The organism is Ligilactobacillus pobuzihii E100301 = KCTC 13174 (assembly GCF_000349725.1).
Taxonomy (GTDB): domain Bacteria; phylum Bacillota; class Bacilli; order Lactobacillales; family Lactobacillaceae; genus Ligilactobacillus; species Ligilactobacillus pobuzihii.
The window spans coordinates 88,243-129,464 of sequence record NZ_KB714698.1 but is presented as its reverse complement, the minus strand read 5'-3'; the positions used below and the strand labels follow the sequence as shown (position 1 = coordinate 129,464).

45 protein-coding genes and 2 tRNA genes are annotated in these 41,222 nt (G+C 38.0%); 39 read left to right on the top strand and 8 right to left on the bottom strand.

Annotated elements, in window-relative coordinates; all coding sequences use genetic code 11:
- Window positions 1-184: 184 nt before the first annotated feature.
- The 9 genes from LACPOB_RS0108280 to manA all read left to right on the top strand — a co-directional run bounded on the left by LACPOB_RS0108280 (window position 185) and on the right by manA (window position 5,863).
- Window positions 185-781 (top strand): XTP/dITP diphosphatase, encoded by a 597-nt coding sequence (locus tag LACPOB_RS0108280; protein ID WP_017868372.1) that lies wholly within the window; start codon window positions 185-187, stop codon window positions 779-781.
- Window positions 782-889: 108 nt separating this feature from the next.
- A tRNA-Glu gene (locus tag LACPOB_RS0108275) sits at window positions 890-962 on the top strand.
- Between the two features lie 164 nt (window positions 963-1,126).
- Window positions 1,127-1,435 (top strand): hypothetical protein, encoded by a 309-nt coding sequence (locus LACPOB_RS0108270; protein WP_017868371.1) that lies wholly within the window; start codon window positions 1,127-1,129, stop codon window positions 1,433-1,435.
- Window positions 1,436-1,542: 107 nt separating this feature from the next.
- Window positions 1,543-1,615 (top strand) — tRNA-Gln (locus tag LACPOB_RS0108265).
- A gap of 346 nt (window positions 1,616-1,961) precedes the next feature.
- On the top strand, window positions 1,962-2,702 hold the full coding sequence (locus LACPOB_RS0108260) for an amino acid ABC transporter ATP-binding protein (protein ID WP_017868370.1): 741 nt from the start codon (window positions 1,962-1,964) through the stop codon (window positions 2,700-2,702).
- Window positions 2,703-2,792: 90 nt separating this feature from the next.
- A complete protein-coding gene (locus LACPOB_RS0108255) occupies window positions 2,793-3,059 on the top strand; it encodes a hypothetical protein (protein WP_017868369.1) in 267 nt (88 codons plus the stop codon).
- 24 nt (window positions 3,060-3,083) lie between these two features.
- Window positions 3,084-3,746, top strand: coding sequence for a histidine phosphatase family protein (locus tag LACPOB_RS0108250; protein WP_017868368.1), 663 nt, complete (start codon window positions 3,084-3,086; stop codon window positions 3,744-3,746).
- A gap of 13 nt (window positions 3,747-3,759) precedes the next feature.
- On the top strand, window positions 3,760-4,752 hold the full coding sequence (locus tag LACPOB_RS0108245; RefSeq protein ID WP_081607055.1) for a serine hydrolase domain-containing protein: 993 nt from the start codon (window positions 3,760-3,762) through the stop codon (window positions 4,750-4,752).
- 145 nt (window positions 4,753-4,897) lie between these two features.
- On the top strand, window positions 4,898-5,863 hold the full coding sequence (manA, locus tag LACPOB_RS0108240; RefSeq protein WP_017868366.1) for a mannose-6-phosphate isomerase, class I: 966 nt from the start codon (window positions 4,898-4,900) through the stop codon (window positions 5,861-5,863).
- Window positions 5,864-6,067: 204 nt separating this feature from the next.
- Here manA and LACPOB_RS0108230 read toward each other — a convergent pair whose 3' ends face one another.
- Together LACPOB_RS0108230 and LACPOB_RS0108225 are read right to left on the bottom strand one after the other, a co-directional pair.
- Window positions 6,068-6,772 carry a type 1 glutamine amidotransferase gene (locus LACPOB_RS0108230; RefSeq protein ID WP_017868364.1) on the bottom strand — a complete coding sequence of 235 codons (705 nt, stop codon included), beginning with the start codon at window positions 6,770-6,772 and terminating at the stop codon, window positions 6,068-6,070.
- Window positions 6,772-8,121 (bottom strand): Mur ligase family protein, encoded by a 1,350-nt coding sequence (locus LACPOB_RS0108225; RefSeq protein WP_017868363.1) that lies wholly within the window; start codon window positions 8,119-8,121, stop codon window positions 6,772-6,774. The genes LACPOB_RS0108230 and LACPOB_RS0108225 overlap by 1 nt, the downstream gene beginning before the upstream one ends.
- Window positions 8,122-8,379: 258 nt before the next feature.
- Between LACPOB_RS0108225 and LACPOB_RS0108220 the strand changes: the two genes are divergently transcribed.
- The 26 genes from LACPOB_RS0108220 to LACPOB_RS0108095 all read left to right on the top strand — a co-directional run bounded on the left by LACPOB_RS0108220 (window position 8,380) and on the right by LACPOB_RS0108095 (window position 30,825).
- A complete protein-coding gene (locus tag LACPOB_RS0108220; protein WP_017868362.1) occupies window positions 8,380-8,955 on the top strand; it encodes a thymidine kinase in 576 nt (191 codons plus the stop codon).
- A 20-nt stretch (window positions 8,956-8,975) separates the two neighbouring features.
- Window positions 8,976-10,061 (top strand): peptide chain release factor 1, encoded by a 1,086-nt coding sequence (gene prfA, locus LACPOB_RS0108215; protein WP_017868361.1) that lies wholly within the window; start codon window positions 8,976-8,978, stop codon window positions 10,059-10,061.
- Window positions 10,054-10,899, top strand: coding sequence for a peptide chain release factor N(5)-glutamine methyltransferase (gene prmC, locus LACPOB_RS0108210; RefSeq protein ID WP_017868360.1), 846 nt, complete (start codon window positions 10,054-10,056; stop codon window positions 10,897-10,899). The genes prfA and prmC overlap by 8 nt, the downstream gene beginning before the upstream one ends.
- A 17-nt stretch (window positions 10,900-10,916) precedes the next feature.
- Window positions 10,917-11,939 carry an L-threonylcarbamoyladenylate synthase gene (locus tag LACPOB_RS0108205; protein ID WP_017868359.1) on the top strand — a complete coding sequence of 341 codons (1,023 nt, stop codon included), beginning with the start codon at window positions 10,917-10,919 and terminating at the stop codon, window positions 11,937-11,939.
- 110 nt (window positions 11,940-12,049) lie between these two features.
- Window positions 12,050-12,679, top strand: a complete 630-nt coding sequence (gene upp, locus LACPOB_RS0108200; protein WP_017868358.1) for a uracil phosphoribosyltransferase — start codon at window positions 12,050-12,052, stop codon at window positions 12,677-12,679.
- Between the two features lie 331 nt (window positions 12,680-13,010).
- Entirely contained in the window at window positions 13,011-13,721 is a 711-nt protein-coding gene (atpB, locus tag LACPOB_RS0108195; RefSeq protein WP_017868357.1) for a F0F1 ATP synthase subunit A, read from the top strand.
- 31 nt (window positions 13,722-13,752) lie between these two features.
- Window positions 13,753-13,986 carry a F0F1 ATP synthase subunit C gene (gene atpE / locus LACPOB_RS0108190; RefSeq protein WP_017868356.1) on the top strand — a complete coding sequence of 78 codons (234 nt, stop codon included), beginning with the start codon at window positions 13,753-13,755 and terminating at the stop codon, window positions 13,984-13,986.
- A 47-nt stretch (window positions 13,987-14,033) separates the two neighbouring features.
- A complete protein-coding gene (gene atpF, locus LACPOB_RS0108185) occupies window positions 14,034-14,558 on the top strand; it encodes a F0F1 ATP synthase subunit B (RefSeq protein WP_017868355.1) in 525 nt (174 codons plus the stop codon).
- Entirely contained in the window at window positions 14,545-15,087 is a 543-nt protein-coding gene (locus LACPOB_RS0108180) for a F0F1 ATP synthase subunit delta (RefSeq protein WP_017868354.1), read from the top strand. The genes atpF and LACPOB_RS0108180 overlap by 14 nt, the downstream gene beginning before the upstream one ends.
- 20 nt (window positions 15,088-15,107) lie before the next feature.
- The gene (atpA, locus tag LACPOB_RS0108175) at window positions 15,108-16,619 is read left to right on the top strand and encodes a F0F1 ATP synthase subunit alpha (RefSeq protein ID WP_017868353.1); all 1,512 of its coding nucleotides are present in this window, start codon (window positions 15,108-15,110) and stop codon (window positions 16,617-16,619) included.
- A gap of 18 nt (window positions 16,620-16,637) precedes the next feature.
- Entirely contained in the window at window positions 16,638-17,570 is a 933-nt protein-coding gene (locus LACPOB_RS0108170; RefSeq protein ID WP_017868352.1) for a F0F1 ATP synthase subunit gamma, read from the top strand.
- 19 nt (window positions 17,571-17,589) lie between these two features.
- Window positions 17,590-18,996, top strand: coding sequence for a F0F1 ATP synthase subunit beta (atpD, locus tag LACPOB_RS0108165; protein WP_017868351.1), 1,407 nt, complete (start codon window positions 17,590-17,592; stop codon window positions 18,994-18,996).
- Between the two features lie 14 nt (window positions 18,997-19,010).
- Window positions 19,011-19,430 (top strand): F0F1 ATP synthase subunit epsilon, encoded by a 420-nt coding sequence (locus LACPOB_RS0108160; protein ID WP_017868350.1) that lies wholly within the window; start codon window positions 19,011-19,013, stop codon window positions 19,428-19,430.
- Window positions 19,431-19,793: 363 nt separating this feature from the next.
- Window positions 19,794-20,030, top strand: a complete 237-nt coding sequence (locus tag LACPOB_RS0108155; RefSeq protein WP_017868349.1) for a DUF1146 family protein — start codon at window positions 19,794-19,796, stop codon at window positions 20,028-20,030.
- Window positions 20,031-20,081: 51 nt separating this feature from the next.
- The gene (murA, locus tag LACPOB_RS0108150) at window positions 20,082-21,386 is read left to right on the top strand and encodes a UDP-N-acetylglucosamine 1-carboxyvinyltransferase (RefSeq protein WP_017868348.1); all 1,305 of its coding nucleotides are present in this window, start codon (window positions 20,082-20,084) and stop codon (window positions 21,384-21,386) included.
- A 211-nt stretch (window positions 21,387-21,597) separates the two neighbouring features.
- Window positions 21,598-22,590, top strand: a complete 993-nt coding sequence (locus tag LACPOB_RS0108145; protein ID WP_017868347.1) for a rod shape-determining protein — start codon at window positions 21,598-21,600, stop codon at window positions 22,588-22,590.
- A 16-nt stretch (window positions 22,591-22,606) separates the two neighbouring features.
- Window positions 22,607-22,912: a membrane protein insertion efficiency factor YidD gene (yidD, locus tag LACPOB_RS0108140; RefSeq protein ID WP_017868346.1), complete on the top strand. Its 306-nt coding sequence runs from the start codon at window positions 22,607-22,609 to the stop codon at window positions 22,910-22,912.
- Window positions 22,890-23,108, top strand: a complete 219-nt coding sequence (locus LACPOB_RS0108135) for a DUF2969 domain-containing protein (RefSeq protein WP_017868345.1) — start codon at window positions 22,890-22,892, stop codon at window positions 23,106-23,108. The genes yidD and LACPOB_RS0108135 overlap by 23 nt, the downstream gene beginning before the upstream one ends.
- A gap of 45 nt (window positions 23,109-23,153) precedes the next feature.
- Window positions 23,154-24,350, top strand: a complete 1,197-nt coding sequence (locus LACPOB_RS0108130) for an FtsW/RodA/SpoVE family cell cycle protein (protein ID WP_017868344.1) — start codon at window positions 23,154-23,156, stop codon at window positions 24,348-24,350.
- A 215-nt stretch (window positions 24,351-24,565) separates the two neighbouring features.
- On the top strand, window positions 24,566-24,922 hold the full coding sequence (locus LACPOB_RS0108125) for an arsenate reductase family protein (RefSeq protein WP_017868343.1): 357 nt from the start codon (window positions 24,566-24,568) through the stop codon (window positions 24,920-24,922).
- A gap of 83 nt (window positions 24,923-25,005) precedes the next feature.
- The gene (gene sufC, locus LACPOB_RS0108120; protein WP_017868342.1) at window positions 25,006-25,788 is read left to right on the top strand and encodes a Fe-S cluster assembly ATPase SufC; all 783 of its coding nucleotides are present in this window, start codon (window positions 25,006-25,008) and stop codon (window positions 25,786-25,788) included.
- Window positions 25,789-25,804: 16 nt separating this feature from the next.
- Window positions 25,805-27,088 (top strand): Fe-S cluster assembly protein SufD, encoded by a 1,284-nt coding sequence (gene sufD / locus LACPOB_RS0108115; RefSeq protein WP_017868341.1) that lies wholly within the window; start codon window positions 25,805-25,807, stop codon window positions 27,086-27,088.
- Window positions 27,069-28,307, top strand: a complete 1,239-nt coding sequence (locus tag LACPOB_RS0108110) for a cysteine desulfurase (protein WP_017868340.1) — start codon at window positions 27,069-27,071, stop codon at window positions 28,305-28,307. The genes sufD and LACPOB_RS0108110 overlap by 20 nt, the downstream gene beginning before the upstream one ends.
- Entirely contained in the window at window positions 28,294-28,740 is a 447-nt protein-coding gene (gene sufU, locus LACPOB_RS0108105) for a Fe-S cluster assembly sulfur transfer protein SufU (RefSeq protein ID WP_017868339.1), read from the top strand. Before LACPOB_RS0108110 ends, sufU begins: the two co-directional genes overlap by 14 nt.
- Entirely contained in the window at window positions 28,733-30,133 is a 1,401-nt protein-coding gene (sufB, locus tag LACPOB_RS0108100) for a Fe-S cluster assembly protein SufB (RefSeq protein ID WP_017868338.1), read from the top strand. Before sufU ends, sufB begins: the two co-directional genes overlap by 8 nt.
- Window positions 30,134-30,342: 209 nt before the next feature.
- Window positions 30,343-30,825, top strand: a complete 483-nt coding sequence (locus LACPOB_RS0108095; RefSeq protein ID WP_017868337.1) for a GNAT family N-acetyltransferase — start codon at window positions 30,343-30,345, stop codon at window positions 30,823-30,825.
- A gap of 250 nt (window positions 30,826-31,075) precedes the next feature.
- Here the strand turns inward: LACPOB_RS0108095 and LACPOB_RS0108090 are convergent, their stop codons facing one another.
- On the bottom strand, window positions 31,076-32,650 hold the full coding sequence (locus tag LACPOB_RS0108090) for an amino acid permease (RefSeq protein ID WP_051056381.1): 1,575 nt from the start codon (window positions 32,648-32,650) through the stop codon (window positions 31,076-31,078).
- Window positions 32,651-33,001: 351 nt separating this feature from the next.
- On the opposite strand from LACPOB_RS0108090, the gene LACPOB_RS0108085 reads away from it, so the two are divergent.
- Both LACPOB_RS0108085 and LACPOB_RS0108080 read left to right on the top strand, forming a co-directional pair.
- On the top strand, window positions 33,002-33,850 hold the full coding sequence (locus LACPOB_RS0108085) for a phosphotransferase (protein WP_017868335.1): 849 nt from the start codon (window positions 33,002-33,004) through the stop codon (window positions 33,848-33,850).
- 96 nt (window positions 33,851-33,946) lie between these two features.
- A complete protein-coding gene (locus tag LACPOB_RS0108080) occupies window positions 33,947-34,501 on the top strand; it encodes a DNA-3-methyladenine glycosylase I (RefSeq protein WP_017868334.1) in 555 nt (184 codons plus the stop codon).
- Window positions 34,502-34,582: 81 nt separating this feature from the next.
- On the opposite strand, the gene LACPOB_RS0108075 is transcribed toward LACPOB_RS0108080, so the two are convergent.
- The 5 genes from LACPOB_RS0108075 to msrC form a co-directional block, all read right to left on the bottom strand.
- A complete protein-coding gene (locus LACPOB_RS0108075) occupies window positions 34,583-35,083 on the bottom strand; it encodes a universal stress protein (protein ID WP_017868333.1) in 501 nt (166 codons plus the stop codon).
- Window positions 35,084-35,168: 85 nt separating this feature from the next.
- Window positions 35,169-35,456 carry a hypothetical protein gene (locus LACPOB_RS0108070; RefSeq protein ID WP_017868332.1) on the bottom strand — a complete coding sequence of 96 codons (288 nt, stop codon included), beginning with the start codon at window positions 35,454-35,456 and terminating at the stop codon, window positions 35,169-35,171.
- 418 nt (window positions 35,457-35,874) lie between these two features.
- On the bottom strand, window positions 35,875-37,146 hold the full coding sequence (locus LACPOB_RS0108065) for a replication-associated recombination protein A (RefSeq protein WP_017868331.1): 1,272 nt from the start codon (window positions 37,144-37,146) through the stop codon (window positions 35,875-35,877).
- A gap of 176 nt (window positions 37,147-37,322) precedes the next feature.
- Complete coding sequence (rpsD, locus tag LACPOB_RS0108060) at window positions 37,323-37,931, bottom strand: 30S ribosomal protein S4 (RefSeq protein WP_017868330.1); 609 nt, start codon at window positions 37,929-37,931, stop codon at window positions 37,323-37,325.
- A gap of 245 nt (window positions 37,932-38,176) precedes the next feature.
- Complete coding sequence (msrC, locus tag LACPOB_RS0108055) at window positions 38,177-38,626, bottom strand: free L-methionine (R)-S-oxide reductase MsrC (protein ID WP_017868329.1); 450 nt, start codon at window positions 38,624-38,626, stop codon at window positions 38,177-38,179.
- A 165-nt stretch (window positions 38,627-38,791) separates the two neighbouring features.
- Here msrC and LACPOB_RS0108050 point away from each other — a divergent pair, with 165 nt between their 5' ends.
- The gene (locus LACPOB_RS0108050; RefSeq protein ID WP_017868328.1) at window positions 38,792-40,504 is read left to right on the top strand and encodes a septation ring formation regulator EzrA; all 1,713 of its coding nucleotides are present in this window, start codon (window positions 38,792-38,794) and stop codon (window positions 40,502-40,504) included.
- Window positions 40,505-40,636: 132 nt separating this feature from the next.
- Window positions 40,637-41,222 (top strand): cysteine desulfurase family protein (locus LACPOB_RS12495; protein WP_017868327.1); only part of this gene is annotated, 586 nt, incomplete at its 3' end.

Genomic DNA, 41,222 nt, shown 5'->3' with positions numbered 1-41,222 from the left:
TGCCTTTCTATTTAGTTTAGACACTTATAGTTTAGGCCTTTATGGCTTTTTTGTTTAATTTTGACTTGTGTTGCACTTGGATTGTAAATCAGGCGTTTTTTTAGAATTTTTGTGATCATGCTAGTAATTTTTACAAATGTTTGGCATAATAGTTAAGGACTGAGAAATATGGGGAGGGATTTATGTGGACACGATCTTAATTGCAACTGCTAATTCTGGCAAAGCTGCTGAATATCGACAGATTTTTGAAGAAAAAGGTGTGCTAGTTAAAACGTTAGCTGACCTGGATGAAAACTATGTGATCGATGAAAATGGGCAAACTTTTGAAGAAAATGCCTTAATTAAAGCTAATACTTTAATGGATGCACTAAATATTCCCGTATTAGCTGATGATTCAGGATTAATAGTTGATTTTTTACACGGAGCCCCAGGAATCCATTCTGCTCGTTACGCTGGTGATCATGATGATGAAGCTAATAAGAAAAAACTGCTAACAAAATTGCAAGGCGTAAATATCAAGGATCGCACGGCACGTTTTCACTGTTCGATCGTTGTGGTACGGCCAGGTGTTTTACCATTGACTGTGATGGGTGAGGTCAAAGGGCGGATTTTGTGTAAAGAACAGGGCTCAGATGGATTTGGGTACGATCCGTTGTTTTATTATCCACCATTAAAGAAATCATTTGCTGAATTAACGATGACAGAAAAAAATACCATAAGTCACCGAGGTCGTGCAGTTGAAAAATTACAAGAGGTATTTGATGCTTGGTGGCAAGGTTAAAACCAAATACTGTTTATTCTTTATTTTATAAAAAAGTACTTTTCATAAAAATTTTTTTAAATTGGTTTGACAATCGCTTGTTTTATTGTATAATTAAAAGAGTAATTTTGCCCGTTGGTCAAATTGGTTAAGACGTCGCCCTCTCAAGGCGGAGTTACGGGTTCGATCCCCGTACGGGTGATAGTGGCAAGGTACGAGTTAAGAGAATGCTTGTGAATCAACTTTACAGGCATTCTTTCTTTTTATCATCATTTCCACAAAGAGTGATTATTTTCATTTATGTGAGTTATAATAATTAGTGATAATACGAATTGCCAGGAAACTATCAACAAGGAGGGTACAGACTTGCTCAAAAAAACAAAACATTTCTTGCGTGCAAACAAGATCCCATATACAAAAGAGCACGTTAATCCATTGATGGTGCCTGAAAGGGTCTATGTGATGAACTTTGGCCAGGATGCTGACGGCAACTATTTGAATCGCTTTATTGCCGAACATACTTATACATGGACTGGTCGAATTAAAATCAGCAAGATCACTTTAAGGTTGCATGGACAAGTTCATCCGCATATTTTTAAAAATGAACATGAATTGTTACATTATTTGAAAAAACACACGGATGAATTAACCGAAACCTTGGATCAAGGTAAATAGTGTTATTTATTTTTGTATATAATTTTCTTCATTACTGCTATTGTAAAAAATTTAAATATATCTTGACAAAGTTTTCAAATTATAGTACACTAATGAAGTTGAGTTATTGGGCATTCGCCAAACTGGTAAGGCAGTGGACTCTGAATCCATAATTTACAGGTTCGAGACCTGTATGCCCAATATTTAGTTTTTAATGGTTGTCAATCGCGTTTAAGACGTTGATAAGACGACCTTTTTTATTTGGTTGTTTTTATTTCTTTTTGTCTATTTTTAGTTTTGGTTACCATGAAGATTAGAAATAGTGCTAAATATAGCACATATTCCCAGTTTATCTTTTTTCAATTGGATCTTAATCAAAAAACTCCCAGTTTACGAAAAAATGTATCTGATTGAATTATATCGATGTTGACTATCTGTCAATGTGGTATACTTGTATACATTAGATTTGAATGAGTTTTGAACGGTTAATAAAATCGGTTAGTAAAGATAGAGCTCTTATTTCGAGCTTGCTCGAGGAGGATGTCCAGTGTCAGATTTAAAGGTTAACGTTAAAGATTTAAATAAAAATTATGGCGACAACCATGTTTTAAAGGGGATCAATTTTTCAGTTGAAAATGGTGAAGTTGTTGTTGTGATTGGTCCTTCTGGTTCCGGTAAAAGTACTTTATTACGCTGTTTAAATAAATTGGAAGACCCTACCTCAGGGTCGATCGAGATAGATGGTGTTGATATCAGCCAACCTAAAGTCGATATCGACAAAGCACGTGAAAATATTGGAATGGTGTTTCAACATTTTAATTTATTTAACAATTTGACAGTCGGAGAAAATATAACTTTAGCACCTGTTCAATTGGGGAAAGAGACGACTGAAAAAGCACAGGGACAAGCTAAAAAGCTGCTTGAGACTGTAGGTTTGACTGATAAGTATTCTGCCATGCCTGCTTCGTTATCCGGCGGTCAAAAGCAACGAGTCGCGATCGCACGTGCTTTAGCTATGAATCCGGATATTATGTTGTTTGATGAACCGACATCAGCGCTTGATCCGGAAATGGTCGGAGATGTTTTAGCGGTTATGAAAACTTTAGCTAAGGAAGGTATGACAATGGTTGTGGTCACCCATGAAATGGGTTTTGCTAAAGAAGTTGCTGATCAAGTCGTTTTCATGGATGATGGCAAAGTCACGGAGAAAGGAACACCGCAACAAATCTTTGAAAACCCAACAAATGAAAGGACCAAGGCCTTTTTAGAAAAAGTGATCGATGTTTAAATTGTTATTTGATTAAGTAAAAGGTTTTTAAATAAACAAGCAAAGTCTTATATTACGATATAGATATAGTTTAAAAGTGAGGGATATTTAATGCTGAGAGTAATTTTAGTTATGCATGATGTGCAACATAACGATTATTATCGGATGAACAAGACATACTTTGAAAGCATGCCAGTTGCCGGGCAATATATCTATAATACTGATGCAAATGCATATTTGGTAGAAGAAGTTGTTTCGTTTGCAGGTTACGTTTCAAGCAAAGGAGCAGTTGCTGTGGTAGTTGTAACCCCAGCGGATGAAGATAAACCAGTTAGCAAAATTTATGGGTTAGATATTGAAGAAGACTTGGATGATTAAGTAATAATTAGGATAAGAGGAAAAATGGGAATAGTACATTTTTATTTAGTACGCCATGGTCAAACTAAAGTTAATAGACTGGCTCGTTTGCAGGGGGCAACTGATTCAGCTTTGACTGTACGCGGGATCATGGATGCTAGAAAATTGGGACGTCGTATGGCAGATATAAATTTTAGTGCAGTTTTTGCTAGTAATTTAAAACGCACGCAGGAAACAGCGGACAATATCATTCAAATGAACAATTTTCCTGACCCGCCAAGATTGTTTCTTAGCGATCTTAAAGAATTTGATTTTGGACAGTATGAAGAGGCACGTAAACGGACTTTGATTCCGAATGCAATGCGTGCTTTAGGTCCATTCCAAATTATTCGGACTGCTTTTGGGAAAAAACATGCGAATGGTTTGGTCGACTTATTTAATCGAATGGCTAATAATATTCCATTGGAATCAAGTGAAGACCTTAGTGAGCGGATGAAACACACTTTAGAATCAATTGGCCGCGTTTATGATAAAGGAGAGCATGATATTTTGATCATTACCCATGGGTTGATCTTGTCGTCCTTTATCGAAAGCTTAGATGGTAAAGTTCCATTAACTCTAGTTAAAAATACTAATGTGGTGCGGATCGACTATTTTGATGGAAAATTTGTGATTCGAAGTAAGAATTTTTCTGGTAAAAAGAAGTGATTTTTTGAATCCTATGACAACTCGTTTGCTACATGATCTGGCTGATAAGCATATTGTTCCTGGTGTTTCATATGCGATGCTTCATCGAGGACAATTGCAAGCAGAAGTTTTTGGTGAGAAACAAACATTTCCAATGCATCAAAAATTAACAGCAGGCTTGCTTTACGATGTAGCGTCACTGACTAAGATAGTTTGTACAACACCGATGATCTTAAAGTTAGTAGAAGAACAAAAGTTAGCACTTGATCAACCGATCACAGAATTATTGCCGCGGTTTAACGATCCACGTGTAACTGTTAGACATTTATTGACCCATACTTCAGCCATAACAGGATATATTGAAAATCGTGACCAGTTGAATGCTGGCGAATTGTTATCAGCGATTTATGAACAGATGTACGTTGGTGATTGGATCGGACAAAAGGTGATCTATACTGATATTGGAATGATCTTATTAGGTCAGATCATTGAGAAAATATATCATTTGCCCGTTCAGACCGTTTTTGAAAATGAAATTTTGCAACCATTACAACTAAATGAAAGTGGTTTTGTACCAGATGGAAAATATTGCGTGCCGACTACAGTGGATTCGATCAGAGGATTGATCCAAGGTAAAGTGCATGATCCTAAGGCGTTTGTTTTGGGGAAACACTGTGCTTCAGCCGGTTTGTTTATGACTTTAAATGATTTGATCAAATATGCGCAATGGATGTTAGGACAATTTGGTAAAATGCCGATTTTATCGACTACGATGGTCGAATCGTTGTTTGCTGATCATACACCTTCTAGAACAGGGCATCGTTCGTTAGGTTTTGATTTGCGCGATGCACCTGATGGTCGATTATGTTTGTATCATACTGGTTATACAGGAACTTTTATTTTGTTAGACAGGCAAAAACAAGATGCATTGATCGTTTTGACTAATCGAGTTCATCCCCGCCAGCAAAATGCTGAATATTTACGTGCAAGAGAGCAGATAGTTCAGTCTTATCTTATAGAAAAATAATACAGGAGCAGCTAGGGTCAAAAGGGACTAGCTGTTTTTATTTATAGTGGAATTTAAGTTTATAAGGGTAGTAATTTTAAATAAAGTTGTCAAAACTTTCACAAACGGTTAAAATATAGATGACATAAAAAAGGAGCGGATCAATTTGACTGAACCATTGTTTTTACAACCGTATTTCCGAGAAAAAATTTGGGGTGGCTCGCGATTAGCCAGTGAATATGGTTATGACATTCCGAGTGACCATACTGGAGAATGTTGGGCCATTTCTGGACATTCTCATGGTCCTGCTACAGTTATTAATGGGCCATACCAGGGTAAAACAGTAACTGAATTATGGGATGAACACCGCGAGTTATTTGGCAATGCTCAAGGTGATGTTTTTCCATTATTGACTAAAATCTTAGATGCTCGGGATGATCTTTCCGTTCAGGTTCATCCAGACGATGCATATGCCAAAGAACATGAAGGAGAATTAGGAAAAACTGAGTGTTGGTATGTATTAGCTGCGAAACCTGGTGCAGAAATGATTTATGGACATCATGCACAGACCAAAAAAGAACTGTCTCAGATGATCGAAAATCAGCAGTGGGACGAATTGTTTAGACATGTTCCTGTCAAACCAGGTGATTTCTTATATGTTCCTAGTGGAACGATCCATGCAATTGGTAAAGGCATTATGGTATTAGAAACGCAACAAAGTAGTGATACAACATACCGTTTGTATGATTTTGATCGTGTTGATCAAAAAACAGGTCAGAAACGTGAATTGCACCTTAAGCAATCGATCGATTGTACTAATGTCCCATTTGAAGACCCAAAGCTAAATCGTCAAGATTATCAGGTTGGCGATGCAAATGTCACGCGATTTGTTGCTACAAATTTTTTTGCCGTATATAAGTGGCAATTGTCTGGTGGTATAGCCCAATTTTCTAGAGAAAAAGCTCCCTATACATTGGTTTCAGTACTTGACGGTCAAGGAAAATTAACTGTTGATGGTCAAGAATATTCAATTAAAAAGGGAGTTCATTTTATTTTGCCATATCAGATCAAGAATTGGCAATTAGATGGTGATTTGACCATTATTGTATCTGAACCAGGACAAGAGGCCTAAAGTAAAAAATAAAAGAAATTAAAAAGCGATTCCATGAGTATTCAAGAAATTGGGTAAGTACTGGGATCGTTTTTGTAATACATGATAAGAGAAGACTAGGATAGATGAGATTTTCAGTACAACCAGATGTTCCTTTGCGAGACTTACGTTTAGTTGTCCCAATTAAAAACGGAGACCAGCAATTAGCTGATCTCCGTTTTTAGATTAATAAGTTGGTTTAATTTCTAGAGATTTTTGTTGTGATAAGTTTGCTTTTGGATACTTTCGCTCTAAGGCAATCAGTAACATTTTTTTTGCTAATTCACCATTTCTGGCTAAGATCGGCCCATGAAAGTATGAACAGAAAACGTTGTTGTAAATTGCACCTTCGCCACCGTCTTCGCCATTATTACCGTGCCCGTTAATGACGGTTCCAAGTGCTTTTTCATTTTCACCAAGATAAGTGACTCCGTTATGATTTTCAAAACCATGATAAGTGTCACCAGACTGCTCATTTTTGATGGTAATATCTCCAATGAAACGATTGTTATCTTGGCTATCAGTATAGTGCGGTAAAGCCGAAATGCCAGAAATTTTTTGACCGTCGGCACCAATATAATATTTACCCAGTAATTGATATCCCCCACAAATTGCTAAGCCGGGGCCGCCATCTTCGATAAAATCAGATAGTTCTTGTTTTTTATTTTGGATGTCTTTAGAAACGATCATTTGTTCATAGTCTTGTCCACCACCGAAAAAGAACATGTCATATTCATTGGCTTTAAAAGGAGTATTTAACGAAATGACGTCGACTTCAAGTTGTACGTCCATTTGCTTTGCATAGTAGTTCAACGTTAAAATGTTACCGATATCGCCATACGTATTTAAGAGATCACCATAAAGGTGGGCAAGCTTTAATGAATATTTCATTAATCCATTCCTCCTTCAATATAACCTTGCTGTGCTAACATTTTCCGCAATTGCAAAACAGCCGTATAAGTAGCTAAGACGTAGACGTGTTTTGTCGGCATGCCCTTAATTTTTTCTAGTACTTTTTCTAAATCTTTTTTTTGTTCAAAATTTTCTTCTGGTACACCGGCTACACGTAGCCTAAAAGTAATGTCTCTGTACCTTTCGCCCCCAGTTAAGATCGCTGGTATTTTGTCAAAGGGCAAATCTTCGAAACGCCCATCCCAGATCCAACTTGTATCGATACCATCGGCGTAGTTGGCATTTAATAAAATTGCTAAAGAAAATGGCTCTTGGTCACTCTTGATCATTTGTAAGACTTGGTCTAAACCGACTGGATTTTTTACTAAGATCAAAGTGACTTCTTTGCCATCAACGTTGATCACTTCTTGGCGTCCAAAGACTTTACTATCTGGATCACTGAGTGCATTAACAGCAGTTTCTGGCTCCACATTTAAGAAAGAGCCAATAGTGTAGGCAGCCAAGGCATTATAAATATTGTACGTCCCACCAATGTGGATCGTGATCTGATGGCCATCAATTTTAAAAATTGATGACTGTGGTGTTTGTTCAAGTAATTGATCAACTTGATACTGTAATTCTGGACGTTGGAATCCGCAGTTAGGGCAGTAATATTTACCCAAATTACTATAAATCCGATTTTTGAAATGTAAGATCTGTTGACATTTAGGGCACAACAAACCATCTGTATTGGCTGGTGCCATTTGTTCTTCATCAGCTTGTTGATTAAATCCATAATAAATCGTCGTATTAGGCAACTTTTTACTATTAAAGATCGGTGCATCTCCGTTGGCGATCACTGTTGCATTAGGATGCATTTTAATTCCTTTTAAGATCTTATCGTAAGTGGTATAGATCTCACCATAACGATCCATTTGATCACGGAATAGGTTAGTTAAGACAAAGGCAACAGGTTCAATGTATTCGGAAATGATCGGCACATTGGCTTCATCTGTTTCTAAGACTGCGATTTTTTTATTATTTTTACCTTTTTTATTAGTTAAAAAGGCAGTCACGATTCCTTGCTTCATATTTGAACCGCTAGGATTAGTTAAAACAGCACCATATTTAGCTTCCAGAACTTTAACTGTTAATGCAGTCGTTAAAGTTTTCCCATTCGTACCAGTGATAATTACGATCTCATAATTTTTAGCAAGATCTTGCAAAACATCTGGATCGATTGAAAGTGTTATTTTGCCAGGTAAAGAAGTTCCTCCATGCATAAAGTTGTGTAAGAACCAGTAGGATGATTTACCGGCTGCAATTGCTAACGAGCTTTTCAGCGTCATTTATGTTTCCTCCACTTCCAAAATAATGTAGCTTAAACTTAATTTTATAAGTTATCATATGGTATCTTACCATAAATTAGTCGGGTAAATGTGAGCTTTTGCTTTTTTAAGGTGCAAAAAATTTGTACCCCAAAAAATTTGTATATTTTTGTATAGTGCGTAAATTAAAATATTACGTTGATTTTAAAATAGAAAGATGAAATTTATGTGAAAATCATATATACTAAGGAATGAAGTTTTTTTTGGAGATGAAGTAGGGTGGCACAGTTATTTTTTCGCTATGGAGCGATGAACAGCGGCAAATCAATAGAGATTTTGAAAGTCGCACATAATTATGAGGAACAAAACAAAAAAGTACTGATTTGTACTAGCGGGATCGATAACCGTGAAGGTGTTGGTTATATTGCCAGTCGAGTAGGGTTAAAGCGGTCTGCTGTGCCGGTTTTTGATAAGACTGATATTTTTTCGTTAGTTCAAGATGGATATGGGGATATTTCTTGTTTGTTGATCGATGAAGCTCAATTTTTGAAGAAGCACCATATTGTTGAATTAACAAAAATCGTTGATCAATTAAAAATCCCAGTGATGGCTTTCGGCTTGAAAAATGATTTCCAAAATGAGCTATTTGAAGGTTCAAAATATTTGCTATTATACGCAGATAAAATTGAAGAAATGAAAACGATCTGCTGGTTTTGCAATAAAAAAGCTATTATGAATTTAAGGTTCAATAATGGAGCACCAGTTTATTCTGGGGAGCAGATATTGATTGGCGGGAATGAACAATATTATCCGGTCTGTCGGAAACATTATTTTGACCCGCCCAAAGAAAAATAAGGAATGTAAAGGAGTTATTAATGGATAAGTTATTTGAAAGATTACAAGTGCTAGAAGATCGCTACGCTGAATTAGCTGAGCTTCTTTCAGATCCAGAAGTTATCGCTGATACGCCACGTTTTACTGCTTTATCTAAAGAAATGGCAGATTTACGTGAAACAGTTGAAAAATTTCGCCAATTGAAGAAAGTTCAAAAAACGATCGAAGATGATGACGAAATGATGCGTGCTGGCCTTGATGACGAAGAAATGAACGAAATGGTCAAAGACGAGTTATCTGAGGCCAAAGAAGAACGTACAAATCTTGCAGAAGAGATCAGGCTTTTATTATTACCAAAAGATCCTAACGATGGTAAAAATATTATCATGGAAATTAGAGGAGCTGCTGGTGGAGATGAGGCTAGTCTGTTTGCAGCTGATTTGTTTGAAATGTATAGCAAATATGCTGAAAGACAAGGTTGGTCGATTGAAGTTATCGACAAAAACGTCACCGAAGTCGGTGGTTTTAAGGAAATTGCCCTGCTGATCAATGGGAGTAAGGTATATTCCAAATTAAAATATGAAAGTGGAGCACACCGTGTTCAGCGTGTGCCTTCAACTGAATCAGCTGGACGTGTGCATACCTCTACAGCGACAGTGGTCGTTATGCCTGAAGAAGAAGACGTTGAGATCGAAATCGACCCAAAAGATATCCGTGTTGATGTTTATCGTTCATCTGGTGCTGGTGGACAGCACATTAATAAAACTTCTTCTGCGGTTCGGATGACTCACTTGCCAACGGGAATCGTAGTTGCAATGCAAGACCAACGTTCACAGCAACAAAACCGTGAAAAAGCAATGAAAATTTTGAAAGCACGTGTTTATGACTACTATTCTTCCAAAGAGCAAAATGAATATGCCGAAAATAGAAAATCTGCGGTCGGTACAGGTGATCGTTCTGAACGGATTCGGACATATAATTATCCACAAAATCGGGTCACTGATCATCGAATAGGTTTATCATTGAATAAATTAGATCGAATCATGAATGGTGAACTTGACCAAGTGATCGATGCACTAATTTTGTATGACCAAACTAAAGCTTTGGAGAACCTAGAAAATGAATAGTAATAAAACATTTTTTGAAGCTCAGCAATGGGCTTTTTCTTTTATAGAAAAGCAAGGCTTGGAATCTTCGGCGGCCGACATGCTTTTATATGGGGAGATGGGTTTTTCGACAACTGAATTTTTAATGCATCTCAGACAACCGATGCCGCAAAAAAACTGGGAACATTTTCAAAATAATGTCAAATTGTACTGTCAAGGATGGCCCGCACAGTATTTATTGGGGAGCGCGTATTTCTACGGTCTAAAGTTGACAGTGACTCAAGCAACGTTGATCCCTCGTCCTGAAACTGAAGAGTTGGTTGATTGGGTGATATCGGGTAATGAAAATACCAGCAAAAAAGTGGCTGATATTGGAACAGGAACGGGTGCGATCGGTTTAGCTCTCAAAAGTGAATTGTCAACTTGGAATGTGACTTTGACTGATATTTCGAAGGAAGCTTTAAAGGTGGCCCATAGAAATGCAAGTGATTTAAACTTAAATGTTACACTTCGTCAAGGTGATCTTTTAGAACCATTAAATGATGGTCCTTATGATATTATTATCAGCAATCCGCCATATATTAGCCAGGACGAAAAAAAGAATATGGATTGCAGTGTCCTTTTGCATGAGCCACAGAGTGCTTTGTTTGCAGCGGAGAATGGTTTGGCTTTTTATCGTCAGATTGCCGAACAGATCCCACAATATATTCACGCTAATTCAAAATTATATTTGGAAATTGGTTATACGCAGGGAAAATCTGTTGTGGGTTTGTTTAAGCGGGCTTTTCCACAAGCCGAAGTGACACTAAAACGCGATATTACAGCACATGACCGAATGGTACGGGTTATTTTTAAATAGAAAGGATAAATTATTTCATGATGATAACAAAAATATTTTCTCCGGCAGAAACGAGCCAGGCTGCTGAAGAAATCAAGTTAGGCGAGTTAGTCGCTTTTCCAACAGAAACTGTTTATGGCTTGGGGGCAGATGCTACCAATGAACAAGCGGTCAAACGGGTTTATTTAGCTAAAGGTCGCCCTTCTGATAATCCTTTGATAGTTACTGTGTCTTCTCCAGAAATGGCTGCAGATTATATCGCAGATTACGGTGAATATGGGCGCGAATTAATCAGAACATTTTGGCCAGGCCCATTGACGATCGTGTTTAAAATTAAAACTGGTTCTTTGTCCTCAGTTGTTACTGGTGGTTTAACGACTGCTGCTTTTAGAATGCCAGAAAATGAAACGACGCGTAAGATGATCGCTGAGGCTGGAGTTCCGATCGTGGGTCCATCAGCTAATTCATCTGGTAAGCCAAGCCCTACCACAGCTCAACATGTTTTTCATGACATGGAAGGAAAAATTGCAGGTATCCTTGATGATGGTCCAACTAAAGTTGGTGTCGAGTCAACGATTATTGATTTAAGTACTTCCAAACCAGCAGTTTTGCGACCTGGTGGGATCACGCCACAGCAAATTGAAGCGGTAATTGGCTGTTCAGTTGATGCAAGTCAGCACAAAGTTGGAGCAAAAGAAACACCTAAGGCACCGGGTATGAAATATAAACATTATGCTCCAGCCGCTCAAGTTTTGATCGTTGCACCTAACGACTGGCAGCAAGCTTTGGACTGGGCTGGTAAGCAAGATGAAAAGATCGGCGTTATGGCGCTGACGAAAACTTTAAATACTTCTATACCCAAAAATGTTGTTACCTATGATATGGGTGGAGATTTGGCTTCTGCTACCCATCGTTTGTTTGATGGATTAAGGTATTTTGATAATGAACAAAAGGTTAACTGGATCTTAGCTTGTTCTTTTGAAGAAAAAGGACTAGGAGCTGCCTACATGAATCGCTTAAAGAAATCTTCGGGTGATTCATATTTCGAACCACAGGCATAAGTTTGTTATGAATATTGTGTTATTTTGAAATATTCAAGTTTTGGTCTGGTCTTTAGGGTAAAATTCTATTAAAATAAATACAAAGAGTGAAAAAAGGAGTGGTACAGGTAATGGGAAAATTTGAGATTTTGGATCACCCATTGATTCAACATAAATTAACGATCATCCGGAATGAACATTGTGGTACGCGTGAATTTCGTCAGGTGGTCAATGAAATTGCTGAATTAATGGCTTATGAAGTTTCACGTGATATGCCATTGGAAGATGTTGAAGTTCAGACTCCTGTTCAGGTTACGACTGCTAAACAATTAGCTGGTAAAAAAGTAGTTATTGTACCGATCTTACGTGCTGGTTTGGGAATGGTCGATGGTATTTTGGAGTTGATTCCTGCAGCTAAAGTGGGTCATGTAGGAATGTATCGGGACGAAGAAACTTTGCAGCCGCATGAATATTTTGTAAAAATGCCTGAAGACTTGGAAAACCGTGAAATGATCGTGGTTGATCCAATGCTGGCAACTGGTGGTTCTGCTATCATGGCGGTTGATGCTTTGAAGAAGCGCGGTGCCAAGACAATTAAATTTGTGTGCTTAGTTGCTGCTCCAGAAGGTGTCAAAGCTTTGCGTGAAGCACATCCAGATATTGATGTATACTCTGCAGCGTTAGATGATCATTTAAATGAAGATGGGTATATCGTGCCTGGTTTGGGTGACGCTGGTGATCGTTTGTTTGGAACTAAATAACAATTAAATACTTATTTTGTGGTAACGGCCGGGTCAAATGCAATTTTGTTAGTGTATAGATCCGGTTTTATGTTCAAGTAAAATGGTAGCGGTTAATATGCGATCGTCAAATATTTAAGAGAAAAATTTCACAGTTTTTTGAAAATTTGTGTTCATTTTCTTAAATAACTTAAAATTTTTCAGAAAATAAATGCCATAAAAGCTTTATTTTTAATGTCGAATGGTGGTATGATTTCAGATGTATTCAAAGATATTTCATCTTGAATCGACCTTATGGTTCTACCGTATAAGTTCAGCCGTAGTGATTACAATTGAAAAGAGGTGAGACTTGGTGAATGAAGGAGCAAAAGTTATTACACTTTTGGGAATTCCGTTTGATGTAGGTAATTGTTTGTCAGGTTTACTGGCAGCGACCATTGCTTTTTTGCTGGTGTTTATTTTTTCACGAAATATTCAAATGAAGCCAAAAGGGAAGCAAAATGCATTGGAGTGGCTGATCGATTTTACTAATAATATCGTGAAAGCTAATATCCCGGATCAACAAGGGCGTAATTATCAATTATTTGCTTTTACCTTGTTTATCTTAGTATTTATGTCCAACCAAATCGGGTTGATATTCCAATTTAGTGTTGGTGATGTGACGTATGTTAAAAGTCCAACTGCGTCGCCAATGACCACTTTAACTCTCGCGTTTCTTGTGATGGTTATTTCACATTTCTTAGGTGTTACTCGGTTTGGCTTTAAGGGTTACATTAAGAACACATTTCTTAGCCCGATGCCAGCTTTATTCCCGATCCAATTATTAGAACAATTTACTAACTTCCTGACGTTAGCATTGCGTTTATATGGGAATATCTTTGCTGGTGAAGTTTTGCTAACACAAATTGGTGCTTTAGCAAAAGGTGGAGCGTTCGGATTTATCGGTTCGATCCCTCTTGATATGATATGGCAAGGTTTCTCCGTCTTTATTGGATCGATCCAAGCCTATGTATTTGTCATATTGACAATGCTGTATATTTCACAAAAGGTTGAAAAAGAATAGAATTACATTTAATTTAAGGAGGACTTTAATTATGAGTCTTGGTACAGGTTTAGCTTTAATGGGTGCTGCTCTCGCTGCTGGTTTTGCTGCGATCGGTACAAGTATCGGTAATGGGTTGGTTATTTCTAAGGTTATGGAATCAATGGCACGTCAACCTGAATTATCTGGTCAATTAAGAACAACGATGTTTATTGGTGTCGGCTTGATCGAAGCTGTTCCGATCATCGCTGTCGTGGTTTCATTCTTGATTATCGCACAAGGATAATTTTGAAAAAAGCACTTTTATTAGTTGCTCAGGGGAGGTGTCAATAGATGAATTCAACGTTTTTGCTTGGAGCAGCGCAACAGATTGCATGGGGTGATTTCTTATTTTACCTTATCTTATTTGCAATTTTGATGGCATTAGTTGGGCATTTTGCCTGGAATCCAATTCAAAATATGCTGCAAAAGCGTGCGGATAAAATTTCTAATGACTTGGATTCTGCCGAAGGGGCAAGGTTGAAGGCTGAAAAATTAGCTAAACAACGTGAAGATGCTTTAAGTGAATCTCATAATGAAGCAAATCAGATCGTGACACGAGCAAAAGACAATGCCGAACATCAACGTTCTGCAATCGTGCAAAAAGCTAATGACGATGTCACAACTTTAAAAAGCCATGCCCAAGAAGATATTTCACGGCAAAAACAGGAAGCTTTGGATGGCGTTAGAAATGACGTTGCCGAGTTGTCTATTGAAATAGCTTCGAAAGTCATTGAAAAAGAACTTACAGTTGATGATCAAAAAGAATTGATAGACAAATATATTGAAGGGTTGGGGAAGCAAAATGGCGCTCAGTAATGCTGAAGTAGCAAGTCGTTACGGACAGGCACTTTTCGATGTCGCTGAGTCAAAAGATATTACTTCTCAAACCGCAGCGGAGCTTGCTGAATTACAAAAAGTGATCGAAGAGCAACCTGACCTGCTCGTATTTTTTGTGAGCCCACAGATCACTAATGAAGCAAAGAAAGAAATGCTTCAAAGTTTACAAAGCAACGCTTCTCAACTAGTTAATGATTTTTTACAAATGTTATTTGACTATGGAAGGTTGCAAAATGTTTCAGATATAATAGATGAATTTAACAGATTGAATGACGATAAGAATGGGACAGTTCGTGTCAGAGTTACGACAGCAATCAAATTGGATGATGAACAAAAAGCAAAAATCTCAGCTAAATTTGCTCAAGTTGTAGGTGCTAGTAAAGTTGTCCTTGAGCCGGTCGTAGACGAAAAAATTATTGGTGGAGTTGTTTTACGTTCCCAGGATAATATCTATGATGGTTCGGTCAAGTCCAAAATAGACAAAATCAAACGTCTGTTACTAAATTGATTTAAAGAGGTGAAACTTTTATGAGCATTAAGGCTGAGGAAATCAGTACTTTGATCAAACAACAATTAGCAAATTACCAAAGCGAATTGACCGTTGACGAAGTTGGTACTGTTACCTATGTTGGTGATGGTATCGCACGTGCCAATGGTTTAGAGAATGCTTTGGCTAGTGAATTGTTAGAGTTCCCAGATGGAACTTATGGTATGGCTCAAAATTTGGAATCCAACGATGTTGGTATTGTTATTTTAGGGTCATACGCTAATATCCGTGAAGGAGACACAGTTAAGCGTACCGGCCGCATCATGGAAGTTCCTGTAGGAGAAGAAATGATCGGTCGTGTTGTTAATCCATTAGGACAAGCAATCGATGGACAAGGCGAGATCAAAACAGATAAGACTCGTCCGATAGAAAAAAAGGCGCCGGGTGTTATGGAACGTCAGTCAGTTTCTGAACCATTACAAACTGGATTAAAGGCAATCGATGCACTGGTACCGATCGGTCGTGGTCAGCGTGAATTAGTCATCGGTGACCGTAAAACTGGTAAAACATCCGTCGCAATCGATACTATCTTGAACCAAAAGGGACAAGATATGATTTGTATCTATGTTGCGATCGGACAAAAAGAATCAACGGTTCGGACACAGGTTGAAACTTTAAGAAAATATGGTGCAATGGACTATACGATCGTTGTTTCAGCTGGTCCTTCATCGCCTGCTCCAATGTTATGGCTAGCTCCATATGCCGGTGCAGCAATGGGTGAAGAATTTATGTATAACGGGAAGCATGTCTTGGTGGTTTATGATGATTTATCAAAACAAGCTGATGCCTACCGTGAGCTTTCATTGATTTTGAGAAGACCGCCTGGTCGTGAAGCATATCCTGGTGATGTTTTCTATTTGCACTCACGTCTATTGGAACGGGCTGCTAAGTTAAATGATGAACTTGGTGGTGGCTCAATGACTGCGTTGCCGTTTATTGAAACTAAAGCTGGTGATGTTTCTGCGTATATTCCAACTAACGTGATCTCTATTACGGACGGCCAGATCTTCTTGGATAGCGATAATTTTTATTCTGGCGTTCGTCCGGCTATCGATGCTGGTACTTCTGTTTCACGTGTTGGTGGGGATGCACAGGTCAAGGCGATGAAGAAGGTTGCTGGTACGTTACGTTTGGACTTAGCTTCCTACCGTGAATTGGAATCATTTGCTCAATTTGGTTCCGATTTAGATGAAGCAACTCAAGCCAAGCTAAATCGTGGGCGACGGACTGTTGAAGTTTTGAAACAACCATTGCATAAACCACTTCCTGTCGAAAAACAAGTTGTGATCTTATATGCATTGACTCATGGCTTCTTAGATTCAGTAGTGGTTGATGATATTTTGAAATATCAAGACCAATTATTTGATTTTATGGATAATAACTACAGTGATCTTTTGCAAGAGATTGCTCAAAGTGGCCAGTTACCTGATACAGATAAACTCGATACAGCAATTTCTGAATTTGCAAAAACATTCCAAGCTACTAATAAATAGAAAGGGCGGTGACAACTGATGCCAGCATCTTTGCAAGAGGTAAAAAGACGAATTACCTCAACAAAAAAGACGGGGCAGATAACTACTGCGATGCAGATGGTTTCTACTTCCAAGCTGAATCAGATTCAGAAGCATACTAAGACTTATCAAGTCTACGCTTCTAAGATCCGGAACGTCATTACCCATTTAGCAGCCTCACATTTATTAGATGATGTTGAAGCACCCGAAACTGTTGAAGAGGGCGAGGTTAATTCACTCGCTATGTTACAGCAACGTTCCGTTAAAAAGACAGGGCTGGTTGTGATCACTTCTGACCGTGGCTTGGTTGGTAGTTATAATAGTAATGTGATCAAGCAGACTATGAATTTGATCTCAAAGAATCATCATTCTAAAGATGATGTCGAAATCATTGCGATCGGTGGTACTGGGGCTGATTTCTTTAAAAAACGTGGCTATGATATTGTTTATGAATATCGTGAGCTCGGTGATGTACCAACATTTAGAGAAGTTCGCCCGATCGTACGTGCGATTTTGAAAATGTTTGAAAGTGAAAAGTTTGACGAATTGTTTGTTTGTTACAACCATTTTGTCAATTCTTTGACTTCGACATTTCGTGGCGAGCAAATGCTGCCGATCTCAGCCGAAAACCTTGGGAGTGAAGGGCTGAGTGATACAAACGATTCGGGTTATAATCTTGAATATGATACCGAACCATCTGAGGATGCGATTTTAGAAGTGATCTTACCGCAGTATGCTGAAAGCTTGTTGTATGGAGCAATGTTGGATGCAAAGACATCTGAGCATGCTTCAAGTTCAACCGCAATGCGTTCAGCCTCTGATAATGCGGATGACATCATTGCTGGATTAGAGTTGCAATATAACCGTGCTCGTCAGAGTGCAATTACTACTGAGATCACCGAAATCACAGGTGCTCAAGCAGCCTTAGAATAGAAATAGGAGGAATTAACGAATGAGTTCTGGTAAAGTTGTTCAAGTTATCGGACCAGTTGTTGATGTACAATTCCCTCTTAATGAATCTTTACCTGACATTAATAACGCTTTAACTGTTGAACTTGATAATGGCAAGCAGTTAGTGATCGAAGTTGCCCTTGAATTGGGTGATGGGGTCATGCGTACCATTGCTATGGATTCTTCTGATGGTTTAAAGCGTGGATCCACAGTCGTTGATACAGGTTCTTCGATCAGTGTGCCTGTTGGGAAAGATACACTAGGACGTGTGTTTAACGTTCTAGGGGATACCATTGATAATGGGCCTGAATTTGACGCAGATCATCGTCGTGATCCAATTCACCGCGATGCACCTGCATATGATGAATTAAATACAAGTACTGAGGTTTTAGAAACAGGGATCAAAGTTATCGATTTACTTGCCCCATATGTTCGTGGTGGTAAAATCGGTTTGTTCGGTGGTGCTGGTGTTGGTAAAACCGTTTTGATCCAGGAATTGATCCACAACATTGCGCAAGAACATAACGGTATTTCTGTCTTTACTGGTGTTGGTGAAAGGACTCGTGAAGGTAATGACCTTTACTTTGAAATGAAGGATTCTGGAGTTCTAGAAAAGACTGCCATGGTGTTTGGCCAGATGAATGAGCCGCCTGGTGCGCGGATGCGTGTTGCGTTGACTGGGTTAACGATTGCAGAATATTTCCGTGACGTTGAAGGACAGGATGTTTTGTTATTTATTGATAACATCTTCCGCTTTACTCAGGCCGGTTCTGAAGTTTCCGCTTTGTTGGGGCGTATTCCCTCGGCCGTTGGTTATCAGCCGACACTGGCTACTGAAATGGGTCAGTTACAAGAAAGGATCACTTCAACTAAGAAAGGTTCAGTTACATCGATCCAGGCCGTTTATGTTCCCGCCGATGACTATACTGACCCTGCGCCAGCTACAACCTTCGCGCATTTGGATGCAACAACTAACTTGGAACGTTCATTGACTCAGCAAGGTATTTATCCGGCTGTTGACCCATTGGCTTCAACTTCTGTTGCTCTGACACCAGAAATTGTTGGTCAAGAACATTACCAAGTGGCTACAGAAGTTCAACATGTCTTACAACGTTATCGTGAATTGCAAGATATCATTTCGATTTTAGGTATGGATGAATTGTCTGACGACGAAAAAGTCATTGTTGGCCGTGCTCGTCGGATCCAATTCTTCTTATCACAAAACTTCCACGTTGCTGAAAGTTTTACTGGTTTACCTGGTGCATACGTACCTTTGGAAGATACAGTCAAAGGTTTTAAGGAAATTCTTGAAGGTAAGTATGATGACTTGCCTGAAGATGCATTCCGTTCAGTTGGTAAAATCGAAGAAGTTGTTGAAAAAGCTAAAAAAATGACGCAGAACAATTAAGGAGGTAAAGTCTAATGGCTGATAAACCTGAATTAACTGTTAACGTTGTTACACCCGATGGTAGTATTTACGAAGAAACCACTGATATGGCTATTTGTAAAACAACCCAAGGGGAGCTAGGTATTTTGCCAAACCGTTTACCATTACTGGCTTCTTTAGCTATTGATGAGATCCGGGTTCGACAAGATAATGGTGAATTTGATGAAGTTGCTGTTAGTGGGGGATTTTTAGAGTTTTCCGATAACACTCTATCAATTGTTGCTTCTGCAGCTGAACGTAAGGAAGACATTGATTCTAAGCGAGCTGAACGTGCTCGTGAACGCGCGCAAGAACGTATCGAGAAAGCTAAAAAGGCGCATAACCCCGATGAGTTACGTCGTGCCGAAGTTTCCTTACGTCGTGCGTTGAATCGATTAAGTATTTCCAATCGTTAAAGAAATCAATCATTTATTGAGAGAGTGAGACAAAAGATGTTTTGAACCCGATTTGTAAGGACGATTGCATTATTTTGGGTCTTAGCAAAGCGAAGCCCCCGAATAACGCAAGCATTGTTACAGTCAGGCTTCAATCTTTTGGAACACCTTTAAGGGCCGCCGATTTAACCCATTTAATTGGGATGGATCGGCGGCTTTTTAGACTCGCACAGCTAGTTATGTCCCAGCTTCGTTTTTGCTCACTTCGAAAAAATAATAATTTACGAAATGTTTAAAAAGATGCTAAAGCCAACCGTTTGTAGTTGCCTAAAATTCTTTTCATATGCTATTATTACAGTTAGTACGTTGATTTGAGGGATATTAATGAAATGGATGGGAATTCAAGCAATCTTAACTGTTTTGAGTCATTTTATTTTTATTGGCTTAGCTTTTTCTGCACTACAATCTTTAAGATTGGATCGCTATATTGTACCAGAAAGGCAAGGAAAGTTTAAATTAGTTCTTGTTTTATTTTCTGTTGCTCTTGGCTTTTTGTGTAGTGAATTTTTCTTGAGCTTTGTTGATAATATTCGCAATTTCTCGTATTTATTTAGTAAATAATAATTTGAAGTTTTTATAATATACTCTGGGTAAACTATTGGAGGAATAGCTGTGGAAAAAATAATTGTGCGTGGCGGTCAAAGGTTGCGTGGTACTGTTGATATTGAAGGTGCTAAAAATGCTGTTTTACCTATTCTAGCCGCAAGCATCCTGCCTGAAACAGGCAGGACGGAATTAACCAATGTTCCAATTTTGTCTGATGTATACACGATGAATAATGTCATTCGCTTTTTAAATGTTCAGGTCGGCTTTAATGAAGATGAAAAATCAGTCACTTTGGATGCGACCGGTGATTTGTCATATGAAGCACCGTTTAAGTATGTTTCACAAATGAGGGCATCGATCGTTGTTTTGGGACCGCTTTTGGCCCGTTTGAAGCATGCGAAAGTTGCCATGCCTGGCGGATGTGCGATCGGCACACGTCCAATTGACTTGCACTTAAAGGGCATGGAAGCGTTGGGAGCAAAAATTGAACAACATGACGGGTACATAGAAGCAACGACCACTGGTCTGGTCGGCGCTAATATCTACTTAGATTTTCCAAGTGTAGGAGCTACACAAAACATTATGATGGCTGCTACCTTAGCTAAGGGGACCACTGTGATCGACAATGTTGCTCGTGAACCAGAAATTGTTGATTTAGCTAATGTGTTAAATCAAATGGGTGCTAAAATCACTGGTGCTGGGACAGAAACAATTAAAATCACGGGTGTGAAAGCCTTACATGGTGCTAAGCATGCAATTATTCAAGATCGAATCGAAGCGGGAACCTTTATGGTTGCGGCTGCTTTGACTAAGGGCAATGTTTTGATCAAAGATGCAATTGCCGAACATAATAAGCCATTGATCTCAAAATTGGAGGAAATGGGTGTAGTTGTTCAAGATGAAGAAGACGGTGTCCGTGTAATTGGCACAGAAAAGTTGAAACCAACAACAGTTAAGACTTTGCCACATCCAGGTTTTCCGACAGATTTACAGCCACAGATGAGTATTTTACAGCTAATGGCCAATGGAACTAGCGTCATGACGGAAACGGTCTTTGAAAATCGTTTTATGCATTTAGAAGAGATGCGGCGCATGAATGCTAATTTCAAAGTTGAAGGTGATTCGGCTGTAATGTACGGTCCGAATGATTTAACTGGTGCTGAAGTTGAAGCAACTGACCTCCGAGCTGCAGCAGCGCTTGTTTTAGCTGGTTTGGTCGCCAAAAATATTACTCAAGTCAGTAATTTGAAGTATTTGGATCGTGGTTACTATCATTTTAATGAAAAGCTTTCTGCTTTGGGTGCCTCGATCAAACGAGTTGATGATTTGACTGGCAAAACGATTGATTTGAAGAAAAAAGCGCAAAATTAATTTCTAGTTTCAACTAACGTCCGGCTAGTAGATAGTGGACGTTTTTTATTTCTAAGTGCTATAAAAATATATTTTCGAAAAATTAATAGTCTTAAACATTTCGAAAACGTTGATGTATCAGCAACTATATACATCTAATTGTTAGTCTGATATAATAACTTGGATATGTTTAAAAGTAGACTTATTTAAATGAATTTAAAGGAGAACAATAATGGCAAAAGATATTGGTATTGATTTAGGGACCGCCAATGTCTTGATAAATGTTCAAGGCAAAGGCATTGTACTTGATGAACCGTCTGTTGTAGCAATTGATACAAATACGGACCGCTTGTTGGCAGTTGGTTCAGAAGCATACAAAATGGTGGGGCGGACACCAGGAAATATTCGTGCAGTTCGCCCACTAAAAGATGGTGTGATCGCTGACTTTGATATGACTGAACAAATGCTGTCGTATTTTATTAAAAAGCTTAATGTTAAGGGACTAATGTCTAAGCCAGATATTTTGATTTGTTGTCCAACTGGAACAACTGATATCGAAAGTAAAGCAATTCGACAAGCTGCTGAAAAATCTGGTAGTGGTGCGGTGCACGTTGACGTTGAGCCAAAAGTAGCAGCTGTGGGGGCTGGTTTAGAAATTTTTAAACCAGTGGGTAACATGGTCGTTGATATTGGTGGGGGGACTAGCGATATTGCGATCTTATCTCTTGGTGACATTGTAGCTAGTAATTCTTTGCGTGTTGCTGGTGACCGTCTTAACACCGACATTGTTAACTATGTTCGGAAAAATTTTGGTTTATTGATCGGTGAACATACTGCTGAGAAAGTTAAAATTGAAATTGGGACTGCAGTTCCAGGACATCGTAAAGAAGAGATCCAGGTACGTGGACGTGATGTAGTGAATGGCTTACCTAAGGAGATCACCTTGGATTCAGACCAAATTGAAACGGCTATCCATGATACATTGGAGACTATTGTTGTTTCTACAAAAGCACTCTTGGGGCAGATACCACCTGAATTGGCATCTGATATTGTTGACCAGGGCATTATGCTGACAGGTGGCGGTGCATTGATCGATGGTTTGAGCCAATTATTTGCAGATCAATTGGGTGTTCCGGTACATGTCTCTGAGACTCCCTTGGCAGATGTTGCAAAAGGTACCGGAGTCTTGTTAGAAAATCCTGAAAAGATAACCGATTTAAAATAATTAGCTGGTGATAGTTGTGAAAAATATTTTGATTTTTCCAATCAAGTTATATCAAAAGGTGATTTCTCCTTTATTTCCTCCAAGTTGCAGGTATTATCCGACGTGTTCCACGTATGCGATCCAATCATTAGAGAAGCATGGTTTTTTCTTAGGGGCATTAATGGCAATAATGCGTATCTTACGCTGTAATCCTTTTGTACGCGGGGGATATGATCCAGTACCAGATAAATTTTCTATTTTTCGCAATACTGATTGGGTAAATGAGGAAGATTCTATTGCGGCTAAATGGAGGAATGAAAGTGAAGAAAGAAAAAAACATTGAAGTAATTGAAGAAGAGAAAAAAGTCAACGGTGTAGTTGTTAGCCAACTGACTTTAGGCAAGGAATCATTGGGCACGATTCAGCAGGAAGGTAAGCGTTACGTAGTTCATTTTCCTAGTGGAGAAGAAACACATACAACAAATAAGACTGCTGCGATCGATACTTTGATCCGTGAATTTCATTTACATCATAGTTAAGCTATTAAACTTGATTTACGAACAAAGGGGCGTTATTCGTTCATTATGAACACAAAATTGAGAAGAAACAACGAAACAGACTCACGAATCGATTGGGGCATAATCTTGTCAGTTTTGTTATTAGCCGTGATCGGGATCGCATCGATATATGTTGCAGCTAGTAATGATACAAGTACGACAAATATCGCTAGGACAATGATTACTCAAGCGATTTTCTACACCCTAGGAATTCTATTAGTGGTCTTTATCATGCAATTTGATGCGGAACAGTTGTGGAAAGTCGCTCCAATCTTATATGGGTTTGGGATTTTTTTATTGATCATGGTACTGTTTTTATACAGTCGATCTTATGCGCAGCTAACAGGTGCTAAGAGTTGGTTTTCTTTTGGACCGTTAACTTTTCAGCCTTCTGAAGTAATGAAACCAGCGTACATTATTATGCTCGGACGAGTCGTGACACAACATAACAATGAAAATCCAGTTCATACGATTCGCGGTGACTGGCGTTTGATAGGTAAAATGGTGGCTTGGACGTTACCAGTTGCTGTCTTGTTGGAGTTACAAAATGATTTCGGTACAATGTTGGTTTTCTTTGCGATTTTTGGTGGAGTTGTATTACTATCAGGGATTTCCTGGAAAATTATTGTACCAACTTTTTTGGGTGTGATGTTAGTCGGTGGTCTGCTAATTTTCTTTGTTGTTTATGACCGTAGTTTACTATTATCATTAGGTTTTAAAGATTACCAGTTTAAACGTATTGATTCTTGGCTTGACCCCTCAGCTAATACATCATCAAGTGCCTATCAGCTGTGGCAAAGTATGAAAGCAATCGGTTCTGGTCAGTTACTAGGTAAGGGGTTCAACGTTTCTAAAGTATATGTACCAGTACGTGAATCTGACATGATCTTTTCAGTGATCGGTGAAAACTTTGGCTTTGTTGGAGCTTGTGTACTGATTTTTATCTATTTATTACTGATTTTCCAAATGATTCAAGTCACATTTGATACAAAAAATGAATTTTATGCCTATATTTCAACAGGTGTGATCATGATGATCTTGTTCCACGTTTTTGAAAATATCGGTATGAGCATTGGTTTGCTACCGTTAACCGGTATTCCGTTACCATTTGTTAGTCAAGGTGGTTCTGCTCTGATTGGAAATATGATCGGGATCGGATTGATCATGTCAATGAGATACCATTACAAGAGTTATATGTTTAGCAATAATGAAGAATTTAAGTAGCTTATTTACAATGTATAGTTACGATAAATTAAATGTTATTAAAACCATCCAAAGTCTTAAGTGATTTTGGATGGTTTTTTATTGCTTTGACTTGTCAAACTTAATAGGGAAAAAAGCATTTTATCAGGTCCTTGTTTTTTTTTAAAATCTAATCCATACTGATGATGGTAAGTTTAATAATGATAATTTTTAAATAATACGAGGAGTTGGCTTAAATGAAAAAGTTTTATTGTTATTCGAAATGTTCAACCTGTAAGAAAGCTAAAAAATGGTTAGATGCACACGGAGTTCAGTATGATTCGCAAGACCTAGTAGAACAACCTCCTGCTAAAGAAGATTTGTTGAAATGGATGAGTAATTCTTCACAACCTTTACGTTATTTTTTCAATACTAGTGGTCAACATTATCGTCAGCAAAATTTAAAAGAAAAATTACCTGAGATGACAGTTCAAAAAGCAGCTGAGTTGCTTTCACAGGATGGAAAGTTGATAAAACGGCCTTTAATGGTTGAAGGAGACAAGTTAACTTGTGGATTCAAGGAAGAAGTATATGAAAAGAATTGGGCAAAATAAGTTAATTTTCCTAATTGAAAACGATTCTCATTTGGATTAAAATGAATGAGAAGAACTTAACATGAACTCAAAGGAGAAACGCTATGTCAACTTTAGAAGTTAAGAATTTACATGTTAAAGCAAAAGAAGAAAAAAAAGAGATCCTGACAGGTGTTAATTTAAAAATGTCAACAGGAGAGATTCACGCTATTATGGGTCCAAATGGAACTGGTAAGTCGACTTTGTCTGAATCGATCATGGGCAACCCTAACTATGAGATCTTAGAAGGCGATATTTTAATCAACGGGCAAAGCATTGTTGGTTTGCCCGTTGATCAGCGTGCTCGTGCGGGACTATTTTTAGCAATGCAGTATCCTGCTGAGATCCCTGGTATCACGAATGCCGAATTTATTCGTGCGGCTATCAATTCGCGACGTTCAGAAGATGATCAAATGTCGATCCCAGAATTCTTACAAAAATTAGATCGGACTTTAAAAACTTTGGATATGACAGAAGAAATGTCCGAACGGTATTTGAATGAAGGCTTTTCTGGTGGTGAAAAGAAGCGAAACGAGATCTTACAGTTGATGATGATCGAACCAAAATTTGCGATTTTAGATGAAATCGATTCTGGACTTGATATCGATGCTTTAAAGGTCGTTTCCCGTGGTGTTAATGAAATGCGTGGGCCAGAGTTTGGTTCACTGATCATTACTCATTACCAGCGTTTGTTAAATTACATTAAACCAGATGTAGTTCATGTCATGATGGGTGGTAAGATCGTTAAATCTGGGGATGCAGATTTGGCTGTTAAACTTGAAGATGAGGGTTATGCTGGCTTGCGAGATGAGCTTGGCTTAGACGTTAAATTAGTTGATGAAGAATAGGGAGGTGTACTACTAAATGACAGTTCAAACACAAACTGCTCAAGATATAAAAAAGTATGCCCAACTGACAAATGAACCCGAATGGTTTACTAAAATGCGATATGAAGCCCATCAGGAAGTAGCAGATCTTGCTTTGCCAAATTTCCAGAAAATCAAATATCATTCTTGGCCGATCAATGTAACGCGTAAATTGTCAATTGGAGATCATGAATTAAATAATGAAGAGCTTGCAACAATACAAGCCAATGTGGTGCAAGTTGGTTCCAAAATTATTCAACATGAATTACCGGCCGAATTTAAAGAAAAAGGTGTGATCATTTGTGATTGGCAAACTGCTTTACAACAACACCCTGAGCTGATCAAAAAGTATTTTATGACTGAAGCTACAAAACCGACTGAAAATCGTCTAAATGCTGAACATGTTGCTCATTTGACAAGTGGATTATTGATTTATGTACCCAAGAACGTAGTCTTAAAACAACCATTGACTTCTTATTTCTTTCAGGATGCACGTGTGCCACAAGACTACGTTCACCATTTGTTGTTGATCGCGGATTCGGGCAGTGAATTATCCTATTTGGAAAACACTGGAACCATAGGTAGCAAAGCTAGTCCTGCAAATATTATTGAAGAGGTGATTGCAGAACCTGATAGCCATATTAAATTTGCCAGCGTTGATCGTTTAGGCGAAAACACCACTGCTTATTTGAATCGGCGGGGGTATCTTAAACGTAATGCACGGATCGACTGGTCAATGGGCATGATGAATGATTGCAATATTGTGGGTGATTTCGATTCCGAGTTAGTGGGTGAAGGTTCACATGCTGAAGTTAAAGTCGTGGCAATTTCCACTGGTGATCAGGTCCAAGGAATCGATACCCGAGTTACTAATTATGGTAAACACTCTTTAGGTAATATCTTGCAACACGGTGTGATCTTGGCACGTTCTAGCTTGATTTTTAACGGGATCGGGCATATCGTACACGGGGCGCGTGGTGCGGAAGCCCAGCAAGAAAGTCGGGTGCTGATGCTTTCGACTAAAGCACGTGGTGATGCTAACCCGATTTTGTTGATCGATGACAATGATGTGGTTGCTGGACATGCTGCTAGTGTCGGACGTGTTGATGAACAAAAGATGTATTATTTGATGAGCCGTGGGTTGGATAAAAAGACAGCTGAACGTTTAGTTATCCGTGGCTTTTTAGGGCCAGTCTTATCTGCATTACCTTCAAAAGAAGTACGACAGATCCTAGCAGATATGATCGAGAGGAAGTTAGTCAATGGACAACAAGATGAATAATTTGTTAAATGACTTTCCAATTTTGCAAGAGATCGTGAATGATGAAAAGTTAGTGTACTTAGACAATGCGGCTACTACCCAAAAGCCGCGACAGGTCCTAGATGCTATCAGAAACTACTACGAGCATGACAACGCAAATGTTCATCGTGGCGTGCATACACTTGCACAACGAGCAACTGAACAATTTGAAGGAGTCAGACAAAAAGTTGCCGACTTCATTGGAGCTAATAACCCACAAGAGGTAGTGTATACCAAAGGAACGACGGAGGCATTGAATTGGATTGCAGCTAGTTATGGACGTACTCACCTGCATGCGGGTGATGAGATCGTAGTTTCTTACATGGAACATCATAGTAATTTAGTTCCTTGGCAACAATTAGCATTACAAACTGGTGCCAAGTTAAAGTATATTGGATTGACTGTTGACGGACAACTTGATTTAAAGAATGCTCAACAGGTAATCACTGATAAAACAGCTATCGTTTCTTTGTGCCATGCTTCAAATGTTTTGGGTGTGATCAACCCGATCAAACAGGTCACACGATTAGCTCATCAGCATGGTGCCATCATGGTCGTTGATGGTGCCCAGGCGGTACCTCATATGCCAGTTGATGTAAAAGAATTAGATGTTGATTTTTATGCTTTTTCAGGACATAAAATGTTAGGCCCAACAGGGTGCGGCATTTTATGGGGAAAAAAAGAATTACTTAATGAAATGCCGCCCTTAGAATTTGGCGGGGAAATGATTTCAAATGTCGGTTTATATCAGACAGATTTTAAAGCACCACCGTATAAATTTGAAGGTGGGACACAAAATATCGCTGGTGTGATCGGTCTGGGTGCAGCGATCGATTATTTAAATGAAATCGGACTAGATAAAATTATGAAACATGAAAGGCGATTGGTTGAGTATGTTTTGCCACAACTTACCGCTATCCAAGGTATTGAAATATATGGTCCAAAAGACCCGCGGCAACGAACAGGGGTGCTTTCTTTTAATTTGACTGGCGTCCACCCGCATGATTTAGCTAGTGCTTTAGATATGGATGGTGTAGCTGTTAGAGCAGGTCATCATTGTGCTCAACCTTTGATGAAATATTTGGGTGTGAGTGCTACAGCGCGAGCTAGTTTTTATTTGTATAATACTCAGACAGATGCTGATCTGTTGATCAGAGCAGTTTTAGATGCAAAGGAGTTCTTTTTGAATGGCTCTTTCTAAATTAAGTAATTTATATCGACAAGTGATTATGGATCATGCCAAACATCCGCATAATAATCATGAATTAGACCGGGCTGATCATGAAGTGGAATTACGTAATCCCACTTGTGGTGACGTTTTAACGATCCAGTTAAAAATAGCAGATAAAACTGTGATCGATGCGGCCTATACAGGTACTGGTTGTACGATCTCACAGGCTTCGGCTTCGATGATGACTGATCAGATCAAAGGCAAAACTATTGCAGAAGTTGAACAAATGGTTTTAGGTTTTTCTGACATGGTCATGGGAAAAGATGTCCCAGATCAAACCAAACTATTAGGAGAAGCGTCGATTTTACAAAGTGTGGCGCAATTTCCAGCTCGGATCAAATGTGCGACTTTAGCTTGGAAAGCCGCATATCAAGCAATAGAGGAGAGTGAGAGCAATGACTAATACAGTACCTGAGGTAGGTGGGGAGTATAAATATGGTTTTAAAGATGATATTGAACCGATTTATACGACTGGCGAAGGTTTAACGGAAGAAATCGTTCGTGAGATTTCCGCTGCTAAAAACGAACCACAGTGGATGCTTGACTTCCGCTTGAAGTCATACGAGATCTATAAAAAATTACCGATGCCAAAATTTGGACCAGATCTGTCTGGTATCGATCTAGACAAAATCAACTACTTTAGACGAGATTCAGATAAAGTTGCTCGTAGTTGGAACGATGTGCCAGAAGATATCAAAAAGACCTTCGACCGGTTAGGCGTACCCCAAGCTGAACGAGAATATCTAGCGGGTTCATCTGCTCAATATGAATCAGAAGTTGTGTATCATAATATGCAAAAACAGTTTGAAAAAACGGGGATCGTCTTTATGGATACTGATTCTGCGGTACAAAAATATCCAGAATTGGTCAAGAAATATTTTGGCAAATTAGTACCACCATCTGATAACAAATTGGCAGCTTTAAATTCGGCTGTCTGGTCAGGTGGGACATTTATCTATGTGCCAAAAGGTGTCAAAGTTACGACACCGATCCAAAGTTATTTCCGGATCAATGCGGGTAATTCAGGCCAATTTGAGCGGACTTTGATTATTGTGGATGAAGGTGCCAGTGTTAACTATGTTGAAGGTTGTACCGCACCAAACTATTCACAAGATAGTCTGCACGCTGCTGTCGTTGAAGTTAATGTTTTACCGAATGCTTATTGTCGTTATACGACGATTCAAAATTGGTCAGATAATGTTTATAGTCTGGAAACTAAACGTGCTCAAGCATTAGAAAACTCGACTATGGAGTGGGTCGATGGTAACTTAGGTTCTAAAGTGACGATGAAATATCCTAGTGTGTACTTAGACGGGCAAGGTGCACGTGGGACGATGCTTTCGATTGCATTTGCGGGTAAAGATATTCGCTCTGACACAGGGGCAAGAATGATCCATCATGCTAAAAATACTTCGTCTTCGATCGTTTCCAAGTCACTGTGCAAAGATGGCGGTAGTGTGGACTATCGAGGTGAGGTCAGGTTTGATCGTCCTAGTGATGGTTCATTTGCCCACGTTGAGTGTGATACGATCATTATGGATGAAAAATCGACCAGTGACACCATCCCATTCAATGAGATCTTAAATGGTAATGTCTCGATGGAACACGAAGCCAAAGTTTCTAAAATCTCTGAGGAACAGCTTTATTACCTGATGAGTCGAGGTATTTCTGAAGAAAAAGCTACTGAAATGATCATTATGGGATTTGTCGAACCATTTACCAAGGAATTGCCCATGGAATATGCAGTTGAATTGAATCGTTTGATCAATTATCAGATGGAAGGGTCTGTGGGTTAATTTTGATATATATGCTCTAAGTGTTGGTATATCAAGACTTAGAGCTTTTTATTTTGGCTTTAAAAATAAAATTAATAAGTGTTTTGATATAGTATTTAACAATAAATCTTTCAAATTCCTAAAGATTTACCTGATCAGCGATATTTCTTTAGAAAAGTCACCGAACATGTTAGAATTACTGAGTAAATAGGAAAGTGGGCAAAACAAATATGGAAATCAGAGGAATCCAACCAGCAGATCGTGCAGTTGTAGATAATTTGCTAGAGACATTGGACGACTCAAAGAAGCATTTAGGACAAGAAGCAGCAAAGTTACGTCAGGATAAGAATTATCTTCCAATTTTAGAGGTAGTTGAAGAAGAAAATAATCAATTGACAGGTACGGCAAGCTTACATGAAATTACGCTTAATGATATTGTTTGTTTAATGGTGGGGCCAATTCGGCAGATCGACGATGAATTGACACCATTGATGAATGAGTTGAAAAAGCGTGCTTTAGAGTCTGGTTATCGCTTTATTATTTGGCAACAGTTTGATGAAATCGATCCTACAGACTTTGGATTTAAGCCAGCTGTCGATTATGATTTTTATTTGCCAGGCCAAGAAGACGGTACTGAAAACTTGTATGTCTATCAATTAGTTGAAGACAGCTTAGATGATGTTTTCGGTGAAGTGGAATTTACGACAGAATAGAACTAAATAAAGTATACTAAAGCTCTGAAGGTTTAACTTTGGGGCTTTATTTTTGATTTAAAAATGTATTAAGGAGATCGTTAATGAAATAAATGCTATAGAAACAAGGGTGAGACAAAAGATAAAGATGTTTTGGAACACGTTTAATGGCCGCCGATCTACCCCAATTTAATGGGATAGATCGACGGCCCTTTTAGAATCGCACAGCTAGTTATGTCAGTGTTCCATCAGGAGGTATTAGCTAGTCAAATTATTTTTTTATATTGAGCGTTATCGGTTTTCTATGGCCAATAAGCCATAGAAATAAGATAGAAAATACAGCAACTGCCACGACCAAGGCGACCTTAGTATTTAGGTCAGTACCACCTAACCAAACCATTACTACAACAGCGAATATAGTTGTAGTGATCATGATCACCCATTGTTTTTTGTCAAATGCGATTCCATATTCTTCTTCACGTTTCCTGATCAACGGTAGCAATGTGCCTAAACCGATCAAAAAGAAGATCGCTACGATATTGATAACAAGCTCGTACCACCACGTACCACTATATATTTCCACGTCTTGGGGCGCGATACCTAATAACGTGGCCGCGCCTGTAACGAGTAGAAGCAACAAACCAACGATATATGCAACTTTATCATTTTTAATAAAGATATATTCCGAAGGATATTTTTCTGGATTTTTACGGATCCGCATAAATGCATAGAAAATCCAGCAAGTAACACCTGGCGAAATAATACCATTTAGGTTAAGTAGCCAGTTGAAAATATCATTCATTTCGGGTAAGAAAATACCTAATAACATGATGAATCCAGATAATGTACAAGTTAAAATGTAACCATTAATAGGTAATCCATCTGTGTTTTTCTTACGTAAAAATGCTGGCATGTATTCTTTACCAGTATCAGAAATCAACATTCTGGTCATAGCATCGAGCAAAACGGCTAATAAGGCACACATATAAATCACCGATGTCCAGGCGTAAATATACATGAATAAGTTACCGACACCGTATTGTTGGCCTAAAGCTTGAAAGGCATAATAATCACCGTTCATTTTTAAATCATTTGGTAAATTATTTGCATCAAAAAATATCCCTAAAGAAAATGAGCCGAAGATCGTTAAAAAAGTCGTCATTAAAGCTAAAGTTATCATGGCCTTGGGAAATTCTACCTTAGGTTTTTTCATCTGTGTAACATAGGGCGCTACAAGTTCAGCACCATTAACAGCATAAATTAAAAGACCGATGGTAGTTAAATATTTTAAATCGAATTTTGGCAGCAGGGTTTTAATGTTCATTGGCTGTGTTGCCATATGTCCACCAGATTTGATCAAGCCAACGATTGACATGAAAACGAATAAGACGGTCATAGCAAACATTGCAAAACCACCAATTGTGGATAATATTTCCATTGAGTTTGCTAAGTGACGTTGCACGAAAATGAAGATAATGAAAACAATAAAAGTTAGTAATGTAAAAGTTGAATTTGGCATGTTACTCTGAAAATCAGAACTACCAGTGAAGGCCCAGCCAAACCCAACGATTACTGATTGGGCTGAATCGACCACATAAGGGATCGATGCTGCCCAATATGTCCATGCTGTGAAATAGCCGAGAAATTCGCCATTAGTACCACGAATCCAAGAACTTAGGCCACCACCTTCATCATTAAAGACAGAGCCTAACTGTCCAACCATTAAAGCATACGGGATCACATATAAAAACATCATGATGATCCATGAAGTAATAACGCCCATTCCCTGATTTTTAAAGTTATACATAATGTCTTCAAAGCCAATCACGGTTACGAAAGCCATCATAGCAAGAACGGGCCAGCTGATGTATTTTTTAGTATTTTCTTCCACTATACTTTCACTCCCTTTTTTTACTTAATTAATATTGAAACTAAATATGTAGTGACAGAAACTCAACTTAAAAAATAATTTTCTGAAAATTTTTAAGTACCTTCAATAATTTACACTTAAAATATTGAATGTGCAATGAAAATTCACAAGAAATTCTAAACTATTGGTAAAAATGGAACAAACTGTACAGATATTTGTGATCAACGGGAAAATATTGCTGAAGGTTAAACAAGAAAAAGGTAATTCTTGCAGCGCTTAATTATTTAACGTAAACTTAAAATAGCGGTATGCATAGGAGGCCAGTACATGGAGAATGTTTTGATAGAATTTTTAAATGATTATTATAATGCAGAATTGAAAAAGATCCATGATGTTGCAGGAAATCAACATTTGGCTGGTTACAGTTATTATTATGAAACGAACTTATTTGTAAAGATATTTAAAAATAAAGAAATGTTTTATGCGGAACAACACGTCGATCAAGCGTATTGTCCAGATATTTTTATAGGTACAGTTATATTTGATGAAAATTACGTAGTAGTTTTAAAGGATCGACAATTAAAAGAAATCGAAGGAGACGAATTAAACGAGCAACGTGTGTATATCTATGGTCGACTTTTAGCTGAGTTTCATAACAATGTTTCCGATAAGGCGATCGTTCCAGAAACAAAGGATACTTTAGCACAACAGATTAAATTTAAGCTAGCAGCGCTAAAGGATGAGACACACCGTAAAAAAGCTAGCGATGTGCTTAAATCGATCGAAAAAGATTTACCCGCAGCTGACAGGGAATATTCCAAGATAAAAAAAGTTGTTTTGCACGGCGATTTTAGTATCCGTAATATTATGTATTATCAAAGTCAGTATATCTTGATAGATTTTGAAAGGGCGCATGTGGGGTGTCAATATGAGGATTTTATCAAGTTTTTCTTTTCAGAAGTCAAAGATAAAAAAATGCGGCAAAGTTTCATAGCAGGGTACCAATCACTAGCCGAGTTTGAAATACCACAAAAACCATGCCAGCAAACTTTATTATTTTTAACAGCCTTAGACATTTACTTGTTTCATGAAACACATCGGGAAGACAAATTTAAAGATATGGCTGAACAAATGCTAGACACGGTTTTAGATGGAGTTCCGGTTCTTGAAATATAAAATAAAGAATCGTTAAAAAAGTTATTTTTTAAATGTTTAGTAGTCAAAAAGTCAATTTTTTTCGTATTTACTTTAGAAAAAATTGGAGGTAGTTAGATGCCAAAATGTAGTTGGGCTTTTGAAGCTAAAAACAATATGCAAGTTTATCATGCAACTGAATGGGGAAAAGAGACCCATGAAGAACGCCTACTATTTGAGTTGATGAGTCTTGAATTAATGCAAGCGGGGTTAAGCTGGCAAATAGTTCTTGATAAAAGAGCAGCTTTTCAATCGGCTTTTTGTAATTTTGTACCAGAAAAAATCGTTAACTTAAGTAGTACTGAAATCAGTTCGATTGAGAAAAATTCTGCTATTATTCGTAATCGACGAAAAATCAATGCTATTATTAATAATGCAAGAGTCACAGTGCGATCACACCGAAAGGGGCAAAGTTTGAATGATTTGTTATGGTCTTATGTTTCATATCAACCAGTCGTTAATCATTGGCGTCATCCAGAACAAGTCCCTTCGCAGACAGCATTATCGCAAAAAGTTTCACGTGATTTAAAAAAGATGGGCTTTCAATTTATGGGTCCAACGATCGTGTATTCTTATATGCAGGCAGCAGGGTTAGTGAATGATCATCTGGAAAATTGCCAGGATAAATACTAATAAAGTTTAATAACAAAAAAGCTGTTTAGCTATGATCCTCCCAGATAAGGGACTCTAGTCTAAACAGCTTTTTATTGGGGACTAATCATTCTCTTGTGCAGCACGTTGTTCTTTACTTAAGGCAGGTTTGTTTTCTAAATCAGTACGTACGACTAAGACGTCACACTTTGAATTCCTAGTTACATATTCAGTTACGGACCCAACTAGGACCCGTTCAACTGCGTTTAGACCTGTTGCACCGATCATGATCAAATCGATATCTTTTTCTTGCGGTAAGTCTTTAGCAATGACGACTTTGGGGGCACCGTATTCAATTGAATAATCCACATTTTTTATACCGCTTTCTTTAGCTTCCTTAATGTATCCTTCAATTGTTTTTTTAGCTGTAGCAGTAACCTCTTCTACCATAGCAGTGTCAAAACTAGAAATGTTTTGGAATGCACGAGTATCAACAACATGTACTAAATGAATAGAACTGTTTTCACCGTTTCTTTTAGCGACACTAACGGCTTTTTTAAATGCTAATTCGGCTTCGTAAGAACCATCGACTGGTACTAAGATATTCTGATATGTTTGTAACATGATACTCACCCTTTCTTGACCTTCAACTATATTTTAACTATTTTATAAAGAAAATGGAAGAGAAATCGCTTAAATCAAGTTAAAATCACAAAGTATAGCCCCATAAAACAAAAGGGACGCTGAAAGTAGATAATACATCAAGAAAAATAACAGTCACCAATAGCCAGGTTGGGTCAAAGAAAATCACAATCACAGTTAAAACAGCACAAAATAACATGAATATCCCAAAAAATGTACAAAATAAGCGCAATCCACGGTGTTTTTCTGGGTGAAAAATCAAAAAAGAGTGATTGCGATGTAAGAATAAGTATGTACCAAGTACTGATACGATCACTGCTAAAACAATTAACAAGATAGAAATTGCAAGATCCATGATAAACTCCTTTAAATGAATGTTGTTTTGTTTTTTTTATGTTTAACTACTAGGAATGAATAGAGTAGTTAAAAACCTAAAAAAACGGTCCGGGATAACCAGACCGTTGCAAAAAAATTTGCGTATTCCGTCGATACCGTTAATCGCTTTGGTAGTTGAACCCGCGATAAAGCAGGAATGTCGTTCTTTGCTTGTTTGTGGGACTCAAGTGAAATGAGTATGCCAGACCGCAAGCATTTGAACAACAATTGTATTGATAATTGTTCGGTCAACCTTACGTTATAAAGCAACGCGTATACCACAGAACCTGTAATTATATTAACATAAAGCGTATTCTTGCGCAATTTCATTCCCCAACTTTTTCCCAACTGAATTTTTTACCAAATATAAACGTTGCGATCACATACAACGTTTTTAGCTATTTTTGTGCCTTACGTAATAGCTCATATTGCTGTTTGAAGGCTGTTTCGATCCGCCCATTTTCCTTAGGGTGATAATACTGTTTGTTCTTTAGTTTACTTGGCAAGTAGTTTTGTCTGACCCAGTCATGTGGAAAATCATGGGGGAATTTATAATCAGTCCCATGGCCAAGCTCTTTAGCTCCCTGATAATGAGCATCCTTAAGCGTATCGGGGACATCACCATAATTGCCCTGTCTGACGTCCTCGATTGCAGCATCGATCGCACTGATGGCGGAGTTAGATTTTGGCGAAATGCATAATTCGATCACCGCATTTGCTAATGGAATGCGTGCTTCAGGTAATCCGATTTTTTCAGCAGCCGTGATCGCTGAGACTGTTCTTGCGGCTGCTGCAGGGTTAGCTAAGCCAATATCTTCGTATGCGATCGTCAGTAAACGTCGATTAACAGATATGAGGTCACCAGCTTCTAAGAGACGAGCCAGGTAGTGGAGTGCTGCATCGCTGTCTGAACCGCGGATCGATTTTTGAAAAGCTGATATCACATCATAGTGAGCGTCGCCATTTTTATCTTGGACCAATGCTTTTTTTTGTAGACATTCTTCAATAACTGATAGGTCAAGATGGATCTTATTATCGTTTGGGTCAGGAGCTGTTGATTTAGCAGCTAATTCTAGAGCATTTAAAGTACTACGTAAATCTCCGTATGTTGCTTGAGTTAAATGAGACATAGCAGCTGAAGTTAAGTCAATATCCATTTTTCCTAATCCATTTGTTGAATCGGCCAGCGCATTGTTGATCGCCTGTTTAATGTCACTAGCAGTGAGTGGTTTAACTTCATAAATTTGAGTTCGACTACGGATCGCAGGACTGATCGATATATAGGGATTTTCAGTAGTAGCGCCAATTAAAATAATGCTACCTTTTTCTAAATGGGGAAGTAAAAAATCTTGTTTTGGTTTAGTTAAACGATGGATCTCATCTAACATTAAAACCACAGTACCACTCATTTTTGCTTCTTGTGCGACTACTTCCAAATCTTTTTTAGAATCTGTGGCGGCGTTCAGTGTCCTAAAAGCGTATTTTGTAGACCCAGCGATGGCACTGGCAATGCTAGTTTTGCCAGTGCCTGGGGGCCCATAAAGGATCATGGAAGATAAAAGGCGTGCTTGTACCATGCGATCGATTATTTTTCCTGGTCCCACTAAATGTTGTTGTCCAACGATATCTTCGATTTTTTGTGGTCTCATCCGATAAGCTAAGGGCTTCACGGTACATTCTCCTAACATTGACAGTAGTTAATTTACTATATTGTAATAGACAAAACTTGATTTGGCTAGTATATCAGCAACTACCTTGTGATTTTACAGGAATAATTATTGTATAATACAAATTTAAAAAGAAGTATAAAAAAAGCCCGCATAGCGAGCTTTTAATAATGCTAAAATTAACCAAGTTGGTTATAGTATTCAACGATTAGAGCTTCATCGATATTTGCATCGAGTTCGTCACGTTCTGGCAAGCGTACAAGTGAGCCTTCCATTTTGTTATCATCGAATGATACAAATGCTGGACGACCAACAACTGCTTCTAAAGCATCTTTAACAACTTGCAAGTTCATTGAACGTTCACGTAAAGAAATAACTTGGCCAGGTTTTACTTCGTATGAAGGGATGTCAAGACGTTTACCATCGACAGTGATATGACCATGGTTAACAAGTTGACGAGCCTGACGACGTGTAGTTGCTAAACCTAAACGGTAAACAACGTTGTCCAAACGACGTTCAAGTAAGATCATGAAGTTATCACCATGTTTACCTTCACGGATCTTACCAGCTTTCAAGAACAAGTTGTAGAATTGACGTTCTGACAAACCATATGTCAAACGGAGCTTCTGCTTTTCTTGTAATTGAAGACCATATTCAGAAAGTTTACGACGGTTGTTTTGACCGTGTTGACCTGGAGCATATGGACGACGAGCTAATTCTTTACCTGTACCAGAAAGTGAAACACCTAAACGGCGTGAAACTTTCCATGATGGACCTGTATAACGCATATTAAAATTCCTCCAATAAATTGTTTTGGAGTAAAATAATCCGTGTGAATTTAGTATTCGTGCAGTTCATTTTGGGCTTTCGCTCTTGCAGCCGAAGAGTTACTGACTAGACCAAGTACTGGCAATAAACTGTTGACGTTCTTACCATTCACTGCTGCATTATTTTACACGAGAGCTAGCTTATCAGTTTTTTGTGTAAAAGTCAATTGAAAGCATGATTTAATGATAAAAACACACATTTTAGTTTAGAGATGTTCCAATAAAACATTTACGAAATCAGTTAATTCTTTTTGGTCAGATTCACTAAAACGCTCTGGTGATGGAGAATCAATGTCTAGTACACCGATTTTTTTTGCACCTTTTGTTAGTGGAAGAACTATTTCTGAATTACTGGCAGAATCGCAGGCGATATGTCCGGGAAATTTATGGACGTTGGCGATCCGTTGAATCGTTTGTGTTTCAAATGCTGTGCCGCAGACACCACTTCCGGGTTTGATGTGCATACAGGCAACTTTTCCTTGGAAAGGCCCTAATTCAAGCGAATCAGTCGATTCATCGTAAAGATAAAAGCCACCCCAGTTTATATCATGTATTTCGTTGTATAATAACGCACTAGCATTTGCTAAATTTGCAATAAAATTATGTTCATCTGTTAATAAAGCGTCGAGTTGTTGTACTAATAAAGATCGATTCAAATCAATTTCCTCCGTTAAAATCGTATATTAACCATCTTTCTTATGGTATAATCAAAACAGATTTTAAACTGAATTTATTCGGATAGCAACTATATTGTCTAGGTAATCGAGTAGTACAATTTAGTGAGCTAGAAAATATGAAAGTGATACAAAGGATGGGGTTTCATGGTAGTCTTTTTAATCGCGGTCGTTGTTATTGCAGTGATCGTCTATCTTGCTATACTATATTTCCAACGTAGCTATAGTGAAGCAATCAGTGAAGAAAAAAATAATGTAGAAAAAATTGCAAATGATTCATTAGAGGAAAAGTTAGCTGAGATCAGTCAACTTAATTTATCTGGTGAAAGTTTGACAGAATTTGAAACCTTGGATAAAGGCTATCATTATTTGAAAAATAGAGAACTACCTGAATTGTCGGAACTCTTAAATGATTTAACTGATGCACTACATCATTATCAGTATTTCAGGGTATCGCGTGAGCTTAAAAGTGTGCAAAAAAAATCAACAGGGACACAACAGCGTCATAATGAGTTGAAAACAAAATTGGCTGCGATAAAAGAGAGTACGAAGAAACATGAGGATACTTTAAAACAGTTGCAACAAAAGTATCAGGAGTTACGTACGACTTTGCTGAATAAGAATTTTTCGTTTGGCCCTAGTATCGATAAGTTAGAAGAAAAGTCTGCTGATATTGAAGATGATTTTAGCAAATATACCGAATATTTTGAAAATGGTGATTTTGTTAGTTCAGAAGAACCACTTAATAAATTAGAAAATGATATGACGGACTTAGAAAATGCTGTGGAAGAGATTCCACCATTATTTAAAAACTTAAATAACGTTTTTCCCAAACAGTTATCGGAACTAAAAGATGGTTTAAAGTGGATGAAAGACTCGCACTTAGCGTTCAACGAAGATTTGAATGCTAAGTTAGAAGTGATCTATAAAGAGTGTCAGGAAAATGAACAAAATTTAGCAGATCTAGATTGGTTAGCAGCTAAGGAATTAGACGAACAAATTGCTAATGAAATTGATTATATTTATGAACAAATTGAAGTTGAATATACTGCTGCTACAAAAATCAACGCTAAATTACAGGAAATGGGCGAATTTGTTGAACATGCTCGTCAGCAACAAAATGAACTTAATATTGAACTTGATCGACTAGGACAGAATTATACATTTAATAACGACGAAGAAGAACGTGCAGCAAATTTGGAAAAAATTTTGACAGATGTCAAACAACGGTTTGAACAATTGAAGCAAGATAAGGAAAATGAAAAGGATGTTCATTCTTCTACTTCTGTTGCACAATTAGAAAAAGATCAGCAGAGTTTAGTAGAAATTGAAGAGGAACAAAAGCAGATCAACGAAAGTATTTCTGGTTTATGGAAAGAAGAAAAGGACGCTTTTGATGCTATTGAGAATTTCGATACTGAGATCCATCGGATGAAGCGCGAAATTGAAAAACTTAACTTACCTGGCTTGGCTGAAGATTACTTATCCTATTTCTTTAAAGTTAGTGATGAAATAGAAGATCTCGATACCGCGATCAATAAGGTAAAAATTGATATGTCTGAAATTACGAGGAACATGATCAATACGCAGTCTGATTTGGATGTTTTAAATAATAAGACTGAAGAGATCAAAGATAGTTCAATATTAGCTGAACAGTTATTACAGTATTCTAATCGGTACCGTAATCGTTATCCAGAAGTCGAACAGGCCTATCAGCAAGCATTAGTTCAATTTAAAAAAGAATTTAATTATGTGGGTTCATTGGATACAATTTCCCAAGCAGTTGATACAGTGGAACCTGGTTCATTCAAACGTATTTCGGAGCAATTTGAGTCAGATAAACAAGCATTTACGTTATAATATAAATTGTAAGTGATAGGCAAAGCGTACGTAAATATTACGGCGCTTTGTTTTATTCTGAAAAATAAACTTGTAAACCTAAACGCGAATGATTACAATTAGTAAGAAAATTTAATTAGAGAAGGATGTACTATGATTTATTTTGATAACAGTGCTACAACTAAAGTGGCACCAGAGGTTTTAGATACTTACAAAACAGTTAGTGAAAAAATATGGGGGAACCCTTCTTCACTCCATGCTTTGGGCGAAACAGCTGACAACTTGTTAGAACAATCCCGTAAGCAAATCGCTGAATTACTGGGGTGTAAATCACATGAGATCTTCTTTACCAGCGGTGGAACTGAAGGAGATAATTGGGTCATCAAGGGTACAGCTTTTGCCAAGCAGGAGTTTGGTAAACATATAATTACTTCTGCGATCGAACATCCTGCAGTCCTTAATTCAATGAAACAACTTGAAAAATTAGGCTTTGAAGTAACATATTTACCCGTTGATGAAAGTGGTCGTGTGAATGCTGAAGATGTTAAAGCTTCATTGCGCTCTGATACGATCTTGGTTTCGGTAATGGCAATAAATAACGAAGTTGGGTCGATCCAACCTTTAGCTGAGATCGCTGAGGTTTTGCAAGGGCATCCGAATATTCATTTTCATGTTGACGCTGTCCAAGGTATTGGTAAAGGTATCGGGGGATTGTTAAGTAATGACCGGATCGATTTTT

What these genes read in the sequence shown, in the direction of transcription:
- LACPOB_RS0108205 (WP_017868359.1), top strand. Translation starts at nt 10,917, where the DNA reads ATGATGATAACAAAAATATTTTCTCCGGCAGAAACGAGCCAGGCTGCT.
- atpA (WP_017868353.1), top strand. Translation starts at nt 15,108, where the DNA reads ATGAGCATTAAGGCTGAGGAAATCAGTACTTTGATCAAACAACAATTA.
- LACPOB_RS0108245 (WP_081607055.1), top strand. Translation starts at nt 3,760, where the DNA reads ATGACAACTCGTTTGCTACATGATCTGGCTGATAAGCATATTGTTCCT.
- prmC (WP_017868360.1), top strand. Translation starts at nt 10,054, where the DNA reads ATGAATAGTAATAAAACATTTTTTGAAGCTCAGCAATGGGCTTTTTCT.
- atpE (WP_017868356.1), top strand. Translation starts at nt 13,753, where the DNA reads ATGAGTCTTGGTACAGGTTTAGCTTTAATGGGTGCTGCTCTCGCTGCT.
- LACPOB_RS0108230 (WP_017868364.1), bottom strand. Translation starts at nt 6,772, where the DNA reads ATGAAATATTCATTAAAGCTTGCCCACCTTTATGGTGATCTCTTAAAT.
- prfA (WP_017868361.1), top strand. Translation starts at nt 8,976, where the DNA reads ATGGATAAGTTATTTGAAAGATTACAAGTGCTAGAAGATCGCTACGCT.
- rpsD (WP_017868330.1), bottom strand. Translation starts at nt 37,931, where the DNA reads ATGCGTTATACAGGTCCATCATGGAAAGTTTCACGCCGTTTAGGTGTT.
- LACPOB_RS0108155 (WP_017868349.1), top strand. Translation starts at nt 19,794, where the DNA reads ATGAAATGGATGGGAATTCAAGCAATCTTAACTGTTTTGAGTCATTTT.
- sufB (WP_017868338.1), top strand. Translation starts at nt 28,733, where the DNA reads ATGACTAATACAGTACCTGAGGTAGGTGGGGAGTATAAATATGGTTTT.
- LACPOB_RS0108080 (WP_017868334.1), top strand. Translation starts at nt 33,947, where the DNA reads ATGCCAAAATGTAGTTGGGCTTTTGAAGCTAAAAACAATATGCAAGTT.
- LACPOB_RS0108145 (WP_017868347.1), top strand. Translation starts at nt 21,598, where the DNA reads ATGGCAAAAGATATTGGTATTGATTTAGGGACCGCCAATGTCTTGATA.
- LACPOB_RS0108110 (WP_017868340.1), top strand. Translation starts at nt 27,069, where the DNA reads ATGGACAACAAGATGAATAATTTGTTAAATGACTTTCCAATTTTGCAA.
- LACPOB_RS0108180 (WP_017868354.1), top strand. Translation starts at nt 14,545, where the DNA reads ATGGCGCTCAGTAATGCTGAAGTAGCAAGTCGTTACGGACAGGCACTT.
- sufD (WP_017868341.1), top strand. Translation starts at nt 25,805, where the DNA reads ATGACAGTTCAAACACAAACTGCTCAAGATATAAAAAAGTATGCCCAA.
- atpF (WP_017868355.1), top strand. Translation starts at nt 14,034, where the DNA reads ATGAATTCAACGTTTTTGCTTGGAGCAGCGCAACAGATTGCATGGGGT.
- LACPOB_RS0108095 (WP_017868337.1), top strand. Translation starts at nt 30,343, where the DNA reads ATGGAAATCAGAGGAATCCAACCAGCAGATCGTGCAGTTGTAGATAAT.
- LACPOB_RS0108090 (WP_051056381.1), bottom strand. Translation starts at nt 32,650, where the DNA reads ATGATGGCTTTCGTAACCGTGATTGGCTTTGAAGACATTATGTATAAC.
- LACPOB_RS0108255 (WP_017868369.1), top strand. Translation starts at nt 2,793, where the DNA reads ATGCTGAGAGTAATTTTAGTTATGCATGATGTGCAACATAACGATTAT.
- LACPOB_RS0108170 (WP_017868352.1), top strand. Translation starts at nt 16,638, where the DNA reads ATGCCAGCATCTTTGCAAGAGGTAAAAAGACGAATTACCTCAACAAAA.
- LACPOB_RS0108085 (WP_017868335.1), top strand. Translation starts at nt 33,002, where the DNA reads ATGGAGAATGTTTTGATAGAATTTTTAAATGATTATTATAATGCAGAA.
- LACPOB_RS0108075 (WP_017868333.1), bottom strand. Translation starts at nt 35,083, where the DNA reads ATGTTACAAACATATCAGAATATCTTAGTACCAGTCGATGGTTCTTAC.
- LACPOB_RS0108050 (WP_017868328.1), top strand. Translation starts at nt 38,792, where the DNA reads ATGGTAGTCTTTTTAATCGCGGTCGTTGTTATTGCAGTGATCGTCTAT.
- sufU (WP_017868339.1), top strand. Translation starts at nt 28,294, where the DNA reads ATGGCTCTTTCTAAATTAAGTAATTTATATCGACAAGTGATTATGGAT.
- LACPOB_RS0108250 (WP_017868368.1), top strand. Translation starts at nt 3,084, where the DNA reads ATGGGAATAGTACATTTTTATTTAGTACGCCATGGTCAAACTAAAGTT.
- LACPOB_RS0108125 (WP_017868343.1), top strand. Translation starts at nt 24,566, where the DNA reads ATGAAAAAGTTTTATTGTTATTCGAAATGTTCAACCTGTAAGAAAGCT.
- upp (WP_017868358.1), top strand. Translation starts at nt 12,050, where the DNA reads ATGGGAAAATTTGAGATTTTGGATCACCCATTGATTCAACATAAATTA.
- LACPOB_RS0108070 (WP_017868332.1), bottom strand. Translation starts at nt 35,456, where the DNA reads ATGGATCTTGCAATTTCTATCTTGTTAATTGTTTTAGCAGTGATCGTA.
- LACPOB_RS0108130 (WP_017868344.1), top strand. Translation starts at nt 23,154, where the DNA reads ATGAACACAAAATTGAGAAGAAACAACGAAACAGACTCACGAATCGAT.
- atpD (WP_017868351.1), top strand. Translation starts at nt 17,590, where the DNA reads ATGAGTTCTGGTAAAGTTGTTCAAGTTATCGGACCAGTTGTTGATGTA.
- LACPOB_RS0108160 (WP_017868350.1), top strand. Translation starts at nt 19,011, where the DNA reads ATGGCTGATAAACCTGAATTAACTGTTAACGTTGTTACACCCGATGGT.
- LACPOB_RS0108225 (WP_017868363.1), bottom strand. Translation starts at nt 8,121, where the DNA reads ATGACGCTGAAAAGCTCGTTAGCAATTGCAGCCGGTAAATCATCCTAC.
- sufC (WP_017868342.1), top strand. Translation starts at nt 25,006, where the DNA reads ATGTCAACTTTAGAAGTTAAGAATTTACATGTTAAAGCAAAAGAAGAA.